We start from the raw sequence: 57,671 nt of genomic DNA, 5'->3' as shown, positions 1-57,671 counted from the left end.
CTCGGGATGGTGACCTCGTTGGCGGGCGCACCGTTCTTCTTCTGGCTGCTGCGCCGCACCCGGGCTCGTCAGGGCGGCTGGGCATGATCGGGAAGTTCGGTGGACACCGTTCCGACATTCCTGCCGACCCGACACCGGGTTCACGCACCCTGGTCGCCGTGGGGGTCGGCGCACACCGCGGTGACCGGGCCGTTCTGAACGACGTGCATCTCGAGGTCGTCGTCGGAGAGATTCTGGCTCTCGTGGGCCCGAACGGGGCGGGTAAGTCCACGTTGCTGTCGGTCCTGTCCGGAGACACCGAGCCCAGTTCCGGATCGGTACTGCTCGGCGAGAGACCACTGTCCCGCTTCCGGCCGGTCGACCTCGCGCGACGACGCGCCGTGCTCCCGCAACAGCACGCGATCGGGTTCGCATTCACCGCCGAGCAGATCGTGCGGATGGGCCGAGCTCCGTGGACCGGAACGTCGGCGGTACGCGAGGACGACGCGCAGGTGGCCGCCGCCATGGCCGCCTGCGACGTGTCCGAATTCGCCGGACGTCCGTTCGGTTCCCTGTCCGGCGGTGAGCAGTCCCGAGTCGCGTTGGCCCGTGTCATGGCACAGCGCACCGCCACGATCATGCTCGACGAACCCACCGCGGCGCTCGATGTGGGACACCAGGAGTCGGTGATGGCCGTGGTGCGTTCACTGGCCGCGTCCGGTCGTGCCGTGGTAGTCGTACTGCACGATTTGGGTCTTGCTGCGGCTTACGCCGATCGGGTCGCGATTCTCGACGCAGGCGAGCTGGTGGCTACGGGACCGCCCCGGGAGGTTCTCACCGCCGAGCGGCTCGGCCGGATCTACCGACACCCGGTCGATGTCTTCGACCACCCCGTCACCGGTGAGCAACTGGTGATCCCGAAGCGGGGGCAGGAGTGAAGCCTGCGGAACGACCAGGGTTCAGAAACCCTCCAGCGCAGAGTTGACGCGATTGAAGAAGGCCCGGACTGCCGTGTCTCGCAGTGACACATCCGACAGCTGCTGAGCATGAGCGACTGCGTCACGAACCACCCCGATGATGCTGCGTTCGTCGGTCAGATCGATCTCGGTGACCGAGTGCTCGGCGACGGCGTCCACTTCGGTTCGATCCGGCACGGCCGACACGACATCGGCCCGATAGATCTTCACGTAGAGCGTGCTGCGCTGCACTCTGAACGCGAACGCGCGTCCGTCGTCGGTTCTGCCGAAGCCGTTGGCGTGCGTACCCGCATTCACTTCCTCGACCACGAAGTGCGTTCCTTCGGATCCCACATCCGCTCCCATGTCGTGCTCGTTCACGAATTCGATGCCGATCGAACACGCTACCGTCTCCGCGCCCCCGACGAACGGCACCGAGTCCCGGGCTGTCGATTTCGCCGAGTTCGACGCGCGCTGGTACAGATGTGGCAGCGCCTTACCAGGGGTAGTCACCACAGGAAGTAGGTTCGGTTCCATGCGAACACCGTCGGCACGTACGGCCAGGACGGCAGTGGCGTCCGCGCTCGCCGTCGTCACACTCGTCGGTTTGGCTGGCTGCTCGAGCGAGGACGAGAACGCCGACGAGATCTCCGTCGAGCCGCAGCCGCCTGCCTTGTCCCCCGCGACTGCAGTGGCTCCGGCCGGAGTCGTCCGCGCCTTCGCTCCCGTGGACGCACTGACTTTCGATTCTGCAACGCGCACTCTGGTTGCCCTGACCGACGCGTCGACCACCGTGAGCCTGGTGGACGGGGAGGCGTCGAGCGAGCCCCGCGTGGTGGATCTGGGCGGATCCGCTGCAGAGCTGGTCGCCGGACGCGACTCGAGTGTCTTGGTTCCGATGGACGGAGTTCTCTCGAGGATCACCGTGGCAGACGCTCAGCGCACCGATACTCCGGTCGACGGCCGGACTCTGTCGGCTGCCGATCTACCCGACGGCACCACGGCGGTGGGTGACGCCACCGGGCGTATCCGCATTCTCGACGCCGCCGGACAGGTGACGAGCACCGTCTCCGGACCGGGCGTGACCTCGGCCGACGCGTTGGCCAGCACACCGGACGGTGTCTCGGTACTCGATCGCCGCCAGACCTCGATCACCGATCTGAACCTCGACGACGACACACTCGGTGTGGCCCTGCGCGCGGGCGAAGGCGCCGCCGAGATGACCAGCGACGAGTACGGACGACTTCTGGTCACCGACTCGACCGGCACCGAGCTGCTGGTCTTCACCTCGCACGATCTGCTGATGCGGCAACGGTTTCCGGTCGGGTCCGCGCCCTGGGCGATCGCCTACGATGAACAATCCGGTATTGCATGGGTCACCTTGCCTGCTCGCAACGAGGTGGTCGGGTACACACTCGACACCGGAATTCCGGTCGAGGCGCAACGGTTGCCCACTGTGCGACAGCCGAACTCGGTTGCCGTCGACGCGGATACCGGCGATCTGTACGTGGGATCGGCGACCGGGGACGGGCTGCAGCGCATCCCCGCCGCGGGCCGTTGACCTGCTGAATCGGCAGGAGACGGTACCCGCAGGAACGACCCTCGAGAATGGTGGAGGCACGTGAACGCACACGAGAATTCGATGCCGGGCCGAGCGAAGATGCCCGTCGGGTGGGAGGTGTCCCCGTCCGACGACTGGGAGTACGTCCCTCTCCGGTTGCCACCGGACGTCACTCGCGTGACCGCATCGATGCGGCTCGCGATTCAGGCCGAATTCGGCGGCTGGGAGCTGTCTCGGGTACGTCTGTACACCGACGGAAGTCGCCGCGTGTTGCTCAAGCGCAAGAAAACCGCCCATCATGTGCCGGAGCCCGGAATCTGAACGGCTCGACGACAGCATCGATCGACTCCGAACAACGACCCTGAAGTACCGACCCTGAAGTACCGACCGGAAAGAAGACCGTGGGAGACCGTCTGTACCGCGTCCTGTTGCGCCTGATGTTCCTCGTATCACCGGAGAGGATTCATCACCTCGCGTTCGGTGTTCTCAGGGCTGTTGCGGCGCTTCCTCCGCTTCGCAAGCTGGCAAGTGCACTGTTCGTCGTCGACGATCCGCGGTTGCGTTCGACGGCATTCGGAATCGAATTCCCGGCACCCCTCGGGCTTGCGGCCGGGTTCGACAAGAACGCCGATGGCATCGATGCGTGGGCCCCGCTGGGGTTCGGGTTCGCCGAGATCGGCACCGTGACTGCGCAGGGGCAACCCGGCAATCCGACGCCTCGTCTGTTCCGGCTGCCTCTCGACCGCGCGATCATCAATCGGATGGGCTTCAACAACCACGGTGCGGAGTACGCGGCCGCGAAACTGCGGTCGCGCAGAACGCGGATTCCCATCGGTGCGAACATCGGCAAGACGAAGATCGTCGAGGCGGCGGACGCCGCCGCCGATTACACCACCAGCGCCCGGTTGCTGGGGCCCCTGGCAGATTTTGTCGTCGTCAACGTCAGCTCCCCCAACACGCCGGGTCTACGAGATCTGCAGGCCGTCGAATCGTTGCGGCCGATTCTGGTTGCCGTGCAGTCGGTGGTGTCGGTGCCGGTTCTAGTCAAGATTGCGCCGGACCTGTCCGACGAGGACATCGACGCCGTCGCTGATCTGGCTGTCGAACTCGGCCTCGACGGCATCGTGGCGACCAACACGACTGTCTCTCGCGAGGGACTCCGTACCGACGCCGAGGCGGTGGCGGCAATCGGTGCAGGCGGGCTGTCCGGTGCTCCCCTGCAAGCTCGCTCGCTCGACGTCATCCGGCGCCTCTACCGCCGGGTCGGTACACAGCTGACGTTGATCTCGGTGGGAGGAATCGAAACGGAGCAGCAGGCCTGGGAGCGCATCGTCGCCGGTGCGTCACTGGTGCAGGGATACACCGGGTTCATCTACGGCGGACCGCTGTGGATCAGAAACATCAACCGTGGTCTGGCGTCGAGACTCGAGCAGCACGGATTCGCCACGCTCTCCGACGCAGTGGGTTCGGAGAACACGCTCTGACAGCCCCTCGTCGTGCGCGTTCTGCGTAGCTAGGGCTACGCAGAACGCGCACGACGGGACCGCAGTCAGGCCTCGTAGGTACCCGTGATCACGGCACGTCCGATGGCGTGCGAAAACAGGTTGAACCCGAGGTACGCCGGGGTCGCCGTCTCGTCGACCTCGAGCCGATCGACGTCCACGGCGTGCACCGCGATGAAGTAGCGGTGCGGGCCGTGGCCTGCGGGCGGGGCCGCCCCGATGTACCGGAACAGGCCCGCGTCGTTCTTCAGCGTCACCGCTGTGCTGGGCACCCCGGTTCCACCGTCGTCGCCTGCTCCCGAGACCAGCGACGTGGTCTCGACCGGAATGTTCGCCACGGCCCAGTGCCAGAAACCCGAGGCGGTCGGGGCGTCGGGATCGTAGACCGTCACCGCGAAGCTCTTGGTGCCCTCGGGAAATCCGGACCAGGACAGCTGCGGGGAGTTGTCGTGTCCACCGGCTCCCATGATTCCGCTGACCTGCTGTGCCTTCAGAGGCTTGCCGTCCTCCACATCCTCGGACGTCAACTCGAAGGACGGTAGGTCCGGAAGCGAGTCGTATGGGTTGTACGCCACGATGGTTCCTTTCGTATCAGCTGTGCATCAAGAAGTGCTCGAGCACCTGTGTGCCGAACTCCAACGATTCCACGGGTACTCGTTCGTCGATGCCGTGAAACAACGCCGCGAAATCGAGTTCCGGCGGAAGCTTGAGCGGGGCGAACCCGAAGCAGCGAATGCCTATGCGCGCGAACGCTTTTGCGTCGGTGCCGCCGGACAACATGTACGGAACAGTTCGGCCGTTGGGGTCGTGCGCGAGGACGGCGTCGTTCATCGCGTCGACGAGATCCCCGTCGAACGTGGTCTCGTACGGTTCCAGCTTGGTGATCCATTCCCGTTCGACATTCGGGCCGATCAGTTCGTCGACCTCCTTCTCGAAGGCGGCCTGGCGTCCGGGCAGCACGCGGCAATCCACCACGGCCGTCGCGGTCTGCGGGATCACGTTGGCCTTGTAGCCGGCCGAGAGCATCGTGGGGTTCGCCGTGTCGCGCAGGGTCGCGCCGACGATGCGGGCGATGCTGCCGAGTTTGAGCAGCGTGCCGTCGATGTCCGGTGACGTCGGATCGAAGTCGAGTCCGGATTCCTCGGAGACCGCCTGCAAGAACTGCGATACCGACTCGGTGAGCACCAGGGGGAATGTGTGATTGCCCAGTTTCGCGACGGCCTCGGCCAGATAGGTCACGGCGTTGTCGTCGTGCAGGAACGATCCGTGTCCGGCCCGCGCCTTTGCGGTCAGCCGCATCCACGCCAGACTCTTCTCGGCGGTTTCGACCATGTACAGCCGCTTCTCGGTGCCGTCCGGTCGAGCGACCGTCAGAGAGAACCCACCGACCTCGCCGACTGCCTCCGTCACGCCCTCGAACAGATCCGGTCGGTTGTCGACCAGCCAGTGCGATCCGTACTTGCCGCCCGCCTCCTCGTCGGCGAGGAACGCGAACAGGATGTCGCGGGGCGGAACCGTGCCGTTCGACTTGAACTGGCGGGCCAGCGCCAGTGCCATCCCGACCATGTCCTTCATGTCCACGGCACCTCGACCCCAGACGTAGCCGTCTTCGACGGCTCCGGAGAACGGGTGCACACTCCAGTCGGCCGGCTCGGCCGGGACGACGTCGAGGTGTCCGTGCACGAGCAGAGCTCCACGGGACGAGTCGGCGCCGCGCAGCCAGGCGAAGACGTTGCCGCGTCCGGGGGCACCGGATTCGACGTACTCGGTCTCGTACCCCACCTCTTCGAGCTTGCTCGCCACCCATTCGGCGCATTCCTTCTCGCCGACCGTGGTGTCGAGTTCGCCGGTGTTCGAGGTGTCGAACCTGATCAGAGAGCTGACCAGCTCCACCACTTCGTCGAGAGCGACGGTGGGAGCGCGTTCTCCTCGGCTTCGGGCATTGCTCACTTCGGGATCGTTCGAATCGTTTGCCACATCGTCGTTCCTACCATCACCGAGGGGTCGGGGCACCACCGAAAACCGCTCGACGCATGAACTGACGTGGGGATTTGGGTTATCGGGAACCCGTCGGATAATCTTACGCAGCGCACAGCGACCAGCTGTGAGAGCAACAAGAGAATATGCGGCAACGGTCGCACATGTCCGAGTGGCGGAATGGCAGACGCGCTAGCTTGAGGTGCTAGTGTCCTATTAACGGACGTGGGGGTTCAAGTCCCCCCTCGGACACCGTCTGAATGTTGTTCACAGACAAAGATTTTCAAAGATCTGAGTTGAGACAGACGAAACTGACCCTGATTCTTCGGAATCGGGGTCTTTTTCGTTGTTCTCACGTCGACGGCTCGACCGGGCCGATGCTAGGAGACTGAAGATGGACTCGATCGACCCCACCGATCTCGACACGTGTCTGCGGGTGCTCGCACAAGCCGCCGAGCTGGACAAGAATCATCCGGATTCCATCGCCGTCCAGCGGGCGTCCGGTGCCATGTTCAAAGATCTCAAGCGTGCTCGACGCGTTGCCGCACGGAACGCCGTCAGCGCAGCCGACCGGGCCGTCGTGGCGGCCACGGCGACCGGATCCCCGGATCGTATCGACGACGAGACCGCAGGTCTGTCCCTCACCTCGCGCGCCGAGGGTGAGATCGCGGGCACCTTGATCAGGGCGCGCCCGTGCTATATCTGCAAGCAGCGCTACACCGATGTCGATTCGTTCTACCACCAGCTGTGTCCCGAGTGCGCGGCGCTCAACCGCGGCAAACGCAACGCACGAACCGACCTGTCCGGCCGGCGAGCACTGCTGACCGGAGGTCGGGCGAAGATCGGCATGTACATCGCCCTTCGGCTGCTCCGCGACGGCGCACACACGACGATCACCACGCGTTTTCCCAACGATGCCGTGCGCCGGTTCGCTGCGATGGACGACAGCGATCAGTGGTTGCACCGCCTGCGCGTCGTCGGTATCGATCTACGAGACCCCGCTCAGGTTGTGGCACTTGCCGATTCGGTCGCCGCCGAGGGACCGCTCGACATCCTGATCAACAATGCTGCGCAGACGGTCAAGCGCTCCCCCGGCTCGTACAGCGCGCTGGCCGACGCCGAAGCGGAACCGTTGCCCGCGGCACTGACCGACGGTGCCGGGCCGGAACGGATCACGTTCGGCAAGACCAGCGACGCTCACCCTGCGTCGTTGGCCAGCTCGTTGCCGGCCACGGCGATCGGCGGTCAGCAGGTCTCGGCGACTCTGAGCGCAGACGACGTCGCGTCTCTGGCGATGGTGGCGGGTTCGGTGACAGCGGAGCGCATCGAGAACGGACTGGCGATCGACGCGGGCGGCCTGGTGCCCGACCTCGCCGAGACCAACAGCTGGATTCACACCGTCGAGCAGGTCGATCCGGTCGAGTTGCTCGAGGTGCAGCTGTGCAATTCCGTGGCACCGTTCATTCTCGTCTCGCGCCTGCGCGCGTCGATGGAGGCGTCGGAGGCTCGACGCAAGTACGTGGTCAACGTTTCTGCCATGGAGGGTCAGTTCGGTCGGGCATACAAGGGCCCGGGGCATCCGCACACCAACATGGCCAAGGCGGCATTGAACATGCTGACCCGCACCAGTGCCAAGGAGATGGTGGAGAGCGGCATCCTGATGACCGCCGTCGACACCGGATGGATCACCGACGAGCGCCCGCACCCCACCAAGATGCGGCTGGCCGACGAGGGCTTCCATGCGCCGCTGGACCTGGTCGACGGTGCTGCACGTGTGTACGACCCCATCGTGCAGGGCGAACTCGGAGTCGATCTGTACGGCTCGTTCCTCAAGGATTACCAGCCCTCGCCCTGGTGACGATCGGCCCCGGGGTCGTTCCTCCGGGCGATTCTGCACGTGGATGCCCCGGAGCAACCCCGGGCTGCGATACTCGGAAACGACGCCGTCTCGCGTGAGCGAACGGCACCGAGACACAGCGTTAGGCGGTCACCATGGGCGAGGATGTCGAACGCCGAAAGTTCACCAGACAGGACCGACACCAGTTTCGGCAGAAGGTTCAGGACTGTCTCGACGCGTTGGCCATCATGTTGGCCGACGAGACGTTCCAGGTCGGCGAACCCCAGATCGGCATGGAGATCGAGCTCAACCTCGTAGACGAGGACATGGCACCGTCGATGGCCAATGCCGAGGTACTCGATGCCATCGCCGATCCTGATTATCAGACCGAGCTGGGCCAGTTCAACATCGAGATCAACGTCGATCCTCGACCGCTGCGGGGCTCGTCGATCGCCGAGTTGGAGACGGATCTGCGGCGGTCGCTGAATGCTGCCGACGAGCGGGCCCGTGGCTCGGGTAGTCGACTTGCCATGATCGGCATGCTCCCGACTCTGACGAAGGAACACTTCGAACACCGCTGGCTGTCGGCGAATCCGCGATACGACCTACTGAACCAGCAGATCTTCGCCGCCCGTGGTGAGGACATCGAACTGAAGATCGCGGGAGTGCGTCTGCCCGGGTCTGCGGCGGCAGAGAATCTCGATATCGTGACCGACACGATTCTGCCCGAGGCGGCCTGCACGTCCGTCCAACTGCATCTGCAAGTCGCCCCTGACGAGTTCGCGTCGTATTGGAATGCCGCACAGGCGTTGTCGGGTGTTCAGGTTGCGCTCGCCGCGAACTCGCCGTTCCTCGCCGGGCGTGCACTATGGCACGAGACCCGCATACCGTTGTTCGAGCAGGCCACCGATACGAGGCCGCAGGAACTCAAGAACCAGGGAGTTCGCCCGCGAGTGTGGTTCGGGGAGCGATGGATCACCTCGATCTTCGACCTGTTCGAGGAGAACTCGCGCTACTTCCCCGCCCTGCTCCCGGTGTGCAGCGAGGAGGACCCCAAAGCCGCTCTGGCCCGAGGTGATACGCCGTCGCTGTCGGAACTGCGGATGCACAACGGAACCGTGTACCGGTGGAACCGACCGATCTACGATCGATCCGGCGACGGGCACCACATCCGGCTCGAGAACCGCGTTCTGCCTGCCGGACCGACAGTCGTCGACACCCTCGCCGATGCCGCGTTCTACTACGGCACCGTACGGGCTCTCGCCGATGCCGATCGGCCCCTGTGGTCGCAGATGTCGTTCGATGCCGCCGAGGAGAACGTGCACTCCGCAGCGCGCGGCGGGTTCGATTCGATGCTCTACTGGCCCGAGGTCGGCTGGGTGAGTCCGCAGGAGCTGGTACTGCGCCGATTGCTTCCGATGGCCGAGGCCGGTCTCGCCGCGTACGGCGTCGACTCCGCCGTACGTGACCGCTATCTCGGCATTATCGAAGCGCGGTGCCTGGCCAAGCAGTCGGGTTCGGGGTGGCAGCGAGCCGCCGTCGTCGCGCGCGAACGGGCCGGCGATACTCGGGAGCAGGCTCTCGCGGGGATGTTGGGAGATTACGTGGACAGGATGGACACGGGAGAACCCGTGCACACCTGGACCCACTAGCCGACGCTGCCGGCGGCGTCCGCGTTAGTGTCGTAACCATGACTACGTCCGACTCGGATTTCACCTCAGGCCCCGACCGCACCCACGACATCGTCGTCTACGGCGTCACCGGATTCGTAGGAAAGCTGACGGCGAAGTACCTCGCCGAACACGCGCCTGCCGACACCCGTATCGCGCTGGCAGGCAGGTCCACCGGACGCATCGAGGCAGCGCGAAAGGAACTGGGACCCAACGCCCAGAACTGGCCCGTCATCGAAGCCGACGCCGCCGACACCGCTGCGCTGCGATCCATGGCCGAATCGACCCGAGTCGTCATCACGACGGTCGGCCCGTATGCCAAGTACGGCATGCCACTGGCAACTGCGTGCGCCGAGGCCGGTACCGACTACGTCGACCTCACCGGCGAGGTGCTCTTCGCTCGCGAGAGCATCGACACCAACCACGAGATCGCACAACGTACCGGTGCCAGGATCGTCCACTCGTGCGGGTTCGACTCGGTTCCGTCCGATATCGGTGTCCACGCTCTGTACGAGGCCGTCACGGCCGACAACGCGGGCGAACTCACCGACACCACGCTCGTGGTCACCTCGATGTCGGGCGGGGTCAGTGGCGGTACCGTCGACTCGCTCCGTGGTCAGATCGAGGCCATGAAGAAGGACAAGCGGGCCCGACGCATCGCGGCCCGTCCGTATTCGCTGAGCCCCGATCGAAGCCTCGAGCCCCAGCTCGGCCGCCAACTCGATACCGTGCTCATCGACGGGAAGAAGATTGATCCGAGCCTGCGCGGGTGGAAGGCTCCGTTCGTGATGGCCTCGTACAACACACGAGTCGTGCGGCGTACCAATGCACTTCGAGACTGGGCCTACGGAAAGCAGTTCCGGTACAGCGAGGTGATGAGCGTCGGCTCGTCCGTCGTCAGCCCGGTGCTCGCCGGTGCGTTGTCGGCAGGACTGTTCGTCGGAGTGTCGGCCATGACGGTACTGCCGGGCAAGGTGCTCGATCGCATCCTGCCCAAGCCCGGTAGCGGCCCCAGTGAAAAGGCCCGAGAGAAGGGCCATTTCACGGTCGATCTGTACACCCTGACGACGTCCGGGGCGCGATACCGGGCCCGGGTCAAGGCGTCCGGCGACCCCGGCTACAAGGCGACGGCGGTCATGCTCGCCGAGTCCGCACTCGCGCTGGTTCTCGGTGGAGACGCACTGCCGAAAGCCAGCGGAGTTCTCACTCCCGCGACGGCCATGGGCGACGTTCTGGTGGACCGTCTGAATGCGGCCGGTATGGAGATCTGGGCCAAGCGGAACTGATTGCGGTGCAGGGAACGTCGGGCACGACTGGATATCTCGCATCGACACTTCCGGTCGCGGCGCTCGCCGCCGAGTCGGTCGGTGCCCTCGGCACCGCCGTCGCCCAGTTGCAAAGCGCGCTGGGATCGGTGACGACGGAATCCGAGACGGCGACGCCGACAGCGTCCATGGCGCGTATCGCCGCGTCGTTCATGGGCGACACCGTGTTGCGGATCGACGGCGAGCCGGTGCAGGGTTTCGCCGATCTGTCCGGCTTCTTCCCGGTGACCGACGGTTGGGTGAGAACCCACGCCAACTACCCACACCACCGAGAGGCATTGCTCGGTGTGGTGGGCCTCGGTGGCGCCGGCTCGGCGGAGTCGATCGACGTGTTCGGCGATCGACTCCGTGGAATGTCCGGGTTCGAGCTCGAAGAGCTGTGCGCGGCGTCGGGCGCTCTGGCCGTGCGGGTCCGCACGGAAGAACAATGGTCCGCTCACCCCGCTGGTATTGCCGCGAGCTCCGGTCCGGTCGTTACACGAAGTGCGGCCGATCCGGCTGCCCGAGTGCGCATTCCGTCGTTCCGGCTGCTTTCGTCGCTTCGGCCACACGGTGCCGAATACCCGTTGGCGGGTATCCGGGTGCTCGATCTGACGCGGGTGATTGCCGGTCCTGTCGCTACGCGCGCTCTCGCACTTCTCGGTGCCGACGTGCTCCGTGTCGATTCGCCCCGGCACCCGGAGTTGCCCTGGCAGCATCTGGAGAACGGCCAGGGCAAGCGGTCGGCCCTGCTGGACCTGGACACGGCGGAGGGACTCGATCGGATGCTCGGGCTCCTCGACTCGGCCGACGTGCTCGTCACCGGGTATCGGCCGGGGGCCCTCGATCGTTTCGGCCTCGAACACCGGGCGGACCTCGTCCACGGGCGCATCAGCGCATGGGGCACAGAGGGTCCCTGGTCGCGGCGGCGGGGCTTCGACAGCCTCGTTCAGGCTGCGTGCGGTATCTCTGCTCTGGAAGGCCGGGACGGTCGGCCCGGTCGGCTTCCGGCTCAGGCGCTCGATCATGCGAGCGGTTATCTGCTGGCTGCCGGAATCGTCTCGGAACTGGCGGCGCGCGTAGAAGGGTCGGGCACTGCGGCACCGGTCGACGTAGCGCTCGCAGCAACGGCGGCGTGGCTGACCGGTCTTCCCGGGCGCGACCCCGAACACGGCCCCGCCGCGCTACCGCCACCCGAGTGCGTGGTCACGCACGGCTCGGTGACGGCAGCGCGACCGGTGTTCGACTGCTACTCCGACTACGCGTACCCGGCTCACGTCTGGGGTAGCGACGAGGCCGGTTGGTTACCGCGCTGACCGGTCTGCGGAGCTACTCCCGGTCAGCGCAGAAGCCTCGGTGTACAGATCCTTGGCCTCCTCGGTCGAATCCACCTGGGGCGGAGAACCATCGAGCGGCTGAGTAGCCGACTCGCGGAGGAAACCGACGGCGATCAGACCGATGACGCCGCTGATGATCAGGTAGTAGGCCGGGATCATGGTGCTGCCGGTGGAACTGACCAGGGCCGAGGTGACCAGCGGTGTGGTGCCGCCGAAGATCGACACCGACAGGTTGAATCCGATCGACAGTGCGGCGTAGCGCACGCGCGTCGGGAACAGTGCAGGCAAGGTGGAGGCGCTGGGTGCGGCGAAGCACGCCAACACCACTCCCAGCAGCAGGCACGCAATCAGAGGCCCGATCCATCCGCTGCGCTGAATCAGCAGGAAGCACGGGATGGCCAGGACTATCTGTCCGATGGCACCGAACACGAACACCGGCTTGCGGCCGATTCGGTCGGTCAGCCGACCGACGGCCACGATGATGGACACGACCACGACCATCGCGGACAGCACCAACAGATCGGCGCTGAGCTGGCTGCGACCGACGACCTCGGTGAAGTACGTGGGCAGGTACGAGGTCACCATGTAGTTGGTGACGTTGTACAGCAACACGATTCCCATGCAGATGAGCAGTGCTTTCCAATGGACCGTGAAGATCTTTCCGATCGAGCTGCGTCCGGTCTCCTGCGCCTTGACCTTCGAGTCGTGCTCGTCGAGTTGCTTGCGGAACGCGGGGGTGTCCTCGAGCTTGAGGCGCAGGTACAAACCGATGATGCCCATCGGTCCGGCAATGAAGAACGGTATGCGCCAGCCCCATTCGATCATGGTGGCGTCGCCCAGTACCGCATTGAGAATCGTCACCAATCCGGACCCCATCGCGTATCCGACGAAAGTGCCGAAGTCGAGCCAACTGCCGAGAAAACCACGTCTTTTGTCGGGTGAGTATTCGGCGATGAAGGTCGTGGCACCGCCGTATTCACCACCGGTCGAGAATCCCTGAACCAGGCGGGCGACGAGCAGCAGGATGGGAGCCCAGATTCCGATCGAGTCGTAGCTGGGAATCAGGCCGACGGCCAACGTACCGATCGACATCATGATCATGGTGGCGGCCAGGACCTTCTGGCGTCCGATGCGGTCGCCGAGAGGGCCGAAGAAGAGTCCACCGAGTGGCCGTACTACGAACGCGGCCGCGAACGTGGCGAAGGTCGACAGCAACTGGACTGCGGGTGACGCGTCCGGGTAGAACACCTTGCCCAGTGTCGCGGCCAGATAGCCGTACACACCGAAGTCGAACCATTCCATCGTGTTGCCCAGTGCCGCTGCAGACACGGCCCGCTTGAGCATGGGCTGGTCCACGACTGTGATGCTCTCTTCCGACATCGCCGGCTTGCGACGCATACGTTTGAAGAATGCGTCACGCCGCAGACGCTGTACGTGGCGCTGGCCCCATTTCGGGATCTGGGGTGACGACTCGGGCGATTCTGGACCTTGCGCAACCGTCATTGCAGCAACGTTAGCGAGCGCAATGACCAGCAGACAAACGCCGAAACGGACATCGGCACGCACGAGCGTATATTCCCCCAGGTAGAGGACGGTCGATCGAATCTTGGCCACTACCTTGACAATTGGCGCATTGATCGCAATACGGACAGGTCTCCTCGGCGTGCGTGACGACGGTGGACGGCGGCCTGGCACGATGGACCCATGCCCACCCATGACTACGCCCTGGCCGTGAGCTGGACCGGCAATCTCGGACACGGGACGGCGAATGCAGCCGCATACGACCGCGATCATCTCGTCACGGCACCCGGAAAACCCGATCTCTCGGCCAGTTCCGATCCGAGCTTTCGAGGCAATCCCGAGCGGTGGAATCCAGAGGAGCTACTCGTGGCATCACTGTCGAGCTGCCACATGCTGTGGTACCTCGGGTTGGCCGCCGCGTCGCACGTGACCGTCACCGACTACGTCGACTCCCCCACCGGGGTCATGACCGAGCAATCCGACGGCTCGGGGCAGTTCGTCGAGGTGACCCTGGCTCCGGTAGTGACGGTCGCCGAGTCCTCGATGGTGACCCGTGCGGAGGAACTGCACGCCGAGGCCGCAGCCAAGTGCTTCATCGCCCGATCGGTCAACTTCCCGGTCCGCCACAACCCGACGACTCGGGTGAACGCATGACCGTACCGATGATCGTCGACGTCGACACCGGGATCGACGACTCGCTCGCACTGCTCTACCTGTTGGCCACCGACGAGGCCGAGATCCTCGGCATAGCGTCCACCGCCGGTAACGTGCCGGTGAACCAGGTCGCCGCGAACAACCTGGCCTGGCTCGACCTGTGCCGCGCGGCCGATATCGAAGTGTCGCTCGGTGCGCAGGTGCCGTTGGTGGCACCTTTGATGACCACCGAGGACACTCACGGACCGCAGGGCATCGGATATGCGGAGCTGCCGGTGTCGAGTCGGGACCTGTCCGCACGCGATGCCACCACGATGTGGATCGAGTTGGTTCGCTCGCGACCGGGTGAGATCACCGGTCTCGTCACCGGTCCGCTGACCAATCTCGCGCTGGCGGTCCGCCGAGACCCCGAGTTGCCTCGGCTTTTGAAGCGATTGGTGCTGATGGGTGGTGCTTTTCAGCATCAGGGCAACACGACGCCGACGAGCGAGTGGAACATCGCGGTGGACCCCGAGGCTGCAGCGGAGGTCTTCGCCGCTTTCTCCGGACTACCCGAGGACCGGCGTCCGATCGTGTGCGCACTCGACATCACCGAGACCATCGAGATGACACCCGAGCACATTCGCCTTCTCGGTGAACGCGCCGGAAGCGTTCCGGCCGAGCTGATCTCGTCGACCGATGCGCCGGGGACGCGATCGACGGCCTCGAACCCGATCGTGCGCCATTTCTCGGACGCGGTCCGCTTCTACTTCGAATTCCATCGCGATCACGAGCAGGGCTTTCTGGCCCACATGCACGATCCGTTCGCCGCTGCAGTGGCGGTGCAACCGGATATCGCCACCTACCGGCACGCGACCGTGGACGTGGAACTGGTCGGAACCCTCACTCGCGGAACGACGGTGGCGGATTGGCGCGGAATGTGGGGCAAGCCTCCGAACGCAGCCATCGCCACCCACGCCGATCCTCAGGCGTTCTTCGATCAGCTCGTCGAACGCGTCGGCGAGCTGGCGGCGACTCTGTACCCCGCCCAGTAGGGACAGCAGACGTCAGGAATCGAAGGCGTCGAGTAGTTCCTGAGCGGCCAATGCGGCCGTGAGCGACCCGTCGCGCACGCGAGATTCCACGTCGTCTCGAATTGCCTTCACCGACGGGCTCTGAGCCAACCGGCGCAGTAGCTGATCGTTGACCATCGTCCACGTCCAGTCCACCTGCTGCTTGCGACGCTTCTCGGCGAACTCGCCTGCGTCACGGAGCACCTGCTGGTGGCGGAGCACCGTGTTCCAGAACTCGTCGAGGCCGGTGCCTTCGATGGCGCTCATCGTCAACACCGGGGGTTTCCAGATCGCATCGTGCGGATAGATCAGCCGCAGCGCACCCGCCAACTCTCGCGCCGCGTTCTTCGCGTCGGTCGCGTGCTTGCCGTCGGCCTTGTTGACGGCCACCAGATCTGCGAGTTCGAGAACGCCCTTCTTGATGCCCTGCAACTGATCCCCGGTACGCGCAAGCGTGAGGAACGTGAAGCAGTCGACCATGTTCGCGACGGTCACCTCGGACTGGCCCACGCCCACGGTCTCGACCAGGATCACGTCGAACCCTGCGGCTTCGAGCAAGACGATGGTCTCTCGAGTCGCGCGGGCCACTCCGCCCAACGTTCCCGAGGTCGGCGACGGCCTGATGTATGCGTTCTCCTGCACCGCCAAGCGCGACATGCGGGTCTTGTCACCCAGGATGGAACCACCGGTCCGCGTCGACGACGGATCGACGGCCAGCACCGCGACCCGGTGGCCCTGTTCGATCAACCGCATTCCGAGCGCATCGATGAACGTCGACTTCCCGACCCCCGGAACCCCGGTGATGCCCACCCGGTGCGATCCGCCGGCGTCGGGCAGTACCCGGAGGAGCAACTGCTGCGCCAAGTCGCGATGGTCCGCGCGGGTCGACTCGACCAACGTGATCGCCCGCGCGAGGCCGGATCGTTCGTTCGCTCGGACCGACTCGGCCACCGCATCGATGTCGATGACGCGGCCCTTGTTCGGAGAGTTCATATTCAGGCGTTGGCCTCGCGTGGTGCATGCCCGAGCGCAACGGACAGCTTCTCCACCAGGCCGATCGCCGCGTCGGCGATGACGGTGCCCGGAGGGAAGATCGCCGCGGCACCCGCCGCGTAGAGCTCGTCGAAATCGCCCGGGGGGATGACGCCACCGACGACGATCATGATGTCCTCGCGCCCGACGTCGGCCAAGGCCTGTCGCAAGGCGGGCACCAGCGTCAGATGGCCCGCCGCCAGTGACGACACTCCGACGACATGGACGTCGTTGTCCGCCGCCTGCCGGGCCACCTCCTCGGGCGTCTGGAACAACGGACCGACGTCGACGTCGAAGCCGATGTCGGCGAACGCCGTGGCAATGACCTTCTGGCCTCGGTCGTGTCCGTCCTGCCCCATCTTGCACACCAGAACACGAGGACGACGGCCCTCGTCCTCGGCGAACTGTTCGACCAACGCGGTGGCGCGGGTGATGTTGTCCGATTTACCTGCCTCGTCGCGGTACACACCACTGATTGTCCGTATTTCGGCCTGGTGGCGCCCGTAGACCTTCTCCAGGGCGTCGGAAATCTCACCGACGGTGGCCATCTTGCGGGCGGCATCGATGGCGAGAGCCAGCAGGTTGTTCTCCATGCCCGGCTGGTCCGACGCTGCGGCCCGAGTCAGGTTCGCCAGTGCCGCCTCGACCTCGGCGGTGTCCCGCTCGGCACGAAGACGCTCGAGCTTCTCGATCTGTTCTTTTCGCACCTTCGAGTTCTCGACCTTGAGTACCTCGATGGTGTCGGGCTCGTCGGGCACGTACTTGTTGACGCCCACCAGCGGTTGGCGCCCGGAGTCGATGCGCGCCTGGGTACGAGCCGCCGCCTCCTCGATGCGCAACTTCGGAATGCCTTCGCCGATGGCCTGCGCCATGCCGCCCGCTTCCTCGACCTCCGCAATGTGTGCGCGAGCCCGATTCGCCAGCTGATGGGTGAGCCACTCGACGTAGTGCGACCCGCCCCACGGATCGATCGGCCGAACGGTGTTGGATTCCTGCGCGATGAGTAGCTGAGTGTTGCGGGCGATACGGGCCGAGAAGTCGGTCGGCAACGCCAGTGCCTCGTCGAGCGCGTTGGTGTGCAGGGACTGCGTATGGCCCTGGGTCGCGGCCATGGCTTCGACACAGGTGCGGGCGACGTTGTTGAACACATCCTGTGCGGTCAGCGACCAACCCGACGTCTGCGAATGAGTGCGCAGGGAGCGGGATTTGGCACTCTTGGGCTCGAATTGTTGGACGAGCTCGGCCCACAGCAGCCGCCCGGCGCGGAGCTTGGCAACCTCCATGAAGAAGTTCATTCCGATGGCCCAGAAGAACGACAACCGCGGCGCGAACGTGTCGATGTCCATGCCGGCGTCCAGGCCGGCACGGATGTACTCGACACCGTCCGCGAGGGTGTAGGCGAGTTCGAGATCGGCTGTGGCACCGGCTTCTTGGATGTGGTAGCCGGAGATGGAGATCGAGTTGTACTTCGGCATCTTCTCGCTGGTGTACGCAAAGATATCCGAGATGATGCGCATCGACGGCTTCGGCGGATAGATGTAGGTGTTGCGCACCATGAACTCTTTGAGGATGTCGTTCTGGATGGTGCCGGCGAGTTTCTCCGGCCCGACGCCCTGCTCCTCCGCGGCGGCGACGTACAGCGCCAGAATCGGCAGCACCGCTCCGTTCATCGTCATCGACACCGAGACGCTACCGAGGTCGATGCCGTCGAACAGCTGTCGCATGTCATAGATGGAATCGATTGCCACACCGGCCATCCCGACGTCACCCTGCACTCGCGGGTGATCGGAGTCGTAGCCCCGGTGCGTGGCCAGATCGAACGCCACCGACAGGCCTTTCTGCCCGGCCGCGAGGTTGCGGCGGTAGAAGGCGTTGGACTCGGCCGCGGTGGAGAATCCGGCGTACTGACGAATGGTCCACGGTTGGTTGACGTACATCGTGGGATACGGCCCGCGGAGGAACGGCGGGGCACCCGGATAGCTGTGCAACGGGTAGCCCTCGGCCTCGGCGGCGGCCCGGTCTGCTTCGGTGTACACCGGCTTGACGTCGATGCCCTCGGGAGTGGACCACACCACCTGCTCGGGGGTGTAGAAGTTCGCCTTGGCACCGTTCTTCACGTGTGTGGCCACGTCCTCCGCGGACGGCGACGACGGCGTCGGCTCGTCGGGATCGACCAGCGGTACGTCGGCGAAACTGCCGATGGTGTGCGAGATTCGGTTCTCGTCGGTACTCACTTCGAGGCTCCCAGCGTGTCGAGAAGTTCGGTCAGCACGGCGACGGCGTCGACCTTGGCGGTCAGGAATCCATCGGGACGGGACGGGCCGTCGACGCCGGCGAAGATCTTTTCCGGGCCGGCGAGCAAAACCCGCGAGACCCCTGCTGCACGCAGAGCGTCCACGGCAGTAGCGGCTTCGTCGCCGTAGCGCTTGTCGGTTCCGCACACCACGGCGATCGAGGCTCCCGACGCTTCGACAGCACCGGCGACAGCGTCCACGCCCAGGGGGCCGGGGTTGACAGCTTCGATTCCGCCCGACGCCAACAGATTGGACGCGAAGGTCGTCCGGACGTTGTGCTCGGCGACGGTCCCCAACGGGACCAGTAGCACCTGGGGCCGCGAATCATGGTGGGCCAGATAAGAATCCGATCGATCTCGGAGCGACTCGAATGCCCGGCCGTACCGATACACGGGTGCCGAGCCGGCAGGCTGCGTCTGCTCGGGAGTCAGGGGGGCCTCGGCCAGATTGGGAAACTCGTTGACACCGGTCAGCGGAGTGATGCGATGCGCGATGTCGGAATCGCGCTCTGCACGGGTCTTCTCGATGTCGGCGACCAGCGAACCGTCCGCGGTTGCTGCAGCGAATCCGCCCGAAGCCTCGACGCCCCGGAAGAAGTCCCACGCCGTCGCGGCAACCGCAGCCGTGAGTTCCTCGATGTACCACGAGCCCGAACCCGGATCCAGAACCCGACCCAGATGGGCTTCCTCCAGCAGGAGCAACTGAGTGTTTCTCGCGATACGGGCAGCGAACGTCTTGGACACTCCGGCGGCGCCACCGTTCAGTGCCGCGTCGAACGGCAGCACCGTCACCGAATCCGCACCACCCACTCCGGCCCCGAACGACGCAAGAGTGGTACGCAGCATGTTCACCCACGGATCGCGCTGCGACATCATCGCTTCCGACGTCACCGCATGCTGAGGAGCATCACCGGCGTCGGGCGCACCGCACACCTGCGCAATCCGTGCCCACAGAATGCGAGCAGCGCGAAACTTGGCGATGGTCTGGAACTGGTCGTCGGTTGCTGCGAATCGAAACTCGATCTGGCGCAAAGCATCCGAGACGGCCACACCGTTCTCGGTCATCGAACGGACGTACTCGAGTCCGGCCGCGATCGACGCACCCAGTTCCTGCGCATCCGACGCACCGAGATTGTGGAACACGGTGCCGTCGACGGTGATGGCACGCATCGACTCGGCGCGGTCGATGCACGCGCGAGCCAGTTCGAGTGCCTCGGCCATCGCTATGGATTCCGTGCCTGCCACTGCAGCAGTGAGAGTGTCCACTCCGAGCCTGACGTCGACGGCGGCGCGATCGTCGATCTCTGCCGCATCGAGAACGTCGAACAGTGCCGTCGCTGCCGCGCGAACATCCCTGCGGGCATCGATCGTCAACGGGGCCAGCTCGAGCAGCACACCACGGAGAGCCTCCGACAGATCCGACGGATCCAACCCACGCGACCCCACCGTCAACCAGAGCGCACTGGTGCCGTTGGCGAGCGAATCGAGGATCTGACCGTTCAGCGCGGGCACACCGTCACGAACGTCGGAACCGTGACGCGTGCACACCTTCCAGCCCGCGTTGACGTCCCGATGCGGATCACGCCCCCGCAGGTACGGAAACTGCCCCGGCAACGGACCCTCGGGGCGCTCGTCGAACGCGGTGTACAGCGGAGACACCGTGATTCCGTCGTACGTCGTGGAATCGAGAAGATGTTCGGGATCGGCAGGCAGATCCCGAACATCGACCCGGCGAGACTTCGCCAGGACCCCGGCCACCGCCTGCTGCCAGGCCGCGTGGGCACTGCGTGCGGCATCTTCGTGCGACGCGATGGACACGTGTGCTGCTCCCTCGGTTCGGCGGGCAGTCCTACACCCGACTTGAAGTGATGCTAACCCCACCTACATGCAGGCTATCGTGAGGATCACCTCACGTTCGGTGACCCACGCCGCAGGCTCCGCTCCCGCCCCCTGTGTCACTCCGCAGGCTCCGCTCCCGAACCGTTCTGTCATCTCACGCCGGTACTCTTGCCTCTCGTGACCCGGCACCTGCGCGACCTTCGTCTGATCGCGCTACTGGCGGTGATCGTCGTCCTGGCTGTCGTTGCGGTGTTCGCCCCGCATCCGAGCGTCGAGCAGATGCGCCAGTGGGGCACCTCGGTCGGTCCTGCGTTTCCGCTCGTGTTCTTCGCCGTCCATGCACTGGTGACCATTGCACCCATTCCCAGAACCCTGTTCACATTGAGCGCCGGAGTGCTGTACGGGCCATTCACCGGTCTGGCGGTGACGATCGGTGCCTCTACGGTCAGCGCGGTCCTCGCCCTGCTGTTGGTTCGGGCGATCGGGCGAGAAGCCGTGGCGGCGCGAATGTCGCATTCGGCTCTCGACTCTGTCGACGAGAGCCTGCGCCGACGAGGGTGGCTCGCGGTCGGCTCTCTCCGATTGATCGCCCCGGTGCCTTTCTCTCTGGTGAACTACGCCTGCGGTGTGTCGGCGGTTCGGCTTGTCCCCTTCGCTCTGGCCACTGCCGCCGGCATGCTGCCCGGCACCCTCGGGATCGTGGTTATCGGTGGAGCAATCGGCGGGCAGACCCATCCGGTACTGCTGGTGCTGTCCGGGATCTGCATTGCGATCGGCGTGAGCGGGTTGTTCGTCGACTGGCGGTTGTCGCGGACTCGTGAGGCCGCGTCGGCACCGGAGAACAGGCGTCAGGGTGAGAACCTTGATTCGGGACAATCAAGCCTGGAAGCTTGACTTGATCAAATCAACGCTCTAGCCTTGTCGAATGTTCGTCATGACCGTCGACCAGCGTCGCAGCAGACGCGACATCGATCGCGTGCCCGATCTACTGGACCGCTACCGCGATTTCGATCTGATCCGCCCGTTCGAACGCACCGCAGGCGACGAGGTCCAGGCCGTCTGTGAGGACGCAGCAACCGTCGTCGCGATCGCCCTCGAGCTGGTGGCGACGCCACATTGGAGCGTGGGAATCGGCGTCGGGTCGGTCGAGCTTCCGCTACCCGACACGACGCGCGCCGGCCGGGGCCAGGCATTCGAGGCTGCCCGAGACGCCGTCACCAGAGCGAAGAACGCGCCTGCTGCGCTCGCCGTCACCGGACCCGAGCCGGAAGCGGCCGAGGACGCCGAAACCGCATCGACCTTGGTGGCCTTACTCGTCGCTCGTCGCTCGGACCAGGGCCGAGAAGCGGTTGCGCTCATGGCAGAGGGAATGTCGCAGACCGACGCTGCCGAAAGGCTCGACATCAGCAAACAGGCTATGTCGCAACGACTTTCCGTCGCCGGCTGGCACGTCGAAAATGCCGGCCGCACCCTTGCCGCGAGGTTGTTGAACGCGGCTGACGCGACAGGAAGTCACACATCATGATCGTCGTCGCCCTCGTTCTACTGGCTCTGACGGCAGGTGTCGCCCTCGTCCCGGCCGGTGACCGCATCAGGCTGTGGGTCCCCACTGCGGCTGCCTCGACTCTGCTCACCGCATCCGCTGTGCTTGCCACGCTCGCCGGGCCGGCACACGGCGTCGGTCATGCAGTCGGAGTCGTCCTGAGCGTTGCCGTGGCCGCCGTCGGCGGCACCGCCGTGGTGCCGAGCGTCTTTCGCGTCGCCAGACGACAGAACGACTCGACCGACGACGAGCCGGTCGAGCCGCTGCGTGGAGGGTTGACGATAGGAATTCTCGAACGTGTAGCGGTTGCGGTATCCATTCTCACCGGCTGGCCCGAGGGAATCGCCATCGTACTGGCGGTCAAAGGACTTGCGCGCTACCCCGAACTGCGCGAATCCCACGCCTCCGAACAGTTCATCATCGGCACCTTCGCCAGCGTTCTGTGGGCACTGGCGGCAGCGGGCGTGGGATTCGCGATCAATTCGTGATCAGCGCGCTTCCGGTTCTGCCTCGGGAGATGCCGACAGGGCACCGATATCCATACCCTTGGACAGCTCCGGAGATGCGGCCAACGACGTGTCCACCGGCTTACGGGCCACCGCCTCGGCGGCCTTGACGGCTTCGGCGACAGCCGGATCGGTCTTGGTCTCGAACCACTCCGCAACCTCGTCCGAGTCGTCCTCGGGTTTCGGCTCGTTGCCCGCGGACTCGTTGGGCTCGTATCGGAACACCCCGTCCTCGCCTGGGGCTCCGAGGGTCTTGGCGAATCCCTTGAGAGCGTCGCCGAAATCGCTCGGGATCATCCACACCTTGTTCGCGTCGCCCTGCGCCATCTGAGGCAACGTCTGCATGTACTGGTATGCCAACAGTTCTGGAGTGGGCTTACCGGCCTTGATGGCACCGAAGACCTTCTCGATTGCCTTCGCCTGACCCTGCGCCTCGAGGTACTTCGCGGCGCGATCACCCTGAGCCCGCAGAATTCTGGACTGACGCTCACCCTCGGCAGTGAGGATGGCAGCCTGCTTACCGCCCTCGGCAGCGAGGATTCGACTCTGCTTGTCGCCCTCGGCTGTCTTGATCGCCGATTCACGGTGTCCCTCGGCCGTGAGAATGGTCGCGCGCTTCTCGCGGTCGGCCTTCATCTGCTTCTCCATCGATTCCTGAATCGAGGGTGGCGGGTCGATGCTCTTGAGCTCGACGCGGGCGACTCGAAGACCCCACCGACCGGTGGCCTCGTCCAGCACCACTCGGAGCTGACCGTTGATCGAATCACGGGACGTCAGAGTCTCTTCCAACGTCATTCCGCCGACGACGTTACGCAGCGTGGTGGTGGTCAACTGCTCGACACCGACGATGTAGTTGTTGATCTCGTACACGGCCGACTGCGGATTGGTCACCTGAAAATAGACGACGGTGTCGATCGACACCGTCAGGTTGTCCTTGGTGATGACCGGCTGCGGCGGGAACGAGACGACCCGTTCTCTCAGGTCGACTTTCGCACGGATGCGATCGACGAACGGGACGAGGAACGTGAGCTGACCGGACACGGTACGGGTGTACCGACCGAGTCTTTCGATCACTGCTGCCTCGGCTTGCGGGACGATCGAGATGGACTTGGCCATCAACACGGCGACGAACGCAACGATGACGGCCAGTGCTATGAGTGCTTCCACTGGCTTTACGGTCCCTTCCATACGACGGCGGTGGCACCGTCGATTTCCATCACGGTCACGGTGGTACCGGGGCGGTAGACCTCTGTCTCGTCCAACGGACGCGCGGTCCACACCTCGCCACCGAGTTTGATCTGGCCTTCGTGCGCAGTGACCTGTTCGAGCACGACTGCACTCTTACCGGTGAGAGCCGCAACCCCCATCGGGGTGTCCGGCGGATGTGCGAAGCGCCGCAACAAGATCGGACGCAGACCCAGAACCAACGCCAACGACAACACGCCGAAAACGATTGCGTCTGCCCATACCGGGAAGTCGGTCAACGCTGACACCCCGGCGGTACCGAGCGCACCGCCGGCGATCATCAGTAGGAAGAAGTCACCCGTCAGTGCTTCGGCACCGGCAAGCACAACCGCCGCTATGAGCCACAAGATCGCTGCCACAAGCTCCATCCTGGCACGAATCGGACATCCGCCGATGGATCAGCTGGTCGGAACAGCTACTCGGTGACGAAATCGACCAACTGTTCGACGGCACCGATCAGTGGAGCCTCCAGATCTCGGAAGCTCGACACCGACGAGTACACCCGCCGCCATCCTTCCTGCGGAGTTCCCCAGCCCAGCTCTCGACAGATTCCGGTCTTCCAGTCCTGACCGCGCGGAATCTTCGGCCACGCCGCAATGCCGACCGCCGACGGCTTGACGGCCTCCCACACGTCGATGAACGGATGGCCGGTGACGAGAACGTGTTCGCCCAACGATCTGGTCATCTTCGATTCCTTGGACCCGGTCACCAGGTGGTCGACCAGGACCCCGACGCGACGGCCCGGGCCGGGACCGAAATCGGCCAACCGCTCCCCCAGGTTGTCCAGGCCCTCGAGATGTTCGACGACCACGCCCTCCACTCGAAGGTCGTGTCCCCACACGCTTTCCACCAGGGCCGCGTCGTGCACACCCTCGACCCAGATACGGCTGGCACGAGCCGTCCGGGCCCGCAGACCCTCGACCTTGGTGGATCCGGACGCCGATCTGGTCGGCTTCGCCGCGGTCGCGGGCTTCGGGCGGACCAGCGTCACCCGGCGGCCGTCGATCAGAAATGCGGCCTCGCGCAGGGCGAACAGTCGCGTCGTTCGGGCACCGTCCTCGAGTCGGACGAAATCTCCGTCGTACGTGCGCTCGAAGCCGACCACAGCACCGCAATAACCCGAACCTGCGTCCTCGACCACCATGCCGCGCTCGGCCGGCACCTCTGGTGCCGGAACTTTCCGCATGCGACTGTGCCCTTTGAGAATGTCTCCGCCGTACATGTCGTTCACGGCGACCAACGCTAGCGATACCGGCGTCCCGAGCACGGTTCGCCACGCCGACCTATGCTCGTGAGTCGTGTGTTCTCCGAGTGCAAGTCTTGCCCTGTGGGCCGGTTCCTGGCTGGCCGGTGTCGGTTCGCCGGACGACGTCATCGACGCGATGTCCGAGTGGGCACCGATGCATCTGGTCGGTGCCGGTGACGACGAAGCAGCAACGACGTACGGGCTGCGCTTTCCGGGCTACGCAGAGGGCATCGCCGGGGCGCTCGCCGCGGTCCGAACCGCCGCGAACGCAGGACCCTCACCCGCAGCCGGGGAGGAACGGATACGTCTGGTGCTGCCCGCAGCGGGTGCGGTGGCCGAACTGCCGGCCCGGACAGAATTCTCTCGTGCAGCGATCGGTGCCGAGCAGGCGGTGATGATCGGTACCCCGGGCTCCGCCGGAATCGGGGTGGTACCCGTCGTCGAGGGCCCCGACGTGCTGCGCTGGACCGTGTATTCGATCGACGTTCCCTCTCACGCCCACCGAGATCGAGGTCTCGGTGAGGCCGAGTACGAGATGCGCGAGGCCGTGCGCGGCGCGGCGGATGCACTCGCACAGATGCAATCGCTCCCCACCCGCACTCTCGAGGCCGACCCGCGCACTCGCATCGCCGAGCTGATCGCCGACGCTGCACGGCACCGCTATCCCCCCGAGATGTCCGAACGCGCCTTCCGAGTGCTCGAATCGGCCGATCGGGTCGCGGCCATCCTCACCGTCGCCGCCGGATCGGCTCCCTCGGAGGCACCGACTGCCGCCGCAGCGGCCGCCCGAGAAGAACTCGTCCGGCCGCTGTGGGCCGCCGTGCGCACGGCCCGGACCATCGCCGTGGCGACGAGCATCGGTGCCTCGATGCAGTCGGCCCGATGACCGACAGGACCGACACGTAGCGGTCCTGTCGGGGCTGGGCCGCGAGACGGGCAAGAGGCCACCCGTCAGGCAGGAGCCGCCAGTCAGGCAGGTGCCGCCGCAGGCCGCGACGGACGCGTCGGCTGCTCGCAACATCCGACGGCACATCGATTGCCGTCGAGGGTGGATCCGTAGCCGGGAACGCTGCCGAGTCCTCGGCACGTCCCGCCGACGCGATACTCGTCCACCAGCTCCCTGATCATCTTCGGGAATCGAGCATCGGAGCCGGGCGTACCCGCGCGAGCGAACGCCATCCCGAGTTCACGGGCCTTCTCTTCGGCTTCGGTGTCGAGATCCCACACCACTTCGAGGTGGTCGGACACGAAACCGATCGGGCACACGATCACCGCGTCGACGGACTTCTCGGACAGTGCTTCGAGATGATCGCAGATGTCGGGGTCGAGCCACGGAACCTGCGGTGGTCCGGAACGAGACTGCCACACCAGATCGTATTCGGTGCTGCCGGATGCGGCCGCGACCAGACGCGACGCCTCCGCAACCTGCCGGCTGTACAGGTGGCCACCATCCGCGGGTGGGCCTGCATTGGCGTCGGCTGCCGACGGAATGGAATGCGCGGTGAACACCAGCCGCGCTCCTGCCCGATGCTCCTCTGGCAGCGACCTGCGCGCGGCATCGACGGCCTCGGCGAACGCCTCGACCATCAACGGGTGGTCGTAGTACTGACGGATCTTGAGCAAATGCGGGGCGTCGTCCCCCACGGACGCACGGGCCCTGGCGATGTCCTCGTGGTACTGCCTGCACCCGGAATACCCGCCCCACGCGGAAGTCGGAAAGACGAGCGCGGAGCGGACGCCGTCCGCCTTCATCGTCGCAACGGTGTCCTCGACCATCGGATGCCAATTGCGATTGCCGAAGTAGATCGGCAATTCGATTCCGGCCGAATCGAACTCGGCCTGCAGTGCGGCGATGATGTCGCGATTGAGTTCGTTGATCGGTGACACGCCACCGAAGTGCATGTAGTGCTCGACGACGGCGTCGAGACGCTCGGGCGGCACACCACGTCCGCGAGTGACGTTCTCGAGAAACGGGCGAACGTCGGCGGGCTTTTCCGGTCCGCCGAACGAGAGCACCAACAGTGCGTCGAAATCTCCAGGGGTGGTCATGAATCCATTGTGCCCCCGTCGCAGCAGGGCTGCGGCAGGGGCACAATCGGTCGACGAAACCTACGGTGAGCGAGCCCACGTCGGACTCCACTCACCGACGTGTCACATGTTTTCGGGCAGGTACGTGTTGTGGCTCGCTCCGCCGTCGACGTACACGATCGACCCGGTGGTTCCGGGCAGCCAATCCGACAGCAACGCGACGATCGACTTGGCGACGACGGTCGGATCGTTGACGTCCCATCCAATGGGAGCGGCGCCGTCCCAGTACACGTTCAGCTGGTCCATCTTGGCCGCATCGCCGGTCGCGGTGCCCGCAATCGCCTTGGCGGCAAGAGTCCTGATCGGTCCTGCTGCAACGAGATTGGAGCGGATACGCTTGGCTGCGCCCACTTCCCGTGCCACGTAACGATTCACCGACTCGAGAGCAGCCTTGGCTACGCCCATCCAGTTGTAGTACGGCATCGACGTCCGCGGATCGAAGTCCATTCCGACGATCGAGCCACCCTCGTTCATGACCGGCAGCACGGCACGCGCGAGAGATGCGTAGCTCCACGCCGAGATCTCGAATGCCCTCGCCGCGTCGGGGCCGGGGCCGTCGAGGAACGGCTTGGCATCCGGGCCCATCAGGGTGCGAGGTGCGAATGCGATGGAGTGCAGAACTCCGTCGATCCCCTCCGGCGCTACTTCACGAATTCGGTCCGCCAGCGCGGCGAGGTGCTCCTCGTTGGTGGCGTCGAGCTCGATCGCCGGGGGCACCTCCTTGGGCAGCCGCTGCGCGATGCGGTCGATGAGCCGCAGCCGATCGAACCCGGTGATGATCACCTTGGCACCCTGCTCCTGCGCCATGGCCGCGGCGTGGAACGCGATCGACGCGTCGGTGATGATGCCGGTGATGAGAATGGTCTTGCCTTCGAGCAATCCGCCCATAATGCTGCGTCCTTAATTCGGAGGTGAGTATCTATCGAAATCGTTGTGCGAGAAGGTTTCTCAGTGCCCCATGCCCATGCCGCCGTCGACGGGAATGACAGCACCGGACACGTACGACGAGTCCGGTCCCGCAAGGAAACTCACGACTGCTGCAACGTCCTCGGGCTGACCGAGACGCTGAAGTGGAATGTATTCCTTCGCCTTGCCGCGCAAGTCGTCCGACAACTCTGCGGTCATGTCGGTTTCGATGAATCCCGGTGAGACGACGTTCGCCGTGATGGACCGCGAACCCAACTCCCTCGTGATCGACCGGGCCATGCCGATGACTCCGGCCTTGGACGCCGCGTAATTGATCTGCCCCGGCCCGCCGGCCATCGCGACAACGGAACTGAGGAAGATCATCCGACCCCAGCGCGCGCGCAGCATGGCCCGGTTGGCGCGTTTGGCGACTCGGAAGGCTCCGGTCAGGTTCGCATCGATGACCCGCTGGAACTGCTCCTCGGTCATACGCATCAGCAGGGTGTCGTCGGTGATGCCCGCGTTGGCGACGAGTACCTCGACGGGTCCGTGCTTCTCCTCGACCTCCTTGAAGGCCGCGTCGACCGAATCGGAGTCGGTGACGTCGCAGACGACCCCGAGCAATCCGTCGGGAGCCCCGGATCCGCGGTGGGTGACGGCCACCTTGTGTCCGTCGGCACTGAGCCGTTGGGCGATGGCCAGACCGATACCCCGGTTACCTCCGGTGACGAGTACCGATCGCGCGATGAAGTCAGGTGTGGACATGCCTAGCAACCTATCTGTTCGTCCTGGAATGACAAAGCGAAACTTACTGGTGAGTAATAACAGCGATCACGGCAATCGTTGCCGCATCACCAACGCCGAACCGAGCCCGGCCGAGATGCACAGGACACCGAGGATCAACCAGGGTCGCGATGCGTCCCCGCGGGTGATCTCGAAGCCGATTTGCTCCTCCAGGGTGTCGTAGACGTCTCGGAGGCCCTCGAGCGAGGAGGCCGTGAAGAAACTTCCCCCGGACAGAGTCGCGATCTCGCGCAACGACGGGTCGTCGACCGGAACGGGCACGCGCTCGACCCCGCCTCCACCTTCGTCTTCGATCTCGACCGACCCGTAGCTGGTGCCGAACGAGATCGTCGAGATCGGCACGCCCTTGTCCTTGGCTGCGCGCGCTGCGGTGTAGCCGCCTCGTGGATCGTCGAGGTTCTGGGGAACGGTTTGCTTACCGTCGGAGAGCAGCACGATGCGGGCCGGCGGTGCCGCGTCGCCACCCCCGAGGATCGCGCCGAGAGTGTCGATCGACTGCAGCGAGGTGAAGATTGCTTCACCGGTGGCCGTACGCTCGCTGAGCTGCAGTTTGTCGATTGCCGACTTGGTGGCGTCGCGGTTGGCCGTGGGTGAGACCAATACCGAGGCAGTGCCGGCGAATGCGACGAGACCGAGGTTGATGCCGGGTGTGAGGCCATCGGCGAACGACTTCGCTGCTTCTTGGGCCGCAGCCAGCCGAGTGGGTTCGACGTCCGTCGCTTCCATGGACAGCGACACATCGATGACGAGCATGACCGTCGCGCGGTTGCGTGGAACACGTTGATCGGCAGTGGGGCCGGCCAACGCGACGGTCAGGAACATCAGCCCGACCAGTACCAGTGCGGTCGGGAGATGACGCAGACGATTGGGCCGGTTCGGCGCGACCGACTCGAGCAACTCCATGTTGGAGAAACGCAGCACGTGCTTCTGCTTGCGGCGTTGAATCCAGACGTACCCCGCCGTCAGGGCGAGGACGACGACGAGAAACGCAAGCCACCACGGCGCAGAGAAATCGGTGAGGCTCATCGCGAACCTGCCCTCGCGGTATTGGTGAAACCGGAGCCGATGGTGTGCCTGCGAGCAGTGACGAAGCGGACGACATCGGCGATCCAGTCACCGTCGGTGCGCAGAGTCAAACGCGGTGCCCCGCATCGGCGCAACGCTTTCTCCACGTCGTCGCGGTGTGCTGCGGCTGCTCGCGCGAAGTCGGCGCGGAGCCTGGGCGTCGCGGCGAACTCCCGAGTGCGGCCGGACTCCGGGTCGTGCAGAACCACGTCTCCCACATCCGGAAGTTCGAGGTCTCGCGGATCGAGTACCTCGACGGCCAGTACGTCGTGTCTGGCAGAGATCGCCCGCAGTGATCGCTCCCAGTCGATCGGGCCGAGGAAGTCGCTGATCACCACGGCGAGACCGCGACGGCGTTCGGGACGCCGCAGCGCCTCGACGGCGTCGCGAAGATCTCCTCGGACGCCGTCCGCGGCGGACGGTGTCGTAGCGATCGTCCGCAGCATCGACTGGCTGTGCACCCGCCCACCGCGCGCTGGGATTCGCGTCGTCGTCGCGCCGGTGGCCACGACAGCTCCGATGCGATTACCACCGCCGCCGGTCAGGTGGGTGATGGCGGCCGAGGCCGCGACCGCGAGATCGCGCTTCTCGCACCCCGCGGTTCCGAAGTCGAGGCTGGCCGACAGATCGACGACAAGCCACGTTTCCAGTTCGCGATCGGCCACAGACTGCCGCACGTGTGGGTGTGTCGTCCGGGCAGTGACCGACCAGTCCATCTGCCGAACGTCGTCACCGGGCTGATACTCGCGCGCGTCCCCCGGTTCGGATCCCGGGCCGGGTATCAGGCCGAGGTGGTCGCCGTGCAGAACGCCGTCGAGACGCCTACGTACCGTTATCTCGAGCGTGCGCAGCGCAGCGGCCAGCTTCGGATCACGCAGTTCGCCGGACCGAAACGACGGGGGCCGTGAGACCGCACCTCGGCCGGCTCTGTCGGCTGCGCTCACTGACCCGGCGAACCGGTCGACGATGCATCACCCGACGGCTTGTGCAGCGACGGAGCGGGTTCGCCGGCCGGACCGCCCGGTGGGCGCTGCTCGGGTCCGGGCTGGGGTGCCGAGCCGGGCCCTTGCCCGGGGAACTGCGGCTGACCCGGGTACTGCCCCTGGGTCGGGCTCTGTCCCTGCCCCGGATTCTGTCCCTGCCCCGGGTACTGCCCCTGGGCCGGATACGGTCCCTGAGCCGGATACTGCGGCCCCGCTCCCGGGAACTGCGGTGTGCCCTGTCGGCCACCGAAGGGCTGACCGGGTGCGGTGCCGTTCTCCTGCGACATCGGAACCGCCTGCGGCGACACCTGCGGTAGTCCGACGGTCTGCAGAATGCGGGAGATCACGGTCTCGGGCGTCACTTCGTCGGCGAGGGCATCGTAGGAGAGCACCAGCCGATGCCGGAGCACGTCGGGAATCACCTCGAGCACGTCCTGAGGAACGACGTAGTCGCGGCCTCGCAGCAGGGCGAGGGCGCGGGACGCAGCGATGATGCCGAGGGTGGCACGCGGGGAGGCCCCGTATGCGATCCAGCTGCCGACATCGTCCAACCCGAACTGTTCGGGCGTGCGGGTGGCGGCGATGACCCGAACCACGTAGTCGACGAGCGCGTGGTGCACGAACACCGAACTGGCCAGGTTCTGCAGACGGACCAACTCGACAGGGTCGAGTATCTGCTTGGGCTCGGGGGCCTTGATCCCCATGCGGTAGACGATCTCGCGTTCTTCTTCCACCGTCGGATAGTCGACGACGATCTTGAACAGGAAGCGGTCGCGCTGGGCTTCCGGGAGCGGGTACACGCCTTCGTTCTCGATGGGGTTCTGCGTCGCCATCACCAGGAAAGGATCGGGCATGGGGAACGTCCTGCCACCGATGGTCACGTGCCGCTCGGCCATGACTTCGAGCAGCGCCGACTGGACCTTCGCCGGTGCTCGGTTGATCTCGTCGGCAAGGACGAAGTTCGCGACGACCGGGCCGAGTTCGGTGTCGAACTCTTCGCGGCCCTGACGGTAGATGCGGGTTCCGACCAGGTCGGTGGGTACCAGGTCCGGGGTGAACTGGACGCGGGAGAACGAGCCACCGACCACGCGGGCGAACGTCTCCACTGCGAGGGTCTTCGCCACGCCGGGAACGCCTTCCAGCAGCACGTGCCCACGGGCCAACAAGCCGACCAGAATGCGCTCGACCAGACGATCCTGACCGACGATCACCCTTTTGACCTCGTACACGGCCTTCTCGAGAAGCCGAACGTCGTCGGCGAGATCGGGACTGTCCACCCGCTCCGGCTCCCCACCCTGCGGATTCGGACTCGAAGACCCGATCTGTGTCGGCTCCTCGTCGTTCGAAATCCGGCCGTCACGTGATGTCACCAAGAATTCACCGCTTTCAGTCGATCATCGTCGGGCACGTTCCATACCGCCGAGATCAACTATTCCAGGTGATGCTCGCGCGCGCCGAAACCCACCCCTGACCCGCGCGCCGGAGTGGAGCCTGCGGGACGACGCAGAAGTACCGAACAGCGACCTCGGGAGCGACAGCGAACTCAGGACACCATGCGCACGGCGTACGGCGTCATACCGCTGTATCTGACGTCGGAGACCTTGACCACCGATCCGGATTGCGGAGCCTCGAGCATCTTCCCGTCGCCGAGGTAGAGCGCGACGTGCTGACTGGCGTTCGGTCCGTAGAAGATCATGTCGCCACGCTTCATCTGCGACGACGGAACCTGCTTGCCTGCCGTGTACTGGTAGCCGGTGTAGTGGGGCAGAGAGATACCCAGACCTGCGAATGCGTAGATCATGAGGCCGGAGCAGTCGAAGCCGACCTTGTTGTAGTCGCCGTAACTGTCTGCGACTCCGCCGTCTCGGATTCCCTTGGTCGGCCCGTTCTCGTCGCCGCCGCCCCAGGAATACGGAACACCGAGCTGGCTCATCCCGCGGTCGATCGCCAATTCCACGGCAGCACTGCCCGTCACCGACGGTGTAGTCGAGGGCTTGGGCTTGCTGGGAGTGGGCTTGCTGGGTGTGGGCTGGGTCGGAGTCGTGGTTCCGCTCGAACTGTCGGAGTCGGTGGACGAACTCGAGTCGTCGTCGACATCGACGTGCGAGCGTTGGCCCTCGGCGATCGCAGCGGCTCGCTGTTGTGCGGCCAGGTTGGCCGACACCCGGGCCGCCGCCTGAACCGCGGCCTCACGAGCGGCAGCTGCGGCTGCTGCTACTGCTGCGTCCTCTGCTGCCTTCTGCGCCTCCCAGTCGCTGTATGCGGCTCGTTGACCCTGGAGGCCGGCCACATTGCTTCGGGCTGCGTCGAGCTCGGTCTGAGCGGCGTCTCGCTGGGACTCGATGGCGGCTTTCTGATCGGCCTCGGCTTGCAACGCTGCCTGCGCTGCAGCGATGGCCTGCTCGGCCTCGGCTTTCTTCGATTCGGCTTCGGACGCTGCCGCGTCCGCCTGCTGCTTGGATTCGCGGGCGGCCGAGTCCCGGTTCGCCTGCTCGGTTCGGGCCCGCTGGAGCCCGTCGAGCACGGCATTCTGGCTGTTCGACAGCACCTTCAGAACCTGGGCGCGGTCGAGAACGTCGTCCGGTCCGCTCGAACCGAGGAACGACGCCATCGAGGCGACGCCCGAGCCCTGGGTGTAGCTCGATTTGGCGAATTCGTCGAATTTGCGCTGGGCTGCCTGAATCTGTGTGCCTGCATCGGCGAGCGCCTGCTGCGCTGCTCCTACGACTGCTGCGGCCACGTCGGCGGCGTCCCGGGCGTTCTGCAGGTCGACCAGGGCTTTGTTGACGCCTTCTCGCTTCACGGCGACCTCGTCGTCGAGCTGTGCGAGTTGTTGGTTGGCGGATGCGATCGCGTCGATCAGCTGTCCGACCTGCCCCAGGCGTGAGTCGACGGCGCTGCCGGCCGCGGCGATGTCGGTATCGGACGGGTTGGGCGGGGGCGGCGGTACGGCGGCGGCGACCCCGGGCATGGTCGCCGTCAGCGCGAAAACCAGACCGGCACCTGCCAGTACGAATCGGGTACGGACGAGCGCTCTGCGGCGCGTGCCGCGAACTGGACGTCGGCTCACAAATGTCTCCCTCGGGTCCGGCATTCACTCGGGTCCCGAGAGGACCGTCGTGCCGTCGAGGCGTTCCCCGTTCCCACCCCGATCGCAGGTGACGGTGAACATGTTCGCCGGGCGGGAAAGTGGCGCGCAGCGACACGACAGGTGCGAACCACGTCAGTCACACCCGAAGCAGTGGCCTCCCGAGTTCCCCACGGATGACACCTGCCTTCTGCGACACTCCTTCCCCAGCAGTGCCAATGGCACCGTACGACACTTCGCACACTAAAGAAACTCCAGTCACAAATGACACATTTGTAATTCCACCAGGCACAATGCCGTGAACTCGGTGTTTGCCCGAAACAATTTTTCGGACTTTTTCCGGACCGACGTCCGGTGGCGTAATCGCGCGTCGGTGTCGGTCGGTCGAATGACGAATGTGCGCGCTACGTCAGCGCTCGACGGGCTGCGCTTCGTGCGGGTCGGCAGTGGCCGACCGCGCGCGGTATCGCCGGACCTTCACAGCTGCTGTCAACGCGGCCACCGCGGCGACGATCACCACCAACCCACCCGTCAGCAAGCCCCACGGAGTCTGGTCCTCGACGAGGGTGTCGACGAAGTTGTCGGCGGCGACGACGTGATTTCCGGTGTACGTGCGATCCTGCCCGGCTTCGAGTGTTACTCGGCTGATCGAGTCGCTGAACGTTCCGACCTGCCCCGGGCTCAGCACCAACACCGTTCCGCCCTCGCGGGCACCGACCGCAGTGGCGAGGTCGCGTAGCTGCGAATCGTGACGCGGTTCGTCGGGGACGATCACGATGCTCAGATCGATTCCGTGGTCCTCGGCTCGGTTCACGGCGGCAGTCAGTCCGTCCTGCTCTGCCGCAGGAGCACTGACTCCCGACTCGCGGACCGTGGCGACGATGCTGTCGACGTCCAGACCTGCCGGGATATCGGTGGCAAGTGGGGAAACAGCGTGGATCGGCTCAGTCATCTCTCGTCCAGTCGGTAGGAACCAGTCGCGTGGAACCCTACGTCACGGTGCCGTCGATTCTCGGGAGGCAGGTATGCCCGACGCGGCAACTGAGGCCGCCCTTCATTGCGTCGCACGAAGCACTACGTGAGGATTGTGACGTGGGTCGTTCTCTCGGTGTCCACCGCGAAACGGACCCGCGCGTTTTCACAGGACAAGCGTACTGTTAGACTTCCATCGAGACACTGCCCGAGGGTCCGCAAGCAATCCGCACGCCGGATGCCCTGCCGAGACACACGGTCAGCGCCTCGCTTCAACCGTCGACACAGCCCCGTCGGCGGTGTGCCTCATAGACGAGTGGAGCTGAAGTGACCGCAAGTAACAATTCATTCGGTGCAAAGGGCACCCTCGAAGTCGGAGAGAACTCGTACGAGATCTTTCGGCTGTCGGCCTTGCCCGGTGCCGAGAAACTGCCCTATGCACTGAAGGTCCTCGCGGAGAACCTCCTTCGCACCGAGGACGGTGCCAACATCACCGCCGACCATATTCGCTCGATCGCGTCGTGGGACCCCTCGGCCGACCCGAGTATCGAAATCCAGTTCACCCCTGCGCGAGTCATCATGCAGGACTTCACCGGCGTTCCGTGTGTCGTGGACCTCGCCACCATGCGTGAGGCCGTGACCACCCTCGGCGGCGACCCCAACAAGGTCAACCCCCTCTCCCCCGCCGACATGGTCATCGACCACTCGGTCATCCTCGACGTGTTCGGCCGCGCCGACGCACTCGAGCGCAACGTCGACCTCGAATACGAGCGCAACGGCGAGCGTTACCAGTTCCTGCGTTGGGGCCAGGGCGCGTTCGACGATTTCAAGGTCGTCCCACCCGGCATGGGCATCGTGCACCAGGTCAACATCGAGTACCTGGCACCGACCGTCATGACCCGTAAGGGCCAGGCGTACCCCGACACCTGCGTCGGAACCGACTCGCACACGACGATGGTCAACGGCCTCGGCGTGCTCGGCTGGGGCGTCGGCGGAATCGAAGCCGAAGCTGCCATGCTCGGCCAGCCCGTGTCGATGCTGATCCCGCGTGTAGTCGGCTTCAAGCTCTCGGGCGAGATTCAGCCGGGCGTCACGGCCACCGACGTCGTTCTGACCGCCACCGAGATGCTGCGTAAGCACGGCGTCGTCGGAAAGTTCGTCGAGTTCTACGGCGAAGGTGTGGCCGAGGTTCCCCTCGCCAACCGCGCCACCCTCGGCAACATGAGTCCCGAATTCGGCTCCACCGCAGCCATTTTCCCGATCGACGAAGAGACGATCAACTACCTGCGCCTCACCGGCCGCAGCGACGAGCAGCTCGCTCTCGTCGAGGCGTACGCCAAGGAACAGGGCATGTGGCACGACCCGAAGAACGAAGCCGTGTACTCCGAGTACATCGAGCTCGACCTCAACACGGTCGTCCCGTCCATCGCAGGCCCGAAGCGCCCACAGGACCGAATCCTGTTGTCCGAGTCCAAGGTTGCGTTCCGCAAGGACATCCACAACTACGTGGAGGAGAACCACCCGGCGCACGAGGGTGACAGCAAGCTGGACGAGGCCCTCAACGAGTCGTTCCCGGCCAGCGATCCCGCGTCGCTGAGCTTCGCGGAAGACGATGCAGTCGACGTGCGGTCCGCCGCATACGGCTCCGAAGGTCGCCCGAGCAAGCCGGTTCGTGTCATCACCGACGAAGCAGGCGAATTCGTTCTCGACCATGGCGCCGTCGTGGTGGCAGGTATCACCTCCTGCACCAACACCTCCAACCCGTCGGTCATGCTGGGCGCAGCACTGCTCGCTCGCAACGCCGTCGAAAAGGGCCTGTCCACCAAGCCGTGGGTCAAGACCAACATGGCACCCGGTTCGCAGGTCGTGACCGACTACTACGAGAAGGCCGGCCTGTGGCCGTACCTCGAGAAGCTCGGATACTTCCTGGGCGGCTACGGCTGCACCACGTGCATCGGTAACACGGGCCCGTTGCTCGAGCCGATCTCGAAGGCGATCAACGACAACGATCTTTCGGTGACCGCCGTGCTGTCGGGCAACCGCAACTTCGAGGGTCGCATCTCCCCCGACGTCAAGATGAACTACCTGGCCTCTCCGCCGCTGGTCATCGCTTACGGCCTCGCGGGCACGATGGACTTCGACTTCGAGACCGACGCGCTCGGTAACGACCACGAGGGCAACCCGGTGTACCTCAAGGACATCTGGCCGTCGTCGCAGGAGATCGAGGACACGATCAAGTCCTCGATCAGCCGGGACATGTTCAGCAAGTCCTACGAGACGATCTTCGCCGGTGACAGCCGCTGGCAGAACCTGTCGACCCCCGAGGGCGACACGTTCGAGTGGGATCCCAACTCGACGTACGTGCGTAAGCCTCCGTACTTCGACGGTATGACGATGGACCCGGCTCCGGTCGAGGACATCAAGGGTGCCCGCGTGCTGGCCCTGCTCGGCGATTCGGTCACCACCGACCACATCAGCCCGGCAGGACCCATCAAGGCCGGTACGCCTGCCGCTCAGTACCTCGATTCGCACGGCGTGGAGCGCAAGGATTACAACTCGCTCGGATCGCGTCGCGGCAACCACGAGGTCATGATTCGCGGAACGTTCGCGAACATCCGTCTGAAGAACCAGCTGCTCGACGACGTCTCGGGTGGCTACACCCGCGACTTCACCCAGGACGGTGGCCCGCAGTCGTTCATCTACGATGCGTCGCAGAACTACCAGAAGGCCGGCATCCCGCTGGTCGTGCTGGGCGGCAAGGAGTACGGCTCCGGAAGCTCCCGTGACTGGGCGGCCAAGGGCACCTCGCTCCTGGGCGTCAAGGCGGTCATCACCGAGTCGTTCGAGCGCATCCACCGCTCGAACCTCATCGGCATGGGCGTCGTTCCGCTGCAGTTCCCGGCAGGCGAGAGCGCAGCGTCGCTCAAGCTCGACGGCACCGAGACGTTCGACATCATCGGCGTCGAGAAGCTGAACGAGGGCACCACCCCGAAGACGATGGCGGTGACCGCGACCAAGGAAGACGGAACCAAGGTCGAGTTCGACGCCGTGGTCCGTATCGATACCCCCGGTGAAGCGGACTACTACCGCAACGGCGGAATCCTGCAGTACGTCCTGCGCAACATGATCAGAGGCTAGTCACACGGCACTGTAGACAGACGCCACGCACAGCGATGGGCCCGGAACTCGATACGTGTTTCGGGCCCATCGCCGTATCGGTACGGGCCCCTTCATCGGAAAGTAGGAGTTTCACACGTGCCCAAGGTCAGTGAAGACCACCTGGCGGCCCGCCGCAGCGAGATTCTCGACGGTGCGCGTAAATGCTTCGGAGAGTTCGGCTACGAGGGCGCGACCGTGCGACGCCTCGAGGAGGCGACGGGCCTCTCCCGCGGAGCCATCTTCCACCACTTCAAGGACAAGGACGGTCTCTTCCTCGCGTTGGCGCAGGAGGACGCCCGGCGCATGGCAGAAGTCGCTGCGACGCAGGGTCTGGTTCAGGTGATGCGAGACATGCTGGCTCAGCCGGAGCAGTTCGAGTGGCTCGGAACGCGGCTCGAGATCACCCGACGACTACGAACCGACGCCGACTTCCGAACCAGCTGGGCGGAGCGTTCGGCCGAACTGACCGACGCGACACTCGGCCGACTCGAGCGCCAGAAGACGGCAGGAAAACTACGGGACGACGTGCCGAACGATGTTCTGGCCGACTACCTGGACCTCGTTCTCGACGGTCTGGTCGCCAGAATCGCGTCGGGCAACGGCGGGTCGAACCTGTCGGCCATTCTGGATCTGGTCGAAGAATCGGTGCGCAGGCGCGACCCGGGTCAGGCCAGCTGAATCAGTTCCAGGTAGTCCTGCGACCAGTGGTCCTCGGTGCCGTCGGGAAGGAGGATGACTCGTTCTGGTGAGAGCGCCTCGGCGGCACCCGGATCGTGAGTCACCAGCACGACGGCGCCCTTGTAACTGCGCAGTGCGTCGAGAACCTGCTCACGTGAGATCGGATCGAGGTTGTTGGTCGGTTCGTCGAGCAGCAGCACGTTCGCAGCCGAAGACACCAGCCCGGCCAGCGCCAGACGCGTCTTCTCACCGCCGGACAGTGTTCCTGCCGGCTGTTCGAGCTGGGGTCCGGTGAACATGAAGGCACCGAGTAGCGATCTGAGCTCCTGCTCGCCGGTGTCGGGTGCCGCATGCCGGATGTTCTCCCACACCGACGCCATGTCGTCGAGGGTGTCGTGCTCCTGGGCGAAGTAACCCACGCGCATGCCGTGGCCGGGTTCGATCTCGCCGGTGTCGGCCTTCTCGGTTCCCGCGAGGATCCGAAGCAGCGTCGTCTTGCCCGCACCGTTGAGCCCGAGCACCACCACTCGACTTCCTCTGTCGATCGCCAGATCGACGCCGGCGAAGATCTCGAGCGACCCGTACATCTTGGTCAGGTTCTTGGCCATCAACGGTGTCTTGCCGCAAGGAGCAGGCTCAGGGAAGCGAATGTGCGCAACCTTGTCGGATACGCGCTCCGCATCGAGGTTGGCCATCAGCTTGTCTGCTCGCTTCGCCATGTTCTGTGCCGCAACGGCTTTGGTTGCCTTGGCACCCATCTTGGCGGCCTGGACGCGCAGCGCACCCGCCTTCTTCTCCGCGTTCGCGCGTTCGCGACGGCGCCGTTGCTCGTCCGTGGCGCGTGCGTCGAGGTACTTCTTCCAGTTCATGTTGTAGATGTCGGCCTCACCGCGCACGGCATCGAGGAACCACACCCTGTTCACGACATCACCGAGCAGTTCGACATCGTGACTGATCACGATGAGTCCGCCCTCGTGGTTCTGCAGGAAACTGCGCAACCAGGTGATGGAATCGGCGTCGAGGTGGTTGGTGGGCTCGTCGAGCAGCAATGTGGTGTTCGAGCGTCCGCCACTGCCGTCGGATGCGGCGAACAGAATGCGAGCGAGTTCGACGCGTCGACGTTGACCACCGGACAGGGTCCGCAGCGGTTGACCGAGGATGCGATCGGCCAAGCCGAGGCTGTTGCAGATGCGAGCCGCTTCGCTTTCGGCTTCGTAGCCGCCGAGCGACGCGAACCGCTCTTCCAGCTCGCCGTACTTACGGACGGCTTTGTCGAGCAATGTCTCGTCGGCAACCTCGGCCATCAGTGCCTGCTGCTTCTCCATACTGTGCAGGAGGGTGTCCAGCCCGCGGGCCGACAGCACCCGGTCCTTGGCCAGCACGTCCAGATCGCCCTCTTTGGGATCCTGCGGGAGATAGCCGAGGTCTCCGGTGCGTACGACCTCACCGGCATAGGGTTCGCCCTCGCCCGCCAGGATGCGCAGCGTGGTGGTTTTTCCGGCACCGTTGCGGCCGACCAGCCCGATGCGGTCACCTGCCTGCACGCGGAGCGCGGGCCCCTCGGTGGACAGAAGGGTCCGCACACCGGCACGAACTTCGAGGTCGGTGGCGGTGATCACGCGTGAGCTCCTAGCGATTGCCGAACAAGATGAGTGCTCGTCGACCGACGAGCGAGCAATGAAAGCGCCGTAGGTCGGCACAGCAAACCCCCATTTTAGCTCAGCATTCACGTGCCTCCACCCAGGAACGCAGGTGACCCCGGTAACGTCTGAGCGATGACCGACGTCACCGAAACGGCCACTGCCCGCCCAGCCCTGCCCCTCGACCTCACCGGACGGACCGCACTGGTCACCGGGGGCAGTCGAGGCATCGGCCGCGCGATCGCCGCAGAACTGCTCGCGCGCGGTGCCAACGTGGCCATCACTGCGCGTAAGCGGGAACCGCTGCTGGCCGTCGCGGCGGAACTCGGCGACTCCGTACTCGCGCTGGACGGTAACGCAGGCGACCCGGAACACCGGCGCACCGCAGTGGACCGCACCGTCGAGACCTTCGGTTCGCTGGACATCCTGGTCAACAACACCGGTATCAACCCCGTCTACGGCTCGCTGATGGATGCCGACCTCGTCGGTGTCAGCAAGATCTTCGACACCAACGTCGTCGGCACACTGGGTTTCGTGCAGAACGCGTTCCATGCGTGGATGGGAGAACACGGCGGTGCGGTCGTCAACATTGCCAGCGTTGCAGGCATCCGCTCCACCGGAGTCATCGCCGCGTACGGCGCATCCAAAGCTGCGTTGATTCGGCTCACCGAGGAGCTGGCATGGCAGCTCGGTCCGAGGATCCGCGTCAACGCGGTGGCGCCGGGCGTGGTGAAGACCAAGTTCGCCGAGGCGTTGTTCGCCGGCGGTGAAGAAGCAGCAGCGGCCGGCTACCCGATGAAGCGACTCGGTACCCCCGAGGACGTGGCATCGCTCGTCGCGTTCCTGGTCTCGGACGCGTCCTCGTGGATCACCGGCGAGACGGTGCGCGTCGACGGTGGCCTGCTCGCCACCGGCGGAATGTGAGCGACCTGTCGGCCGACGTCGCCGTGGTCGGGCTGGGACCGGCGGGTCGCGCGATCGCCCACCGCTGCGCGGCCGCGGGTATGGACGTTCTCGCACTCGATCCGCACCCGTCCAGAACCTGGACGCCGACCTACTCGGCATGGGCGGACGAATTGCCGTCATGGCTCTCGGAGTCCGCAATCGCCTCGACTGCACGCAGGCCCGCAGTGTGGACCGATCGGCATCGCGTCATCGACCGGACGTACTGCGTGCTCGACACTCATGCCCTGCAAGCCTCGCTGTCTCTCGACCTCGTACGAGTGCACGCGGGCACCGCCGTCGACGTCACCGGCACCCGCGTCACCACCGTCGACGGGACGGTCGTCACGGCTCGCCACGTCGTCGATGCGCGAGGGACGCTCGACTCGCGTGATCTGGCGCAACAGACCGCATACGGAATCGTTGTCGAGCGGGAACGCGCCGAGCCCATTCTGGAAGGCTCCGACGCTTGGTTCATGGATTGGCGTACCGACAACGGCGTACGACCCGGTGAAGTTCCGAGTTTTCTCTATGCCGTCGCACTCGACGACCACCGCGTTCTGCTCGAAGAAACGTGCCTGGTCGGCAGGCCTGCCCTCCACCTCGATGTACTCCGGACTCGTCTGCATCATCGTCTCGCCCGACGCGATCTCGTGCCGACCGGGACCGAGGACGTCGAGCGGGTGCGCTTTTCGGTCGAACCTCCGCCGCGCTCGCGGCTGCACACCCCACGAAGCGGTCCCGTCTTGTTCGGGTCGCGGTCGAATCTGATGCATCCGGCGACGGGATACAGCGTTGCCGCGTCGTTGGCTTCTGCCGATCACCTGGTCGACGGACTTCGCACCGGCAAGCCGGGGAGCCGACGTGCACTCCACACCTGGACGGTGCAGAAGCTACGCAATCTCGGTCTGCGCACTGCGTTGAGCCTCGAGCCGGAGATGGTTCCGCAGTTCTTCGCCAGCTTCTTCTCGCTGCCGGTCGAACTCCAACGCTCCTACCTGTCCGGTCACGACGACGCCATGGGGACCATGACCGCAATGCTGAGAATGTTCCCTACGCTTCCGGTCTCGGCCAGGCTCGCCATCGCGCGCACCGTCGTCCACGCTCCGAGACGCGGCTGAGTTTCTCGGCAACGGTCGACACACAGGCACCCGGTCGGCGATCATGAACACATGCGCAGCATTTGGAAAGGCTCGATCGCCTTCGGACTCGTCAACGTTCCGGTGAAGGTCTACTCGGCCACCGAGCAACACGACATCCGGTTTCATCAAGTGCACGCAAAGGACGGCGGACGAATCAAGTACGACCGCATCTGCCAGGAATGCGGAAAATCGGTCCAGTTCGCCGATATCGACAAGGCGTACGACTCGCCCGACGGCGAGCGCGTGATCCTCACCGACGACGACTTCGACAAACTCCCCGCTGCCGAGAAGCACGAGATCCCCGTTCTCGAATTCGTTCCGACCGAGCAGATCGATCCGATCCTCTACGACAAGAGTTACTTCCTGGAGCCCGACTCGTCGTCGCCCAAGGCGTATGTGCTGCTGCGAGAGACGCTGGAAGAAACCGAACGCACCGCGCTCGTCCATTTCACGCTGCGACAGAAGACGCGGCTGGCCGCCTTGAGAGTCCGTGACAACGTGCTGGTCATCCAGACTCTGCTGTGGCCGGACGAGGTACGAGCCGCAGAATTCCCGTCGCTCGACGACGCCCCGTCGGCGCGCCCGCAAGAAGTGAAGATGGCGACGTCGCTCGTCGAGAGCATGTCCTCGGAATTCGATCCGACGGAGTACACCGACGATTACCAGATCGAACTGCGCAAACTGATCGACGAGACACTGGCGAACGGTGGCGAGAAGGTCATCCACACCGAGGCCGAGTCACAGGACGACGGCGAGGACGCGGAGGTCGTGGATCTGGTCGCCGCCCTCCAGCGCAGCGTCGAGGCCGCGGGAAAGAACGCTAAGTCGGGGTCCGATTCGTCGACAACATCATCGTCGAAATCTTCGTCGTCGAAAACACCGGCCAAGAAGGCCGCTGCCAAGAAGACCACTGCGCGGAAGACCCCGGCAAAGAAGGCTCCGGCCAAGAAGGCCGCAGCGAAGAAGGCTGCCCCGTCGACCGACGAAGCGAAGGGTGCGTGACGGGGCAGCCGGAATGGACCGTCAGACGGTGAAGCCGAGGGCCCGAAGCTGCTCGCGTCCGTCGTCGGTGATCTTGTCGGGTCCCCACGGCGGCATCCAGACCCAGTTGATCTTGAGGTCGGCGGCGAGCCCACTGCGCACGAGCGCACCACGGGCCTGATCCTCGATGACGTCCGTCAACGGGCAGGCCGCCGACGTCAGTGTCATGTCGACGGTGACGATGTCCTCGGCGTCGATCTTGATGTCGTAGACCAAACCGAGATCGACGACGTTGATTCCCAGCTCGGGGTCGACGACGTCGCGCATCGCTTCTTCGAGGTCCTCGAGTACCTTGATCTCGTCGGCGGTGAGTTCCACCGGCGTCGTCGTCACAGCCGGTGTGGTCTCTGTTGCGTCGGTCATGATTGCTGTCCTCCGGAAAGTGCCGACTGGGCGGTCCCGCCCGTCGTAGCTGTCGTATCTGCGTCCACTACTTGAACAACCGCATCCTTGAAAGCCATCCAACCCAGCAAGGCGCATTTCACGCGAGCCGGATACTTGGCCACACCGGCGAACGCAATGCCGTCGCCGATGACGTCTTCGTCTCCCTCGACGGTACCTCTGCTGCCGACCATCTCGCTGAACGAATCCACGGTCTTCAGGGCGTCCTGAACTGACAAGCCGACCACCTGATCGGTCAGCACCGACGTGGAGGCTTGGCTGATCGAGCAACCCTGGCCGTCGTACGAGACGTCCGCAACGGTGCCGTTGTCGACGTGAACCCGCAGAGTCACCTCGTCGCCGCAGGTGGGATTGACGTGGTGCACCTCCGCACCGAACGGCTCGCGCAGTCCACGACCGTGCGGATGCTTGTAGTGATCGAGGATCACTTCCTGGTACATCTGTTCCATTCGCATCAGGCGTGTCCCTCCTCACCATTGCGGTCGGTGCCAAAGAACGATTGCGCGCGACGAATCGCGTTCGCGAGCACCTGCACTTCCTCGACCGTGTTGTACAACGCGAAGGACGCCCGCGCGGTCGCTGCCACTCCGAAGCGCCGATGCAGTGGCCACGCGCAATGATGACCGACGCGAATGGCGACGCCTTCGTCGTCGAGAATTTGCCCCAGGTCGTGTGCGTGGATACCGTCGACGACGAACGACACTGCCGAACCTCGATCGACGTTCTCCGTCGGGCCGATGACTCGAACGCCGTCGATCTTTGCGAACTCGGCGAGAGTGGCTGCGACCAAAGTCTTTTCGTGAGCTGCCACGGCGTCGATACCGATGTTGTCGAGGTACCGAACGGCGGCACCGAGCCCGATGACCTGCGACGTCATGGGCACACCGGCCTCGAAGCGTTGCGGCGGAGGCGCGAACGTCGTCTTCTCCATCGTGACTGTCTCGATCATCGATCCGCCGGTGATGAACGGCGGCATCGCATCGAGCAGCGCGGCCTTTCCGTACAACACTCCGACACCCGAGGGTCCCAGCATCTTGTGGCCGGAGAACGCTGCGTAGTCGACATCGAGGTCGTGGAAATCGACCTTCATATGGGGCACGGATTGGCACGCGTCGAGAACGACGAGCGCGCCGACAGCTCGGGCGCGACGCACCAACTCCTCGACGGGAGCGACGGCACCGGTCACGTTCGACTGGTGGGTGAACGCGACGACCTTCACCGCGGACGACAATTCCAGCGAGTCGAGGTCGATTCGACCGTCGTCGGTCACTCCGTACCACCGCAGAGTTGCGCCGGTACGGGCCGCAAGCTCTTGCCACGGAACGAGATTGGCGTGGTGTTCGAGTTCGGTGACGACGATCTCGTCACCGGGTCCGAGATGACGATCGAAGCGCTGATCGGCCAACACGTACGTCACGAGGTTGAGCGACTCGGTTGCGTTCTTGGTGAAGACGATCTCGTGGACGTCTGCACCGACGAACGCGGCGATATCCGCCCTGGCTCCCTCGTACGCGTCGGTGGCTTCCTCGGCCAGCTGATGCGCCCCGCGGTGCACCGCCGCGTTACAGGTGGTGAGGAACTCGCGTTCGGCGTCGAGTACCTGCACCGGCCGCTGCGAGGTTGCGCCGGAATCCAGATACACCAACGGCTTTCCGTCGCGGACGGTGCGCGAGAGGATAGGAAAATCGCGGCGAACGGTAGCGACATCGAACGATGTCGCTACCGCCACAGCTGCCGGTGCAGCCATACTCATGCTCCGGTGGTCGCGGCCTGCGTGTAGCCGGCGTAGCCGTTGGCCTCGAGCTCGTCGGCCAGCTCGGCACCGCCGGACTTGACGATCTCACCGTTGACGAAGACGTGCACGAAGTCGGGCTTGATGTAGCGAAGAATGCGGGTGTAGTGCGTGATCAGCAGCACTCCCCCGTCTTCACGCTCCTTGTACTTGTTCACGCCCTCGGACACCACTCGCAAAGCGTCGACGTCGAGGCCGGAATCGGTCTCGTCGAGAATGGCGATCTTCGGCTTGAGCAGTCCCAGCTGCAGGATCTCGTGACGCTTCTTCTCGCCGCCGGAGAAACCCTCGTTGACGTTGCGCTCGAGGAAGTTCGCCTCGATTTCGAGCTCGCTCATCGCGGTCTTTGCTTCCTTGACCCAGTGCCGCAGCTTGGGGGCTTCGCCGCGCACGGCGGTGGCGGCGGTGCGCAGGAAGTTCGACATCGACACTCCGGGCACCTCCACCGGGTACTGCATCGCCAGGAACAGACCTGCGCGGGCGCGCTCGTCGACGCTCATCTCGAGCACGTCTTCACCGTCGAGGGTGATGGTGCCGGAGGTGACGGTGTACTTCGGGTGGCCTGCAATGGCGTACGACAAGGTGGACTTGCCGGAGCCGTTGGGCCCCATGATCGCGTGCGTCTCGCCGGACTTCACGGTCAGGTCGACACCTTTGAGGATGTCGATCGGCTCGGCGGACGAGTCGGTGTTGGCGACGCTGACGTGCAGATCGCGGATTTCGAGTGTGGACATCAAAGTTCCTTTGTGCAGTCGAGAAAGGTTCGGTGGGGCCTACGCGCCGACGACGGCGAGCTCGGTCTCGATGGCAGCATCGAGACGCTCGCGTACGGCGGGGACCGGAATCTTGTCGATGATTTCGTGGAAGAAGCCGCGGACGACCAGTCGGCGGGCCACCTCCTCCGAGATGCCGCGAGCACGCAGGTAGAACAGCTGCTCGTCGTCGAATCGGCCGGTAGCACTGGCGTGCCCTGCTCCGACGATCTCGCCGGTTTCGATTTCCAGGTTCGGTACCGAATCGGCGCGAGCGCCGTCGGTGAGCACGAGATTTCGGTTCAGTTCGTACGTCTCGGTGCCCTCGGCCTCGGCGCGAATGAGAACGTCGCCGATCCATACAGTGTGTGCGTCGACGGTGCCGGGTCCGGTTTCACCCTGGAGCGCGCCCTTGTACATCACGTTCGACTTGCAATGCGGAGCCGAATGGTCGACGAGCAGTCGCTGCTCGAGGTGCTGACCGGCGTCGGCAAAGTACACACCGAGCATGTTCGCGTCACCGCCGGGCGCGCTGTAGCGCACGGTCGGGCTGATGCGCACCAAGTCGCCGCCGAGGCTGACGTTGTAGTGGCGCAACACCGAGTCACGTCCGAGCAGGGCGTGGTGGGCGGCCACGTGCACCGCGTCCGACTGCCAGTCCTGGATCAGCACGACGTGCAACTGCGAGCTGTCACCCAGCACGAACTCGACGTTCTCGGCGTACGTGCCGCTGCCGCGCTGATCGATCACCACGGTGGCGCGAGCAAACGTGCCGAGGCGAATCTGCACGTGTCCGTAGGCGACGTGGTCGACGCCCGGTCCGTCGATCGTGATCTCGATCGGCTCCGCTACCTCGACCTCGTTGGGAACACTGACGATCGTGGCCTCGGTGAAGGCCGAATATGCCTGTGCGGCAATCCGATCGGCAGGCACGCCGGCCTTCCCGAGTCGATCGTCGTCACGTCCCACGGTCTCCACGACCACCTGGTCTGCAGCCCCGACGGTGACCTGAGCGGTCCCGTCGGCGACTGCCGAACCGTCGTGCAGGCCGCGAAGGCGACGCAGCGGCGTGAAGCGCCACAGTTCGTCGCGGCCCGACGGCACCTCGAACGCGTTCACGTCGTACGACGTGAATTGAGCGCCCTTGTTGGCGACGAGCTTCGACTTGTCTTCCTTGGCGGAATCGGGGTTCTCGGATGCCACGGCACCCATGACTCCGGTGAGGGGGTTGTTCACTTATCCGACCGACCCTTCCATCTGCAACTCGATGAGCCGGTTGAGCTCGAGCGCGTACTCCATCGGCAGTTCGCGAGCAATGGGCTCGACGAATCCGCGGACGACCATGGCCATCGCTTCGTCCTCGGTCATGCCGCGGCTCATCAGGTAGAACAACTGATCGTCGCTGACCTTCGAGACAGTGGCCTCGTGACCCATCGACACGTCGTCCTCACGGATGTCGACGTACGGGTAGGTGTCGGACCGACTGATCGTGTCGACCAGCAGGGCGTCGCACTTGACCGTCGAACGAGAGCCGTGCGCGCCCTTGTTGATCTGGATCAGACCGCGGTAGGACGTCCGTCCACCGCCACGGGCGACGGACTTGCTGACGATGTTCGACGACGTGTGCGGTGCCAGGTGCAGCATCTTGGAACCGGTGTCCTGGTGCTGATCGGGCCCTGCGAACGCGACCGAGAGAACCTCGCCCTTGGCGTATTCGCCGGTCATCCACACAGCCGGGTACTTCATGGTGACCTTGGAGCCGATGTTGCCGTCGACCCACTCCATCGTTGCGCCTGCTTCTGCCTTGGCGCGCTTGGTGACCAGGTTGTAGACGTTGTTCGACCAGTTCTGAATGGTCGTGTACCGGCAACGACCACCCTTCTTGACGATGATCTCGACCACGGCGGAGTGCAGCGAATCGGACTTGTAGATCGGCGCGGTGCAGCCCTCGACGTAGTGCACGTAGGCACCCTCGTCGACGATGATCAGCGTGCGCTCGAACTGGCCCATGTTCTCGGTGTTGATCCGGAAGTAGGCCTGCAGCGGGATGTCGACGTGCACGCCCGGCGGGATGTAGATGAACGATCCACCGGACCACACTGCGGTGTTCAACGCAGAGAACTTGTTGTCGCCTGCCGGAATGACGGTGCCGAAGTACTCGCGGAACAGCTCCGGCTGCTCCTTGAGTGCGGTGTCGGTGTCGAGGAACAACACACCCTGCGCCTCGAGGTCCTCACGGATCGAGTGGTAGACGACCTCGGACTCGTACTGAGCGGCGACACCGGACACGAGGCGCTGCTTCTCGGCCTCGGGGATGCCGAGCTTGTCGTACGTGTTCTTGATGTCCTCGGGCAGGTCGTCCCACGTGGCGGCCTGCTTCTCGCTGGACCGCACGAAGTACTTGATGTTGTCGAAGTCGATGCCGTCCAGGTCGGAACCCCAGTTGGGCATGGGCTTGCGGTCGAAGGTCTTGAGAGCCTTCAGACGGGCTTCGAGCATCCACTCGGGCTCGCTCTTCTTGGCCGAGATGTCACGGACGACAGCCTCGGACAAGCCGCGCTTGGCGCTCGCGCCGGCCACGTCGGAATCGGCCCAGCCGTATCCGTAGGTGCCGAGCGATGCGATGGTCTCGTCCTGTGTCAGCGGCGCGGCGGGTGTCACCTGGTCTGGTGTGACGGTCATGCGGGCTCCTTCCGGAGGCGTGTGCGTTCTCCGACACGGGGCTGCGTGTCGGACGTCATCTTGTGTGAACTATCTGTCGATACGTCGGTATCGGATCGACCGCTCCTCGATCGCGTCGAGGTGAGCGGTACGTGTGTGGTGCAAGCGCAGTTGCCGTTCGCAATGGTGGCAAGACGCTGCACATGCGTGCCGAGGATCTCGGCGAACGCTGCTTGTTCGGCCTCGCACAGTTCGGGAAACTCTGCTGCGACGTGCGACACCGGGCAATGGTGTTGGCAGATCTGCACTCCGTTGCCGACTTGCCGCGTGGTGGCCGAGAATCCCGCCGCACTGAACGCGTCGGCGATTCTTCCCGCCGCCGTTTCCACGGCATGTGCGTCGGAACCGGTCGCGGGTTCGACGTCGGCAACGATGGTGTTGACGCGTTGCCGCGCGAACGTCTCGATGGCGTCGTTGCCACCGATCTTGCGCAGCTGCCGCATGGCGGCTCCGGCCAGATCGTCGTAGGTGTGGCCCAGCCGATTGCGGCCGGCTGCCGTGAGCTGAAAATGCTTGGCCGGTCGCCCGCGTCCACGCTGACGTGCTCCCGCCGGGGTGGTGATCCTGGCCTCGCCTGCATCGATGAGCGCATCGAGGTGGCGCCGGACACCGGCCGCGCTCAATCCCAGGCGAGTGCCGATATCGGACGCGGTGATGGGGCCTTCTTCGAGCAGTAGGGTGACCACTGCGCCCCGCGTCTGCCCCTCGGGGGCCGATGCCGGTCGCACCGACGACGCGCCTGCTCCGGCGGTCGATGGATCGACGCTTTCCGGACGCACGAGCGAGCTCTCGGTTGTTTTCACAACACCAGTGTGACGGAATTGTTTCACCTGGTCCAGCAAGGGTGCCCTATCCCTCAGGTGAATCCGAGCCGGGCGACGCAGGCCGCGGAGTCCGGAGGACCGCGTGAATCGCGCCATGGCACACAGCTACGCTCCCACTGTGCCATCGACCGAGAGTGAGCAGAGTTCCGAGAACTCGCCTTCCGCGACCGGTGCCAGCTCGTCCCCCGATCCCGAGAACCCCGAATCCACGCGCGGCACGCTGCTGCACAGGATGATTCTCACCCCTGCTCGGCGCGTGTTCGGCCTGGAACCGACCCCACCGGGTGCCGGTGTCGCCACGTTGCACGGCGACGAGCCGGAGGCACCCGGTCTCGATCCCGCCGAGACCGTTCAGCTACGCAACATTCGCCGTTTCGGAGCCGCGGGCGCGCTGCTGATGGCGATCGGCGCGCTCGGCGCGGGTGCGCAGCCGGTACTGCAGAACCCGATCGCGGGCGTCCGGTTACTGAGCCTGCCGTCGCGCATGGCCACGTCGGCTCTGACGGTGACCATGACGGGAACCGTCGTCGTGGTCCTCGCGTGGCTACTGCTCGGCAGGTTCGCGTTGGGGCGGACGCGATCGGGCGCGACTCCTCGCCGCCTGTCCCGATCGCAGATGGACCGAACTCTGCTGCTGTGGATCCTGCCGCTGAGCGTCGCACCGCCGATGTTCTCGCGCGACGTCTACTCCTACCTGGCCCAGAGCGAGATCACGGCCCGCGGTCTCGACCCCTACGAGATCGGCCCCGTGGATGCACTGGGGGCCGACAACGTCCTGACCCGGACGGTGCCCAACATCTGGCGAGAGACTCCGGCACCCTACGGTCCGCTGTTCCTGTGGATGGGGCGCGGGATCACGTACTTGACCGGCGAGAACATCGTCGCCGGCATCTTCCTGCACCGACTGCTCGCCTTGGCGGGAGTCGCGCTGATCGTTTGGGCGCTGCCGCGTCTCGCACGCCGCTGCGGGGTCGCGTCGGTCACGGCACTGTGGCTCGGTGCAGCGAACCCGCTGTTGCTGTTCCACCTGGTCGCCGGAATTCACAACGAGGCCCTGATGATCGGGCTCATGCTCGCGGGTACCGAACTGGCGCTGCGTGCGATCGAGCGCCCGGGTGCGTTGCGCAGCACCGATATCGCGTTCCTCATCGGCGGAGCGGGTGTGATCGCACTCTCGTCGACGATCAAGATCCCGTCGCTGATAGCGCTGGGGTTCGTCGGCATGGCGCTGTCGAGACGGTGGGGCGGCACTCTGAGATCGGTCGTCTACGCTGCGCTGCTGCTCGGCACGATCGCCGTTGCCGTCCAAGTCGCCGTGAGCCTGGGTAGCGGACTCGGATTCGGTTGGATCCACACTCTGGGTACCGCGGGGGTGGTGCGGAGCTGGATGTCGATTCCCACGATTCTCGGCCTGGCTACCGGATTCGTCGGCGTGCTGCTCGGCCTCGGCGATCACACCACCGCTGTGTTGAGTCTCACTCGGCCGATCGCAGCCGTCGTCGCCGGCGTCATCGTGATCCGCATGCTGGTCGCTGTCCTGAGGGGCCGACTGCACTCGGTGGGAGCGCTGGGGGTGGCGCTGGGAGCAGTGGTTCTGCTGTTCCCGGTAGTCCAGCCCTGGTACCTGCTGTGGGCGGTGATTCCGCTGGCCGCATGGGCCACCACTCCGTCCTTCCGGCGTCCCGCCATTGCCTTCTCGTCTCTGGTCAGCGTGATCCTCATGCCGAACGGCAGCGAATACCAGCCGTTCCAGATCGTGCAGGCCGCAGTGATGACCATCCTGACCATCGTCGTGTTGTATCTGCTGACACGGAACCGGCTGCCATGGCCCACGCGCATCGGACCACCGGCACCCGAGCGGCACACCGACGAATACGCTGAGTCCTCGTGATCTCCGGGACGTCGAATGCGGCGCAACCTGTCGTGCAGTTGACCGACGTGCGCAAGTCCTACGACGGCACCACCGCCGTCGACGGACTGAGCCTGAGCATCGGTGCGGGTGAAGTTCTCGCGCTGCTCGGCCCGAACGGTGCCGGAAAGACCACCACCGTCGAGATGTGCGAAGGCTTCGTCGTACCCGACAGCGGCACGGTCAGAATCCTCGGCCTCGACCCCATCGCCGAGTCCGCCCAGCTCCGACCCCGCATCGGCGTCATGCTGCAGGGAGGCGGTGCCTACCCGGGGTCCAAGGCAGGCGAAATGCTCGAGCTCGTCGCCTCGTACTCGGCCGACCCTCTCGACACGACGTGGCTGCTCGACTGTCTGGGCCTGACCTCGGCGGTCCGCACACCCTATCGGCGGTTGTCCGGTGGCCAGCAGCAGCGACTGGCGTTGGCCTGTGCCATCGTCGGCCGCCCCGAGTTGGTGTTTCTCGACGAACCGACAGCGGGACTAGACGCCCAGGCCCGACTGCTGGTGTGGGAATTGATCGACGCACTTCGACGCGACGGCGTCGGCGTTCTGCTGACCACACATCTCATGGACGAGGCCGAGCAGCTGGCGGATCGGTTGACGATCATCGACAACGGTCGCGTCGTCGCCTCCGGATCCCCGTCCGAGCTCACCAAGCAGGGAGCCGAGGGACAGTTGCGCTTCTCCGCTCCCCCCGGTCTCGATCTGTCCCTGCTCGACGCGGCCCTGCCCTCCGGTTACGTACCGTCGGAGACGTCACCGGGGTCGTACGTGGTCACCGGAGTGATCGAACCGCAGATCCTGGTGGTCGTCACCTCCTGGTGCGCACAACAGAACGTGCTGGCGACGGAGTTGCAGGTCGATCAGCGGCGGCTCGAGGACGTCTTCCTCGAACTGACCGGCAGAGAATTGAGGATGTGACGGTGCGCAGAGAAGCCCGGCTCGCCGACAACCGTTTCGAGACAGGACTGTTCGCGCCGCGCCCACAGCCGGCGTCGGCCGCCCGGATGCTGTTCGCGCAGTCGCGTCTCGAGCTGAAGTTGTTGCTGCGCAACGGTGAGCAGCTGCTGTTGACGATGTTCATTCCGATCACGCTGTTGATCGGACTCACCCTGCTGCCGTTCGGCGAGCTCGGCGACGACCGCGTCGCGCGGGTCGTGCCGGCGGTGATGATGGTGGCCATCATGTCGACGGCATTCACCGGACAGGCGATTGCCGTCGGGTTCGATCGTCGCTACGGCGCCCTCAAGAGACTCGGTGCCACGCCGCTCCCACGGTGGGGAATCATCGGCGGCAAGTCTATAGCCGTCGTGATCGTGGTGATCATGCAGTCGGTTCTGCTGGGCTCGATCGGCGTCGCCCTCGGCTGGCGACCGAGTGCGGCAGGCCTGCTGCTCGGGGCGGTCGTCATCGCTTTGGGAACGGTGACGTTCGCCTCGATGGGGTTGCTGCTCGGCGGCACCCTGCGGGCGGAGATCGTGTTGGCGTTGGCCAACGTCGCCTGGTTCGTGATGCTCGGGATCGGCAGCGCGGTGTTCGTCGACGACCAGATTCCGCAGGGCCTGCAGAACGTCGCACGGATCGTCCCGTCCGGCGCACTCGGCGAGGCGCTCAACCGCGGTGTGGCCTCGTCGTTCGACCTCTTCGGGATCGCCGTGCTGCTCGTCTGGGCTGCGGTCTGCGGCACTCTCGCGGTCCGAACCTTCAAATTCACCTGAGCGAGGCTTTCCGCCGGTCGCTCTACCCAACGACGCTGTGTAGTTGATCGGCGTTTACCATCGTGGAGTGCCCTACCTCCTACGGAAGCTCTACGGCGTGTTCCTGCGCCTCGTGGCCTATCTGCCCCTGCCCTCGCTGCGGGTACAGCGGGTGCTGGCGTTCATCGCCATCCTCACCCAGGGCGGCATAGCCGTCACCGGTGCGGTGGTTCGAGTGACCGGCTCCGGGCTCGGGTGCCCCACCTGGCCACAGTGCTTCCCCGGAAGCTTCACGCCGGTCGGAGTATCCGAGGTTCCGGTGCTGCATCAGGCAGTCGAGTTCGGCAATCGACTGCTCACCTTCGTGGTGGTCATCGCCGCTGCGGCGGTCGTTCTCGCTGTCACTCGCGCGGCCCGGCGGCGCGAGGTGTTGCTCTTCGCGTGGTTCATGCCGCTGGGAACCGTCGTGCAGGCCGTCATCGGTGGCGTCACCGTGCTGACCGGCCTGCTGTGGTGGACAGTGGCCATTCACCTCGTGGTGTCGATGGCGATGGTCTGGCTGGCTACCCTGCTGTTCGTCAAGGTGGGTGAAACCGACGCCGCGCCGAAGTCGCTGCCCACCGTCCCCGCCGCGCTACGCGGGCTCACTGCCCTGTCCGGCGTCGCGCTGACCGGCGTACTGATCGCCGGGACGATGGTGACCGGTGCCGGCCCGCACGCCGGCGACAAGAGCATCGACGAGCCGGTACCGCGCCTGGGCATCGAGATCGTCACGCTGGTGCACGCCCACTCGCAATTCCTGGTCGGGTATCTCGCGCTGCTCGTCGGGCTCGGTTTCGCCCTGTACGCGGTCGGAGCGCCGACTGCCGTCAAGCAGCGGCTTCACGTTCTGGTGGCGATCGTGCTGGCCCAGTCCCTGATCGGCCTGGTGCAGTACTTCACGGGCGTTCCCGCAGTACTCGTCGCGTTCCACGTTGCCGGTGCCGGTGCCTGCACGGCTGCCACGGCTGCGCTGTGGGCATCGTGCAGAACACGCGGTCCTGCGGTTGCCGATCGGGAAGCCGACGTGGACAGGGTTGCCGCAGCGTCCTGAGGCCCGGCAGTCTTCGGGTGTCGGCTCCTCAGCCGGCTCGACACGCGCGTGTCCGAGCACAGCAGTTTCGAATCGCAGTGGAGGGGCAGCCGACCTCCCCCTCAGATGGCCGACTGCCCCTCCACCGATTTCGACGCATCGGACCGCGAGACGGTTCCCGTCGAGTCGAAAAAACTTTGCGGCTCTCGTCCTACCCGACGATGGCCTGGTTGCGGGCCTTGGGGAACTTCTTCTGCCGAGCGACCCAGCCGGCCATCTTCTCGTAATGGCCCGGTGCCGGATTGACCGAACTGACCAGCTCGCGGTCCCACTCCGCCTCGGTCAGTTCGTCGAACCTGGCGACGATCGCGTGTGCGACCGCTGTGGACGGAACCACCTGGTCTCCGAGCACTCCGTCTGCGCCGACCAGCGTGAGCCGGGTTCCGGCCCGACCGATGGGTTGGATCACCACACTTGCCGAGTTGCCGTGATCGGCGAGAAAAGCCTTCACAGCCGCGAGAGTTCCCTTCGGAACCTCGTTGGACGTGTCCTTCTCGTTGCCCGCACTGTCGATTTCGGTAGCCATGCAGACACGATACCGAGGTCGTCCACCGTGGCGGCATCGGCCCGCCGAATCGCTACTGATCGGTAACTTGTCGCACCCGTCGTGGAAGCGTGCGTCCGTTCTCGAACTCACATCGCTCCCGTGTAGAACAGGGATATGCGTGCCATTCGAGTAGACAACACCGGCGGACCCGAGGTCATGGTCGTCGTGGACGTGCCCATTCCCGAGCCCGGACCGGGGCAGGTTCTCGTGCGCGTCGACGCCATCGGGATCAACTACATCGACACCTACTTCCGCCGCGGCCTGTATCCACGGTCCCTGCCCTACATCCCCGGCGACGAGGGTTCCGGAGTTGTCCACGAGGCCGGCCCTGACGTCACCGCGTTCGCTCCTGGGGACCGCATCGCCTGGGCGGCCGCGCCGGGTAGCTATGCCGAGTTCGTCGTCGTGGACGCCTCGTCCGCCATATCCGTTCCCGACGGCGTTCCGGCCGATCAGGCGGCGTCGGCGCTGCTCCAGGGCATGACTGCGCACTACCTGATCGAGTCCACCTACCCGGCGCGCAGCGGCGACACGGTCCTCGTGCACGCGGGCGCGGGAGGCGTCGGACTACTGCTGACCCAGATGGCGGTCGGAAAGGGCGTACGGGTCATCACGACGGTGTCCACCGATGCCAAAGCAGAGCGGTCGGCCCAGGCCGGTGCCGCCCACGTACTGCGGTACGACGACGACATTGCGGCCCAGGTTCGCGAGCTCACCGGCGGCGAGGGCGTCCATGCCGTCTACGACGGTGTCGGAGCCGACACGTTCGAGGCCAGTCTGGCGTCGCTGCGCATCAGAGGCACGCTGGCCCTGTTCGGTGCTGCGAGCGGACCGGTACCGCCGTTCGACCCACAACGGCTCAACGGGGCCGGATCGGTGTTTCTGACCAGACCCACGCTGGCGCATCACATACGGGACCGGGCCGAGCTCGAATGGCGTGCGGGCGATGTGTTCGAGGCGTTGTCGAGCGGCGCTCTGACGGTCGAGGTCGGCGCTCGCTACGAGCTCGAAGATGTCGCGCAGGCACATATGGACCTGGAAGGACGTAAGTCGACCGGTTCGATCGTTCTCGTCCCCTGATCGGGTGCAGATGTGAGGAGGCGCTCGCTCAGGAGACCAGCTGGGCGAGCGTCTGCCAGCCGAGGACAGAGTCGACGGCGAGGCCGCAGAACACCAGCGCCAGGTATTCGTTGGACAGGATGAACAGTTTGAGAGGCTTGACCGGTGTTCCAGCCCGCACGCCTGCGTACAGGCGATGCGCCACGACGAGGAACCAGATTCCCGATGCCACCGCGATCACCGCGTAGACGACGCCGGAGCCCGGGGCCAGTGCCAACGTCGCAGCAACCGTGGCCCACGCGTAGAGCACGATGTGCTTGGTCACCTTGGTCTCCGACGCGACGGCAGGAAGCATCGGGACGTTGGCCGCCTGGTAGTCCTCCTTGTAGCGAAGCATCAAGGCCCAGGTGTGCGGCGGTGTCCACAGGAAGATGACGAGGAACATCACCAGCGCCTGCCAGCCGATCGTGCCGGTGACGGCGGACCAGCCGATCATGACCGGCATGCAGCCGGCGGCACCGCCCCACACCACGTTCTGCGAAGTTCGGCGCTTGAGCACCAGGGTGTAGACGAAGATGTAGAAGCAGATCGTGACGACGGCCAGCACTCCACTGAGGAGGTTGGTCGTCGCCCAGAGCCAGAAGAACGAGAACACCCCGAGGACGAGACCGAACACCAGTGCGTGCGACACAGGCATCGCGCCGCGGGCCAACGGCCGCTTCTCGGTGCGCTTCATCACCTTGTCGATGTCTGCGTCGACCACCATGTTCAAGGTGTTCGCGCTCGCCGCGGCCAGCATTCCACCGAACAGTGTGGTGAGAATCAGCCACGGGTCCACGTGACCGCGATCTGCCAGCAGCATCGCGGGAATGGTCGTGACGAGAAGTAGCTCGATGACCCGAGGCTTCGTCAGCGCGACATAGGCCAGGAAGAGCGCCCACGCTCTGCGCGGCGCCGACGCCGGCGCGGCGTGTTCGGTGTCGCCCTGGTCGTCTGCTCCGAATCCGGGGCCGCCGGCGAAACCGTGTCCGCCCGGCTGCTGCCCAATTCGCACTGCGTCTCCTCGCACGACTGTCGTTCTCTGGCGCTCGGCCACTTGCCACGCGCCGTCGGGCACGCGGGTTCGTTCCTGGCGGCCGACCGATCCTGGGAGAACCGCCTCACGAGGACCTCGGCCACCGACGCGCACGCGGATGGTCCCGGTTCGGAAATTGCCCCCGGGAGCCGTCGAGCATGCGCCTACTACAGACGATGGTAGACGGCGGGGTTTGC

53 protein-coding genes and 1 tRNA gene (1 of these 54 cut by a window edge) are annotated in these 57,671 nt (G+C 65.2%); 26 read left to right on the top strand and 28 right to left on the bottom strand.

The window, feature by feature from the left end:
• Together CH262_RS09105 and CH262_RS09100 are read left to right on the top strand one after the other, a co-directional pair.
• Positions 1–87, top strand: the 3' end of a protein-coding gene (locus tag CH262_RS09105) for a FecCD family ABC transporter permease (RefSeq protein WP_032387360.1). Its footprint begins 981 nt before the window's first position; the window shows 87 of its 1,068 coding nt (coding positions 982–1,068); its start codon lies beyond the left edge, outside the window; its stop codon occupies positions 85–87.
• Positions 84–917 carry a heme ABC transporter ATP-binding protein gene (locus tag CH262_RS09100; protein WP_032382053.1) on the top strand — a complete coding sequence of 278 codons (834 nt, stop codon included), beginning with the start codon at positions 84–86 and terminating at the stop codon, positions 915–917. The genes CH262_RS09105 and CH262_RS09100 overlap by 4 nt, the downstream gene beginning before the upstream one ends.
• Positions 918–938: 21 nt before the next feature.
• On the opposite strand, the gene CH262_RS09095 is transcribed toward CH262_RS09100, so the two are convergent.
• Positions 939–1,472, bottom strand: a complete 534-nt coding sequence (locus CH262_RS09095) for a hypothetical protein (protein WP_230591212.1) — start codon at positions 1,470–1,472, stop codon at positions 939–941.
• On the opposite strand from CH262_RS09095, the gene CH262_RS09090 reads away from it, so the two are divergent.
• The 3 genes from CH262_RS09090 (at position 1,471) to CH262_RS09080 (ending at position 3,980) form a co-directional block, all read left to right on the top strand.
• A complete protein-coding gene (locus CH262_RS09090; protein WP_032387359.1) occupies positions 1,471–2,496 on the top strand; it encodes a hypothetical protein in 1,026 nt (341 codons plus the stop codon). The genes CH262_RS09095 and CH262_RS09090 overlap by 2 nt on opposite strands.
• 81 nt (positions 2,497–2,577) lie before the next feature.
• Positions 2,578–2,817, top strand: a complete 240-nt coding sequence (locus tag CH262_RS09085; protein WP_027497059.1) for a DUF5703 family protein — start codon at positions 2,578–2,580, stop codon at positions 2,815–2,817.
• 92 nt (positions 2,818–2,909) lie between these two features.
• Positions 2,910–3,980: a quinone-dependent dihydroorotate dehydrogenase gene (locus tag CH262_RS09080; RefSeq protein WP_094717536.1), complete on the top strand. Its 1,071-nt coding sequence runs from the start codon at positions 2,910–2,912 to the stop codon at positions 3,978–3,980.
• 65 nt (positions 3,981–4,045) lie between these two features.
• Here the strand turns inward: CH262_RS09080 and CH262_RS09075 are convergent, their stop codons facing one another.
• Positions 4,046–4,573: a YbhB/YbcL family Raf kinase inhibitor-like protein gene (locus tag CH262_RS09075; protein ID WP_094717474.1), complete on the bottom strand. Its 528-nt coding sequence runs from the start codon at positions 4,571–4,573 to the stop codon at positions 4,046–4,048.
• Between the two features lie 16 nt (positions 4,574–4,589).
• Positions 4,590–5,948, bottom strand: coding sequence for a M20/M25/M40 family metallo-hydrolase (locus CH262_RS09070; protein WP_080729261.1), 1,359 nt, complete (start codon positions 5,946–5,948; stop codon positions 4,590–4,592).
• A gap of 193 nt (positions 5,949–6,141) precedes the next feature.
• On the opposite strand from CH262_RS09070, the gene CH262_RS09065 reads away from it, so the two are divergent.
• The 5 genes from CH262_RS09065 (at position 6,142) to CH262_RS09045 (ending at position 12,102) form a co-directional block, all read left to right on the top strand.
• Positions 6,142–6,227 (top strand) — tRNA-Leu (locus tag CH262_RS09065).
• A gap of 142 nt (positions 6,228–6,369) precedes the next feature.
• Positions 6,370–7,833 (top strand): SDR family NAD(P)-dependent oxidoreductase, encoded by a 1,464-nt coding sequence (locus CH262_RS09060; RefSeq protein ID WP_032370523.1) that lies wholly within the window; start codon positions 6,370–6,372, stop codon positions 7,831–7,833.
• 134 nt (positions 7,834–7,967) lie between these two features.
• The gene (locus CH262_RS09055; RefSeq protein WP_032370522.1) at positions 7,968–9,464 is read left to right on the top strand and encodes a glutamate-cysteine ligase family protein; all 1,497 of its coding nucleotides are present in this window, start codon (positions 7,968–7,970) and stop codon (positions 9,462–9,464) included.
• Between the two features lie 38 nt (positions 9,465–9,502).
• Entirely contained in the window at positions 9,503–10,768 is a 1,266-nt protein-coding gene (locus CH262_RS09050) for a saccharopine dehydrogenase family protein (RefSeq protein ID WP_032370521.1), read from the top strand.
• A 5-nt stretch (positions 10,769–10,773) separates the two neighbouring features.
• Positions 10,774–12,102, top strand: a complete 1,329-nt coding sequence (locus CH262_RS09045) for a CoA transferase (protein WP_094717473.1) — start codon at positions 10,774–10,776, stop codon at positions 12,100–12,102.
• Here the strand turns inward: CH262_RS09045 and proP are convergent.
• Positions 12,091–13,521 carry a glycine betaine/L-proline transporter ProP gene (gene proP / locus CH262_RS09040; RefSeq protein WP_370878783.1) on the bottom strand — a complete coding sequence of 477 codons (1,431 nt, stop codon included), beginning with the start codon at positions 13,519–13,521 and terminating at the stop codon, positions 12,091–12,093. The two genes, CH262_RS09045 and proP, sit on opposite strands and share 12 nt — an antisense overlap.
• Before the next feature lie 306 nt (positions 13,522–13,827).
• Here proP and CH262_RS09035 point away from each other — a divergent pair, with 306 nt between their 5' ends.
• Together CH262_RS09035 and CH262_RS09030 are read left to right on the top strand one after the other, a co-directional pair.
• On the top strand, positions 13,828–14,298 hold the full coding sequence (locus CH262_RS09035; RefSeq protein WP_032372444.1) for an OsmC family protein: 471 nt from the start codon (positions 13,828–13,830) through the stop codon (positions 14,296–14,298).
• Positions 14,295–15,332, top strand: coding sequence for a nucleoside hydrolase (locus CH262_RS09030; protein ID WP_094717472.1), 1,038 nt, complete (start codon positions 14,295–14,297; stop codon positions 15,330–15,332). Before CH262_RS09035 ends, CH262_RS09030 begins: the two co-directional genes overlap by 4 nt.
• A 12-nt stretch (positions 15,333–15,344) precedes the next feature.
• Here the strand turns inward: CH262_RS09030 and meaB are convergent, their stop codons facing one another.
• The 3 genes from meaB to mutA are packed head-to-tail and all read right to left on the bottom strand — an operon-like array spanning position 15,345 to position 20,493.
• Entirely contained in the window at positions 15,345–16,343 is a 999-nt protein-coding gene (meaB, locus tag CH262_RS09025) for a methylmalonyl Co-A mutase-associated GTPase MeaB (protein ID WP_032365780.1), read from the bottom strand.
• A 2-nt stretch (positions 16,344–16,345) separates the two neighbouring features.
• Positions 16,346–18,616: a methylmalonyl-CoA mutase gene (gene scpA, locus CH262_RS09020; RefSeq protein ID WP_094717471.1), complete on the bottom strand. Its 2,271-nt coding sequence runs from the start codon at positions 18,614–18,616 to the stop codon at positions 16,346–16,348.
• Positions 18,613–20,493, bottom strand: coding sequence for a methylmalonyl-CoA mutase small subunit (gene mutA, locus CH262_RS09015; RefSeq protein ID WP_094717470.1), 1,881 nt, complete (start codon positions 20,491–20,493; stop codon positions 18,613–18,615). Before mutA ends, scpA begins: the two co-directional genes overlap by 4 nt.
• A gap of 198 nt (positions 20,494–20,691) precedes the next feature.
• Here mutA and CH262_RS09010 point away from each other — a divergent pair, with 198 nt between their 5' ends.
• Genes CH262_RS09010 through CH262_RS09000 form a run of 3 tightly spaced genes read left to right on the top strand, consistent with a single transcriptional unit; the run spans position 20,692 to position 22,545 of the window.
• Positions 20,692–21,408, top strand: a complete 717-nt coding sequence (locus CH262_RS09010) for a TVP38/TMEM64 family protein (protein WP_094717469.1) — start codon at positions 20,692–20,694, stop codon at positions 21,406–21,408.
• A 31-nt stretch (positions 21,409–21,439) separates the two neighbouring features.
• A complete protein-coding gene (locus tag CH262_RS09005) occupies positions 21,440–22,039 on the top strand; it encodes a hypothetical protein (RefSeq protein ID WP_094717468.1) in 600 nt (199 codons plus the stop codon).
• Complete coding sequence (locus CH262_RS09000) at positions 22,036–22,545, top strand: hypothetical protein (protein ID WP_032387348.1); 510 nt, start codon at positions 22,036–22,038, stop codon at positions 22,543–22,545. The genes CH262_RS09005 and CH262_RS09000 overlap by 4 nt, the downstream gene beginning before the upstream one ends.
• On the opposite strand, the gene CH262_RS08995 is transcribed toward CH262_RS09000, so the two are convergent.
• From CH262_RS08995 to CH262_RS08985, 3 genes are read right to left on the bottom strand one after another with little or no spacing between them, the layout of a single operon-like run.
• Entirely contained in the window at positions 22,546–23,730 is a 1,185-nt protein-coding gene (locus CH262_RS08995) for an SPFH domain-containing protein (protein ID WP_027497042.1), read from the bottom strand. It lies immediately after the preceding gene.
• A 5-nt stretch (positions 23,731–23,735) separates the two neighbouring features.
• Positions 23,736–24,167, bottom strand: coding sequence for an NfeD family protein (locus CH262_RS08990; RefSeq protein WP_179274955.1), 432 nt, complete (start codon positions 24,165–24,167; stop codon positions 23,736–23,738).
• A 56-nt stretch (positions 24,168–24,223) separates the two neighbouring features.
• Positions 24,224–25,030: a DUF3097 domain-containing protein gene (locus CH262_RS08985; protein WP_032365846.1), complete on the bottom strand. Its 807-nt coding sequence runs from the start codon at positions 25,028–25,030 to the stop codon at positions 24,224–24,226.
• A 76-nt stretch (positions 25,031–25,106) separates the two neighbouring features.
• Between CH262_RS08985 and CH262_RS08980 the strand changes: the two genes are divergently transcribed.
• Positions 25,107–25,940 (top strand): hypothetical protein, encoded by an 834-nt coding sequence (locus CH262_RS08980; RefSeq protein ID WP_176457081.1) that lies wholly within the window; start codon positions 25,107–25,109, stop codon positions 25,938–25,940.
• Between the two features lie 83 nt (positions 25,941–26,023).
• On the opposite strand, the gene CH262_RS08975 is transcribed toward CH262_RS08980, so the two are convergent.
• The 8 genes from CH262_RS08975 to CH262_RS08940 all read right to left on the bottom strand — a co-directional run bounded on the left by CH262_RS08975 (position 26,024) and on the right by CH262_RS08940 (position 34,940).
• A complete protein-coding gene (locus CH262_RS08975; RefSeq protein ID WP_032387346.1) occupies positions 26,024–27,103 on the bottom strand; it encodes a ferrochelatase in 1,080 nt (359 codons plus the stop codon).
• 102 nt (positions 27,104–27,205) lie between these two features.
• Positions 27,206–28,030: an NADH-dependent enoyl-ACP reductase InhA gene (gene inhA / locus CH262_RS08970; protein WP_027497037.1), complete on the bottom strand. Its 825-nt coding sequence runs from the start codon at positions 28,028–28,030 to the stop codon at positions 27,206–27,208.
• A gap of 60 nt (positions 28,031–28,090) precedes the next feature.
• Positions 28,091–28,813, bottom strand: a complete 723-nt coding sequence (fabG1, locus tag CH262_RS08965; protein ID WP_032365773.1) for a 3-oxoacyl-ACP reductase FabG1 — start codon at positions 28,811–28,813, stop codon at positions 28,091–28,093.
• A 66-nt stretch (positions 28,814–28,879) separates the two neighbouring features.
• Complete coding sequence (locus tag CH262_RS08960) at positions 28,880–29,878, bottom strand: VWA domain-containing protein (RefSeq protein ID WP_027497035.1); 999 nt, start codon at positions 29,876–29,878, stop codon at positions 28,880–28,882.
• Positions 29,875–30,861: a DUF58 domain-containing protein gene (locus CH262_RS08955; RefSeq protein ID WP_032365771.1), complete on the bottom strand. Its 987-nt coding sequence runs from the start codon at positions 30,859–30,861 to the stop codon at positions 29,875–29,877. Before CH262_RS08955 ends, CH262_RS08960 begins: the two co-directional genes overlap by 4 nt.
• Positions 30,858–32,222 carry an AAA family ATPase gene (locus CH262_RS08950; RefSeq protein ID WP_373453775.1) on the bottom strand — a complete coding sequence of 455 codons (1,365 nt, stop codon included), beginning with the start codon at positions 32,220–32,222 and terminating at the stop codon, positions 30,858–30,860. The genes CH262_RS08955 and CH262_RS08950 overlap by 4 nt, the downstream gene beginning before the upstream one ends.
• A 221-nt stretch (positions 32,223–32,443) precedes the next feature.
• Complete coding sequence (locus tag CH262_RS08945) at positions 32,444–33,994, bottom strand: NlpC/P60 family protein (protein WP_373453772.1); 1,551 nt, start codon at positions 33,992–33,994, stop codon at positions 32,444–32,446.
• Between the two features lie 403 nt (positions 33,995–34,397).
• Complete coding sequence (locus tag CH262_RS08940; RefSeq protein WP_032372454.1) at positions 34,398–34,940, bottom strand: Rv1476 family membrane protein; 543 nt, start codon at positions 34,938–34,940, stop codon at positions 34,398–34,400.
• 347 nt (positions 34,941–35,287) lie between these two features.
• Here CH262_RS08940 and CH262_RS08935 point away from each other — a divergent pair, with 347 nt between their 5' ends.
• On the top strand, positions 35,288–38,098 hold the full coding sequence (locus CH262_RS08935) for an aconitate hydratase (RefSeq protein ID WP_027497032.1): 2,811 nt from the start codon (positions 35,288–35,290) through the stop codon (positions 38,096–38,098).
• Between the two features lie 117 nt (positions 38,099–38,215).
• Entirely contained in the window at positions 38,216–38,797 is a 582-nt protein-coding gene (locus tag CH262_RS08930; RefSeq protein WP_027497031.1) for a TetR/AcrR family transcriptional regulator, read from the top strand.
• Here the strand turns inward: CH262_RS08930 and CH262_RS08925 are convergent.
• Positions 38,785–40,416 (bottom strand): ABC-F family ATP-binding cassette domain-containing protein, encoded by a 1,632-nt coding sequence (locus CH262_RS08925; RefSeq protein WP_027497030.1) that lies wholly within the window; start codon positions 40,414–40,416, stop codon positions 38,785–38,787. The two genes, CH262_RS08930 and CH262_RS08925, sit on opposite strands and share 13 nt — an antisense overlap.
• 156 nt (positions 40,417–40,572) lie before the next feature.
• Here CH262_RS08925 and CH262_RS08920 point away from each other — a divergent pair, with 156 nt between their 5' ends.
• Genes CH262_RS08920 through ku form a run of 3 tightly spaced genes read left to right on the top strand, consistent with a single transcriptional unit; the run spans position 40,573 to position 43,523 of the window.
• Positions 40,573–41,361 carry an SDR family oxidoreductase gene (locus CH262_RS08920; protein WP_094717465.1) on the top strand — a complete coding sequence of 263 codons (789 nt, stop codon included), beginning with the start codon at positions 40,573–40,575 and terminating at the stop codon, positions 41,359–41,361.
• Positions 41,358–42,500, top strand: a complete 1,143-nt coding sequence (locus CH262_RS08915; RefSeq protein ID WP_032391434.1) for a lycopene cyclase family protein — start codon at positions 41,358–41,360, stop codon at positions 42,498–42,500. Before CH262_RS08920 ends, CH262_RS08915 begins: the two co-directional genes overlap by 4 nt.
• A 51-nt stretch (positions 42,501–42,551) precedes the next feature.
• Positions 42,552–43,523 (top strand): non-homologous end joining protein Ku, encoded by a 972-nt coding sequence (gene ku, locus CH262_RS08910; RefSeq protein WP_027497027.1) that lies wholly within the window; start codon positions 42,552–42,554, stop codon positions 43,521–43,523.
• Between the two features lie 21 nt (positions 43,524–43,544).
• Here ku and CH262_RS08905 read toward each other — a convergent pair whose 3' ends face one another.
• From CH262_RS08905 to CH262_RS08875, 7 genes are read right to left on the bottom strand one after another with little or no spacing between them, the layout of a single operon-like run.
• A complete protein-coding gene (locus CH262_RS08905) occupies positions 43,545–43,925 on the bottom strand; it encodes a metal-sulfur cluster assembly factor (protein ID WP_027497026.1) in 381 nt (126 codons plus the stop codon).
• Complete coding sequence (gene sufU / locus CH262_RS08900) at positions 43,922–44,419, bottom strand: Fe-S cluster assembly sulfur transfer protein SufU (protein ID WP_032372456.1); 498 nt, start codon at positions 44,417–44,419, stop codon at positions 43,922–43,924. The genes CH262_RS08905 and sufU overlap by 4 nt, the downstream gene beginning before the upstream one ends.
• Positions 44,419–45,711 (bottom strand): cysteine desulfurase, encoded by a 1,293-nt coding sequence (locus CH262_RS08895; protein ID WP_094717464.1) that lies wholly within the window; start codon positions 45,709–45,711, stop codon positions 44,419–44,421. Before CH262_RS08895 ends, sufU begins: the two co-directional genes overlap by 1 nt.
• Before the next feature lie 2 nt (positions 45,712–45,713).
• Positions 45,714–46,490, bottom strand: coding sequence for a Fe-S cluster assembly ATPase SufC (gene sufC / locus CH262_RS08890; protein WP_027497023.1), 777 nt, complete (start codon positions 46,488–46,490; stop codon positions 45,714–45,716).
• Between the two features lie 39 nt (positions 46,491–46,529).
• Positions 46,530–47,720 (bottom strand): Fe-S cluster assembly protein SufD, encoded by a 1,191-nt coding sequence (gene sufD / locus CH262_RS08885; RefSeq protein WP_094694594.1) that lies wholly within the window; start codon positions 47,718–47,720, stop codon positions 46,530–46,532.
• Between the two features lie 24 nt (positions 47,721–47,744).
• Complete coding sequence (gene sufB / locus CH262_RS08880; RefSeq protein WP_027497021.1) at positions 47,745–49,190, bottom strand: Fe-S cluster assembly protein SufB; 1,446 nt, start codon at positions 49,188–49,190, stop codon at positions 47,745–47,747.
• A complete protein-coding gene (locus CH262_RS08875; RefSeq protein WP_027497020.1) occupies positions 49,187–50,068 on the bottom strand; it encodes a helix-turn-helix transcriptional regulator in 882 nt (293 codons plus the stop codon). Before CH262_RS08875 ends, sufB begins: the two co-directional genes overlap by 4 nt.
• Before the next feature lie 217 nt (positions 50,069–50,285).
• Between CH262_RS08875 and mptB the strand changes: the two genes are divergently transcribed.
• From mptB to CH262_RS08855, 4 genes are all read left to right on the top strand, one after another.
• A complete protein-coding gene (gene mptB, locus CH262_RS08870) occupies positions 50,286–51,944 on the top strand; it encodes a polyprenol phosphomannose-dependent alpha 1,6 mannosyltransferase MptB (RefSeq protein WP_256988751.1) in 1,659 nt (552 codons plus the stop codon).
• Complete coding sequence (locus tag CH262_RS08865; RefSeq protein WP_032365765.1) at positions 51,941–52,885, top strand: ABC transporter ATP-binding protein; 945 nt, start codon at positions 51,941–51,943, stop codon at positions 52,883–52,885. Before mptB ends, CH262_RS08865 begins: the two co-directional genes overlap by 4 nt.
• The gene (locus CH262_RS08860; protein WP_032387335.1) at positions 52,882–53,682 is read left to right on the top strand and encodes an ABC transporter permease; all 801 of its coding nucleotides are present in this window, start codon (positions 52,882–52,884) and stop codon (positions 53,680–53,682) included. The genes CH262_RS08865 and CH262_RS08860 overlap by 4 nt, the downstream gene beginning before the upstream one ends.
• Before the next feature lie 67 nt (positions 53,683–53,749).
• The gene (locus tag CH262_RS08855) at positions 53,750–54,754 is read left to right on the top strand and encodes a COX15/CtaA family protein (RefSeq protein WP_094622132.1); all 1,005 of its coding nucleotides are present in this window, start codon (positions 53,750–53,752) and stop codon (positions 54,752–54,754) included.
• A 190-nt stretch (positions 54,755–54,944) separates the two neighbouring features.
• Here the strand turns inward: CH262_RS08855 and CH262_RS08850 are convergent, their stop codons facing one another.
• On the bottom strand, positions 54,945–55,319 hold the full coding sequence (locus CH262_RS08850) for a hypothetical protein (protein WP_027497017.1): 375 nt from the start codon (positions 55,317–55,319) through the stop codon (positions 54,945–54,947).
• Between the two features lie 135 nt (positions 55,320–55,454).
• Between CH262_RS08850 and CH262_RS08845 the strand changes: the two genes are divergently transcribed.
• Complete coding sequence (locus CH262_RS08845; RefSeq protein ID WP_032387334.1) at positions 55,455–56,420, top strand: quinone oxidoreductase family protein; 966 nt, start codon at positions 55,455–55,457, stop codon at positions 56,418–56,420.
• A gap of 28 nt (positions 56,421–56,448) precedes the next feature.
• On the opposite strand, the gene CH262_RS08840 is transcribed toward CH262_RS08845, so the two are convergent.
• Positions 56,449–57,453 (bottom strand): heme o synthase, encoded by a 1,005-nt coding sequence (locus CH262_RS08840; protein ID WP_027497015.1) that lies wholly within the window; start codon positions 57,451–57,453, stop codon positions 56,449–56,451.
• Between the last annotated feature and the right edge of the window lie 218 nt (positions 57,454–57,671).

Source organism: Rhodococcus sp. 05-2255-1e (assembly GCF_002259025.1).
Lineage (GTDB): Bacteria > Actinomycetota > Actinomycetes > Mycobacteriales > Mycobacteriaceae > Rhodococcoides > Rhodococcoides fascians.
Note: the sequence above shows the minus strand (reverse complement) of the source record. Positions and strands in the feature narration are given on the sequence as shown.

What these genes read in the sequence shown, in the direction of transcription:
- CH262_RS09100 (WP_032382053.1), top strand. Translation starts at nt 84, where the DNA reads ATGATCGGGAAGTTCGGTGGACACCGTTCCGACATTCCTGCCGACCCG.
- CH262_RS09090 (WP_032387359.1), top strand. Translation starts at nt 1,471, where the DNA reads ATGCGAACACCGTCGGCACGTACGGCCAGGACGGCAGTGGCGTCCGCG.
- CH262_RS09095 (WP_230591212.1), bottom strand. Translation starts at nt 1,472, where the DNA reads ATGGAACCGAACCTACTTCCTGTGGTGACTACCCCTGGTAAGGCGCTG.
- CH262_RS09085 (WP_027497059.1), top strand. Translation starts at nt 2,578, where the DNA reads ATGCCGGGCCGAGCGAAGATGCCCGTCGGGTGGGAGGTGTCCCCGTCC.
- CH262_RS09060 (WP_032370523.1), top strand. Translation starts at nt 6,370, where the DNA reads ATGGACTCGATCGACCCCACCGATCTCGACACGTGTCTGCGGGTGCTC.
- CH262_RS09055 (WP_032370522.1), top strand. Translation starts at nt 7,968, where the DNA reads ATGGGCGAGGATGTCGAACGCCGAAAGTTCACCAGACAGGACCGACAC.
- CH262_RS09050 (WP_032370521.1), top strand. Translation starts at nt 9,503, where the DNA reads ATGACTACGTCCGACTCGGATTTCACCTCAGGCCCCGACCGCACCCAC.
- proP (WP_370878783.1), bottom strand. Translation starts at nt 13,521, where the DNA reads ATGCGTCGCAAGCCGGCGATGTCGGAAGAGAGCATCACAGTCGTGGAC.
- CH262_RS09035 (WP_032372444.1), top strand. Translation starts at nt 13,828, where the DNA reads ATGCCCACCCATGACTACGCCCTGGCCGTGAGCTGGACCGGCAATCTC.
- CH262_RS09030 (WP_094717472.1), top strand. Translation starts at nt 14,295, where the DNA reads ATGACCGTACCGATGATCGTCGACGTCGACACCGGGATCGACGACTCG.
- meaB (WP_032365780.1), bottom strand. Translation starts at nt 16,343, where the DNA reads ATGAACTCTCCGAACAAGGGCCGCGTCATCGACATCGATGCGGTGGCC.
- CH262_RS09005 (WP_094717468.1), top strand. Translation starts at nt 21,440, where the DNA reads ATGTTCGTCATGACCGTCGACCAGCGTCGCAGCAGACGCGACATCGAT.
- CH262_RS09000 (WP_032387348.1), top strand. Translation starts at nt 22,036, where the DNA reads ATGATCGTCGTCGCCCTCGTTCTACTGGCTCTGACGGCAGGTGTCGCC.
- CH262_RS08985 (WP_032365846.1), bottom strand. Translation starts at nt 25,030, where the DNA reads ATGTACGGCGGAGACATTCTCAAAGGGCACAGTCGCATGCGGAAAGTT.
- CH262_RS08975 (WP_032387346.1), bottom strand. Translation starts at nt 27,103, where the DNA reads ATGACCACCCCTGGAGATTTCGACGCACTGTTGGTGCTCTCGTTCGGC.
- inhA (WP_027497037.1), bottom strand. Translation starts at nt 28,030, where the DNA reads ATGGGCGGATTGCTCGAAGGCAAGACCATTCTCATCACCGGCATCATC.
- fabG1 (WP_032365773.1), bottom strand. Translation starts at nt 28,813, where the DNA reads ATGTCCACACCTGACTTCATCGCGCGATCGGTACTCGTCACCGGAGGT.
- CH262_RS08960 (WP_027497035.1), bottom strand. Translation starts at nt 29,878, where the DNA reads ATGAGCCTCACCGATTTCTCTGCGCCGTGGTGGCTTGCGTTTCTCGTC.
- CH262_RS08945 (WP_373453772.1), bottom strand. Translation starts at nt 33,994, where the DNA reads ATGCCGGACCCGAGGGAGACATTTGTGAGCCGACGTCCAGTTCGCGGC.
- CH262_RS08940 (WP_032372454.1), bottom strand. Translation starts at nt 34,940, where the DNA reads ATGACTGAGCCGATCCACGCTGTTTCCCCACTTGCCACCGATATCCCG.
- CH262_RS08920 (WP_094717465.1), top strand. Translation starts at nt 40,573, where the DNA reads ATGACCGACGTCACCGAAACGGCCACTGCCCGCCCAGCCCTGCCCCTC.
- ku (WP_027497027.1), top strand. Translation starts at nt 42,552, where the DNA reads ATGCGCAGCATTTGGAAAGGCTCGATCGCCTTCGGACTCGTCAACGTT.
- CH262_RS08905 (WP_027497026.1), bottom strand. Translation starts at nt 43,925, where the DNA reads ATGACCGACGCAACAGAGACCACACCGGCTGTGACGACGACGCCGGTG.
- sufU (WP_032372456.1), bottom strand. Translation starts at nt 44,419, where the DNA reads ATGCGAATGGAACAGATGTACCAGGAAGTGATCCTCGATCACTACAAG.
- CH262_RS08895 (WP_094717464.1), bottom strand. Translation starts at nt 45,711, where the DNA reads ATGGCTGCACCGGCAGCTGTGGCGGTAGCGACATCGTTCGATGTCGCT.
- sufC (WP_027497023.1), bottom strand. Translation starts at nt 46,490, where the DNA reads ATGTCCACACTCGAAATCCGCGATCTGCACGTCAGCGTCGCCAACACC.
- sufD (WP_094694594.1), bottom strand. Translation starts at nt 47,720, where the DNA reads ATGGGTGCCGTGGCATCCGAGAACCCCGATTCCGCCAAGGAAGACAAG.
- sufB (WP_027497021.1), bottom strand. Translation starts at nt 49,190, where the DNA reads ATGACCGTCACACCAGACCAGGTGACACCCGCCGCGCCGCTGACACAG.
- mptB (WP_256988751.1), top strand. Translation starts at nt 50,286, where the DNA reads ATGATTCTCACCCCTGCTCGGCGCGTGTTCGGCCTGGAACCGACCCCA.
- CH262_RS08850 (WP_027497017.1), bottom strand. Translation starts at nt 55,319, where the DNA reads ATGGCTACCGAAATCGACAGTGCGGGCAACGAGAAGGACACGTCCAAC.
- CH262_RS08845 (WP_032387334.1), top strand. Translation starts at nt 55,455, where the DNA reads ATGCGTGCCATTCGAGTAGACAACACCGGCGGACCCGAGGTCATGGTC.